The following is a 56,859-nucleotide window of genomic DNA, read 5'->3' as shown; positions in this document are numbered from 1 at the left end:
TTGATCGTTTAATGTATCTTGGGCAGAAGAAGTATTTGAATGGATGTCGATTGAAGCAATAAAATGATTATGTTCTTGCGTATTTGGTTCTACCTCTACGTAATTATCGAATTTACAAAAACCTTTCGTATCCATTAGATCAAATAATTGCAGCATTTCTACTACCTCTTGTCTCGTTCCTTTAATTTGTACACACGCCATATTTATTTCCTCCTTCATTTTGACAAATTGTTTTTTAAAAATAGGATTATGATTACGAAATGAAAAATATGAATGTTATTTTTAGACAGCGCTATTTTTGTTATTTCCCCCCTTTTTCAGCAAAAGTCGTTATATATTCCCGGATTTATAAAATCGGACGTCCGTTTATTGAATACAATAGATTCGTATCAATTGATGAAAATCCTTCTTTTAAACAAATATTTTTTTAGTGGAAATTGGCGAAAAAAATTTTTTGACTTTTTGTAAACGTTAACAATGTTGTTAAATCAATATAAGTAAAGAAGTACGTACGATTAAAAATTATAAATTTTCTAAAAATTCACTTGATTTATTTAGAAAGGAGAGTAAACTAGGAAACAATAAAAAATTCATAGAACATAGGAGGCGCTTCTAGTGAATGAGCAATGGATTTTCTTAAATGGAGAATTTGTTCCAAAAGATGAGGCAAAAGTTTCAGTATATGATCATGGCTATTTATATGGCGATGGAGTGTTTGAAGGAATTAGAGTTTATAGCGGTAATGTTTTCCGTTTGAGAGAGCATCTTGTCCGGTTGTATGAATCAGCAAAATCAATCCTTTTAGAAATTCCATATTCATTAGATGAAGTAACAAATATTGTTGTTGAGACGATTCGACAAAATAAATTATCTAATGGATACATTCGCCTTGTTGTATCAAGAGGAGCAGGAAATCTTGGATTGGATCCCGATTCATGTAAGAAGCCGAATGTAGTAGTAATTGCAGAACAATTATCTTTATTCCCACAAGAATATTATGAGAAAGGGATTCCAGTTGTAACAGTTGCAACGCGTCGAAATCGTCCCGATGTTTTATCCCCTCAAGTAAAATCTTTAAATTACTTAAACAATATTTTAGTTCGTATTGAAGCGAAATTAGCTGGAGTACAAGAAGCACTTATGTTAAATGATCAAGGATATGTAGCTGAAGGCTCAGGAGATAACGTGTTTATTGTTAAAGGAAATAAATTAATTACACCACCAAGTTCTGCTGGAGCGTTAGAAGGTATTACACGAAACGCCATTTTAGAAATCGGCGAAAAACTTGGATATGACGTAAGAGAAGAGTTATTTACAAGACATGATGTATATGTAGCTGATGAAGTGTTTTTAACAGGAACAGCTGCTGAAGTTATTGCTGTTACGACAGTAGATGGTAGAACGATTGGCTTAGGGCAAACAGGTCCACATACGAACCGTTTATTAGAAGAGTTTCGTAAGTTAGTTGTAGAAGATGGAGAGAAAATTTACGAAGAAAATAAAGTTGGATAACAACTTTTTTAACATAAGAAAGCGTTGATAGGGAGGAGTAGTTGATTGTGAAGCCTCACAGAGAGTCGGTGGTTGCTGAAAACCGATGGTTCACGTCGACGAACATCGCCCTTGAGTGCTAAGCTAAAGCATTTGTCTAGGCTTAGACGGTAGCTCCGTTATTAGCTAGATCCATTTATGGATCACTGAGGCAAGAGTATTCTTGCAAAGAAGGGTGGTACCGCGAAATCTTTCGTCCCTTCAGCACATAGCTGGAGTGTGGACGTAGGATTTTTTTATTGTATAAAAGTTTGAAAAAGGGGGCTTATAAGAACAATGTCTTCAAAAACGGAAGAGAAACTGGCAACTGGTGCACAGCTATTGTTAGAAGCGCTAGAAAAGGAAGGCGTAAAAGTGATTTTCGGTTATCCGGGTGGTGCCGTTTTACCTCTCTATGATGCACTGTATGATTGTGAAATTCCGCATATTTTAACAAGGCATGAGCAAGGGGCAATTCACGCTGCTGAAGGGTATGCCAGAATTACAGGGAACCCAGGGGTTGTAATTGCAACGAGTGGACCAGGTGCTACAAATGTAATTACGGGTCTAGCGGATGCGATGATTGATTCATTGCCACTTGTTGTATTTACAGGCCAAGTAGCAACAACGTTAATTGGGAGCGATGCTTTTCAAGAGGCGGATATTATGGGACTTACGATGCCAGTGACAAAACATAACTATCAAGTGCGAAAGGCCTCAGATTTACCTCGAATTATTAAAGAAGCATTTCATATTGCTAAAACAGGAAGACCAGGACCAGTCGTTATTGACCTTCCGAAAGATATGGTAGTCGAGAAAGGTGAGCGATGTAGCAATGTACAAATGGATTTACCAGGATATAACCCTAATTATGAACCGAATCTACTTCAAATAAACAAATTACTACAAGCAATTGAAACCGCAAAAAAACCGTTAATTTTAGCTGGAGCAGGTATACTGCATGCGAAAGCTTCGAAAGAATTGACAAGTTTTGCCCGTAAATATGAAATCCCTGTTGTGCATACGTTACTTGGACTTGGTGGTTTTCCGCCAGATGATGGGCTATTTCTAGGGATGGGGGGAATGCACGGTTCTTACACAGCCAATATGGCGTTATATGAATGCGACTTACTCATTAATATAGGTGCGAGATTTGACGATCGTCTTACTGGGAATTTAGCTTTTTTTGCTAAAGGGGCGACTGTTGCACATATCGATATTGATCCAGCAGAAATCGGGAAAAATGTGCCAACAGAGATTCCTATTGTTGCAAGTGCTAAGCGGGCGTTAGAAGTATTGCTTCAATCAGAAGGAAAGAAAGAAAATCATCATGAATGGCTCTCTTTATTAAAGAGTAGAAAAGAAAAGTATCCATTCTCTTATAAACGAAATTCTGAAAGTATTAAACCTCAATACGCGATTGATATGCTATATGAAATCACGAAAGGAGAAGCGATTGTAACAACAGACGTTGGGCAACATCAAATGTGGGCAGCACAATACTATCCGTTGAAAAATCCAGATAAATGGGTAACTTCTGGCGGATTAGGAACGATGGGGTTCGGATTTCCAGCAGCAATCGGTGCGCAAATTGCAAATCCTGAAGAATTAGTTATTGCAATTGTTGGTGATGCTGGGTTTCAAATGACTCTGCAAGAATTAAGTGTATTAAAAGAACACGCTTTACCCGTTAAAGTATTTATTTTAAATAATGAAGCTTTAGGAATGGTAAGACAATGGCAAGATGAATTTTACAATCAAAGATATTCACATTCTTTATTGCCATGCCAACCAGATTTCGTCGCTCTTGCGAATGCGTATGGTATAAAAGGTGTTCGTATTGACGATCCACTTCTTGCAAAGAAGCAAATCCAGCATGCGATCGAATTACAAGAGCCAGTCGTAATCGATTGTCGTGTACTTCAATCAGAGAAGGTTATGCCGATGGTTGCACCAGGAAAAGGTGTTCACCAAATGGAGGGAGTGGAAAAAGGGTGAAGAGAATTGTTACAGCGACAGTTCGAAATCAAAGTGGTGTGTTAAACAGAATTACAGGGGTTATGACACGAAGACATTTTAATATTGAAAGTATTTCAGTAGGTCATACAGAATCATCAGATATATCGCGAATGACGATTGTTGTACACGTTGAAAGTGAACAGCAAGTTGAGCAGTTAATTAAACAACTTCATAAGCAAATCGATGTTCTGAAAGTATCAGATATTACAGAAGAAGCAATGATTGCTAGAGAGCTTGCTCTTATTAAAGTAGCAACTTCTGTAGCGAGGGCAGAATTATATAGTTTAATTGAACCATTTCGAGCCGCTGTAATAGATGTTGGGAAGGATTCCATAGTTGTGCAAGTAACAGGTACGCAAGATAAAGTAGAAGCGTTAATTGAATTACTTCGTCCATACGGTTTAAAAGAAATTGCTAGAACAGGTGTAACAGCATTTACACGTAGTATGAAAAAACAAGATAAGCAAGTTATGTTAATTCAATAATCATTTAAATATAGGGGGAAATGAAAATGGCAAAAGTTTATTATGAGAAAGATGTAACAGTAAATGTATTAAAGGAAAAGAAAGTAGCAATCATCGGATATGGCTCGCAAGGTCATGCGCATGCGCAAAATTTACGTGATAACGGATTTGATGTAGTAGTAGGTTTAAGAAAAGGTAAGTCTTGGGATAAAGCGAATGAAGATGGGTTTTCTGTATATACAGTAGCAGAAGCAGCGGAAAAAGCTGATGTAGTAATGATTCTATTACCTGATGAATTACAACCAGAAGTATATGAAGCTGAAATTGCACCAAATTTACAGGCTGGAAACTCTCTCGTGTTCGCACATGGATTTAATGTTCACTTTGATCAAGTAAAACCACCAGCTAATGTAGATGTATTTCTAGTAGCGCCAAAAGGACCGGGGCATCTCGTACGCCGTACGTTCACCGAGGGAGGGGCTGTTCCTGCATTATTTGCAGTATATCAAGATGCAACAGGAGTTGCGACTGAAAAAGCACTTTCTTATGCTGACGGAATTGGAGCAACGAGAGCTGGTGTATTAGAAACGACGTTTAAAGAAGAAACAGAAACAGATTTATTTGGAGAGCAAGCTGTACTCTGCGGCGGAGTGACTGCACTTGTAAAAGCAGGATTTGAAACGTTAGTTGATGCGGGATACCAGCCTGAACTTGCATATTTTGAATGTTTACATGAACTGAAGCTAATCGTTGACCTTATGTATGAAGGTGGACTTGAAAATATGAGATATTCAGTTTCAGATACAGCGCAGTGGGGAGACTTCGTATCAGGACCACGCGTTGTTACTGAAGATACGAAGAAAGCGATGGGGGCAGTATTAGCAGAAATTCAAGATGGTACATTTGCAAGAGGCTGGATTGCAGAGCATAAAGCAGGAAGACCAAATTTCCACGCGACAAATGAGAAAGAGAATGAACATGAAATCGAAGTAGTAGGACGTAAATTACGTGAAATGATGCCTTTCGTACAGCCGCGAGTAAAGGTAGGGATTAAATAATATGAAGCAGATTTTGTTCATGGATACAACGCTTCGTGATGGCGAACAATCACCAGGAGTAAATTTAAATGAACAAGAGAAGTTACAAATTGCTAGGCAATTAGAGAGGCTTGGTATTCATGTAATGGAAGCTGGATTCGCGGCAGCTTCCGAAGGTGACTTCCAATCGGTAAAACGCATCGCGAATACAATTCAAAATGCTACGGTTATGAGTTTAGCTAGAGCGAAAGAAAGTGACATTCGAAGAGCATATGAAGCTGTGAAAGGTGCTGTATCTCCTCGTCTACACGTATTTCTAGCTACGAGTGATATTCATATGAAATATAAACTTTGTATGTCAAAAGAAGATGTGTTAAATAGTATTCATCGTTCGGTTACGCTTGGAAAATCATTATTTCCGACAGTACAATTTTCTGCAGAAGATGCGACAAGAACATCGAGAGCATTTTTAGCTGAAGCAGTAGAAACTGCGATTCGCGCAGGAGCGAATGTAATTAATATTCCGGATACAGTTGGATATACGAATCCGGAAGAATATTATTCTCTTTTTAGATACTTACAAGAATCCGTTCCATCATATGAAAAAGCGATTTTTTCTTGTCATTGTCACGACGATCTTGGTATGGCAGTAGCAAATTCGTTAGCTGCGGTTGAAGGCGGAGCAGTGCAAGTAGAAGGAACGATTAATGGCATTGGAGAAAGAGCAGGGAATGCAGCGTTAGAAGAAGTTGCGGTTGCTCTTCATATTAGAAAAGATTTTTATAAAGCAGAACCTTCGATGACTTTAAAAGAGATTAAGGCAACGAGTACATTAGTAAGCAGGTTAACGGGTATGGTTGTACCGAAAAATAAAGCAATCGTTGGAGCGAATGCATTTGCTCATGAATCAGGCATCCACCAAGATGGGGTTCTAAAAGAAGTAACAACTTATGAAATTATCGAACCAGCGCTTATAGGAGAATCTCAAAATCTCTTTGTACTTGGGAAACATTCTGGCCGTCATGCGTTTACGGAAAAAATGAAAGAGCTTGGTTATGAATTTACAAATGAAGAGCGAGATGCGGCATTCGAAGCATTTAAAAAATTGGCGGATCGTAAAAAGGAAATTACTGAGGAAGATTTACGCGCAATTATGCTTGGTGAAGCAGCATTTGCAGCCCAGCAATATAACATTACGCAATTACAAGTGCATTTCGTATCAAATAGTACACAATGCGCAACAGTTGTGCTGAAGGATGAGGAAGGAAATGTATATGAAGATGCAGCCACTGGTTCTGGTAGTATTGAAGCGATATACAATGCGATTCAAAGAATTTTAGGATTAGAATGTGAATTGGCAGATTATCGCATACAATCTATTACACAAGGTCAAGATGCACTTGCTCACGTCCATGTTGAATTAAAAGAAGGTAGTCACCAAATATCAGGTTTTGGAGTTGCGCAAGACGTATTGGAAGCGTCGGCGAGAGCTTATGTCCATGCAGCAGGGAAATTAAAATCTCTTATAGCGCTTGTGAAATAAATATTTGATAGGTGAGAGAAGCTTTCCTCATCTATCAAATCAAAGTTCTGGAAATTCAGTTAAAAGGAGTGTTAAAAATGGAAAAACGTATCGTTTGTTTAGCTGGTGATGGTGTTGGTCCAGAAGTTATGGAAAGTGCGAAGGAAGTATTGCATATGGTAGAAAGGCTATATGGACATCATTTTCATTTGCAAGATGAGTACTTTGGTGGTGTTGCTATCGATTTAACTGGGCAACCATTACCACAGCGAACACTTGCCGCCTGTTTAGCGAGTGATGCGGTTTTACTTGGAGCAGTAGGTGGACCAAGGTGGGATAGTGCGAAAGAAAGGCCTGAGAAAGGATTATTAGCATTAAGAAAAGGACTCGGTGTATTTGCGAATGTTCGCCCTGTAACGGTAGAAAGTGCAACTGCACATTTATCACCATTAAAAAATGCTGATGAAATTGATTTCGTTGTCGTTCGTGAATTAACAGGCGGAATTTATTTTTCTTATCCGAAAGAGCGAACGGAAGAAGTGGCGACAGATACACTTACGTATCATCGACATGAAATTGAACGTATCGTTTCGTATGCCTTTCAATTAGCAAATAAGCGGAAGAAAAAAGTAACATCTATTGATAAAGCGAATGTTTTAGAGTCTAGTAAACTATGGAGAAATGTGACAGAAGAAGTAGCACTTCGCTACCCAAATGTGGAAGTAGAACACATTTTAGTAGATGCAGCGGCTATGGAATTAATTCGGAATCCAGGAAGATTTGACGTTATTGTAACGGAAAATTTATTTGGTGATATTTTAAGTGATGAGGCTTCAGTATTAGCTGGATCATTAGGAATGCTTCCATCAGCAAGTCACGCTGAAAAGGGGCCTTCATTATACGAGCCTATTCACGGATCAGCACCGGATATTGCGGGGAAAAATAAGGCGAATCCAATTGCGATGATGCGTTCTGTTGCAATGATGCTTGGGCAATCGTTCGGATTAACGAGAGAAGGATATGCAATTGAAGAAGCAGTTTCTGCAGTTCTTAAATCTGGAAAATGTACAGCAGATATCGGGGGGACTGAAACGACAACTTCGTTTACAAAGGCAGTTATTCAAGAAATGGAAGAGCAAGCGTTAGTAGGGAGAGGAAGATAATGGGGAAAAGGTTACTAGATAAGCTTTGGGAAAGACATGTAGTTGCGACAAATGAAAATGGATTGGATTTATTATATATCGATCTACATCTTGTTCATGAAGTAACGTCACCGCAAGCCTTTGAAGGCTTGCGGCTTACAAATCGAACAGTCCGCAGACCAGATTTAACATTTGCAACGATGGATCATAATATTCCAACGAAAGATGTTTGGAATATTACCGATCGCATTGCGAAGCAGCAACTAGATACACTTCGGGAAAACTGTAAACAATTTCAGGTGCCATTAGCGGATATCGGAGATGAAGAGCAAGGGATCGTTCATGTTATAGGACCAGAACTTGGACTCACACAGCCAGGGAAAACGATTGTTTGTGGTGATAGTCATACAGCAACACACGGTGCTTTTGGCGCACTAGCGTTTGGTATTGGTACGAGTGAAGTGGAACATGTATTGGCAACGCAAACGTTATGGCAACGAAAGCCGAAAGCGATGGGCATTGAGTTAAAAGGAAAGTTACCGCAAGGTGTTTATGCGAAAGATATTATTTTACATCTCCTTTCAAAGTACGGAGTAGCAGTTGGAACAGGTTACGTAATGGAGTTTTACGGAGAGGCCATTCATGCTATGGATATGGAAGAGAGGATGACGCTTTGCAATATGGCAATTGAAGGGGGAGCGAAGGCTGGCATTATTGCACCAGATGAAAAAACGGTTGCTTACGTAAAAGGACGTAAATATGCACCGAAAGACTATGAATCTATTAAGGAAAAATGGTCGGAACTTTATACAGATTTAGATGCAGTTTATGATTTACATATTATAGTAGATGTTACGGATTTAGCGCCGTACGTTACGTGGGGAACAAATCCTAGTATGGGTGTTCGGATTGATGAGAAATTGCCAGAAAAGCATGATGCAAATGACGAAAGAGCGTTTTCTTATATGGGATTGAGTCCCGGACAAAGTACGTATGACATTCCAGTTCAACATGTTTTCATTGGATCTTGTACAAATTCTAGGCTTTCTGATTTAGAAATTGCTGCATCTGTCGTGAAAGGTAAAAAAGTAAAAGAAGGTGTGCGAGCACTTGTTGTACCTGGATCCCAAAGGGTAAGAGAAGCAGCGATGCATAAAGGATTACATCGCATATTTGAAGAAGCTGGATTTGAATGGAGAGAGCCCGGATGCTCAATGTGTCTAGGTATGAATCCAGATCAAGTGCCTGAAGGAGAACATTGTGCCTCTACGTCAAATCGCAATTTTGAAGGAAGACAAGGAAAGGGAGCACGAACGCATTTAGTTAGCCCGGCAATGGCGGCAGCGGCTGCGTTACATGGTCATTTTGTTGATATTAGAAAGGAGAGTTATGATGGAGCCATTTCGTATTCATAAAGGTACTGCCGCAGTACTGATGAATGATAACATTGATACAGATCAAATTATTCCGAAGCAATATTTAAAGAGAATTGAAAGAACTGGGTTTGGGAAGTTTTTATTTGATGAGTGGCGATATGATAATAATCGCCAAGAAAACCCTAATTTCCCGCTTAATGCGCAAGAAAGAAAAGGAGCCAGCATATTAATTACAGGTGATAATTTTGGATGTGGCTCGTCTAGAGAACATGCTCCATGGGCGCTTGCTGATTATGGTTTCCGCGTTATTATCGCTGGAGGATTTGCCGATATCTTTTATATGAATTGTATGAAGAATGGCATGTTACCGATTGTAATGGACAAAGATATGCGTGAACAACTTGCAAAAACAGATGCGAGGGAACAAATCACAGTTGATTTAGAAAATGAAATAATTATAACGAATATGCACAGATTCCATTTTACAATCGAGAAAATGTGGAAAGAGAAGTTATTGAATGGTTTAGATGAAATTAGTATTACAATGCAATATGAACAAGAAATAAAAGAGTATGAAAGAAAAGTGGCTTTACATTAAAAAAAAGTGACGGAATATTAAAAATGTATTTACATTCAAAATTAACTGTTATATACTATGTGAAAATCAGAGGAGAAAGGGAGTAAGTATTATGAATACAATAAAATCTATTACAATGCTTACACAACTACATCATCATACATGAAACCCTTGAACCTAGCGTGAAAACGTGTAGGTACAAGGGTTATTCCCGTTGTACCTACACTCTACTGAAGAGCCTTGTAGGTATTTTGTCTACAAGGCTCTTTTTATTTTCGGCTTAGGTGAATGGAATAGGCATACATTAGAAGGGGAAAGGTGTGAAAATTTAGATGACAAAATGGAAACGGGCGAACCCGAATGGAACGAGAGATTATTTATTCGAAGAATGTACGTTAATTGAAGAAGTGGAGCAAAAATTAAGGCTTACTTTTTTAGAGAGAGGTTATGAGGAAATAAGAACACCTACAATTGAATTTTATGATGTTTTTGCATTTCAAAATAGACCGATAGATGAAGAGAAAATGTATAAATTTTTTGATGAAAAGGGAAGGATTATCGTTTTACGTCCAGATATGACAATTCCTTTAGCAAGAGTGATTGGAACACAGAGATGGGATACGCCACTTAAAGTGACGTATAGCGGGAATGTATTTCGAGCCAATGAATCCCATTCTGGAAAATATAATGAAATCGTACAAAGTGGTATTGAAGTTATCGGGATTGATAATGTAAGAGCTGAAATTGAATGTGTAATAAGTGTCATTCAAGCACTTCAAAAGTTGAAGGTGCAATCTTTTACAATTGAGATTGGGCAAGTACAGTTATATAAATGTATTGTAAAAAAGCTCTCCATCCATGATGAAGAAGAAAGGGTACTTAGAACGTATATAGAAAGTAAAAATTATGCTGCCCTCTCAAATTTTATCGGAGAAAAGAAATTAGATCGATGCGATGAGACAGTAAGATTACTTGAGAAATTACCAAGGCTATTTGGAAATTTAGAAGTTATTGAGGAGGCAGAAAAGCTTGCTTCAAGTAATGAAATGAAAATGGCAATTGCAAGAGTAAAAGAAATGTATGAAACAATTGAAACGTTAGGATATGGTTCTTACATATCAATTGATTTGGGCATGATTCAACACTTAGATTACTATACGGGTGTTATTTTCAAAGGATATATATATGAAATTGGAGAAGAAATCGTTAGTGGCGGAAGATACGATGAGCTAATTGGGAATTTTGGAGAAATGCTGCCAGCTGTTGGACTCGCGGTACAAGTAAATCAAATTGTGAAGGCGCTGCAAGAGCAGCAAGAACCATATGAACGAAATCAAATTGATATTGTGATTCATTATGAGTTAAATAGATTAGCGGAAGCAGAAAGGTTACGAAATTTACTTCGAAAGGATGGGAAAAATGCTTGGTTATCTCTATTCTCTAATTTAAGCGATACCTTTCAATTTGCAAGAAAAAATAAAATAGGAACGGTCGTTGAGGCAAAGAATGAATATTTAGTGGAATATGTATGGAATGAGAAATGGGTAGTCCAGAAAGAAGGAGAGGCTTCATGCGTAACATTCAAATTGCGTTAACGAAAGGAAGGTTAGAAAAACATGTCATTCCACTTTTTGAGCAGATTGGAATTGATTGTTCCGATCTCAAAAATAAAGGTCGGAAGCTTGTATTTCAAAGTAAAAATACAAATGTTTCATTTATTTTAGTAAAAGCGGTTGATGTTGCTACTTATGTAGAACATGGGGTAGCTGATATTGGGATCGTTGGAAAAGATATTTTAATGGAAAACGAGAAAGATATTTATGAAATGCTGGATTTAGGAGTGGGGATTTGTAAGTTTTGTGTTGCTTCTATTCCTACGTATAATCCGAAGAGTTACCGGAAGAAAAGAATTGCTACGAAATACCCGCATATTACTTCTACTTATTTTCATGATAAGGGAGAGGATGTAGAAATTATTAAAATAGAAGGTTCTGTAGAAATCGCTCCTCTTCTTGGATTGGCAGATGCGATTGTAGATATTGTTGAAACAGGAAAAACATTACAAGAGAATGGACTTATTGTATTTGAGGAAATGCACTCTATATCGGCTCGGATGATTGTAAATAAGGCAGCCTTAAAAACTAAAAAAGACGAAATATTCAGTATCGTAAATATGATGGAGCAAGAAATCTTATCAGGGAAATAGGAGGACTTAAAATGAAAATCATTTATGAAGACTTTAAGGAGGCATTATCTAAAGTAAAAGTGCTAAGAGAAAACGCTAATATAATAGAAGAAACTGTTCAAAGAAGTGTAAGAGAAATCATTAGAAATGTAAGGGAAGGGAAAGGTGAAGCTTTATCTTTCTATACAAAAAAGTTTGATGGTGTAGAGATGAAAGATTTTCGTGTAAGTGAAGAAGAAATACAGCAAGCGAGTATGTTTGTAACGAATTCATTTTTAGAAGCTTTAAAAGAGGCGAAGAAAAACATTGTTTCGTATCACGAAAAGCAAAAGAAGCACTCAATATTCGATTGTGAAAGTAAAGGCGTAATTAGAGGGCAACTCATTCGGCCGTTAGAAAATGTAGGTGTATATGTACCGGGTGGGACAGCCTCATATCCTTCTTCAGTATTAATGAATGTATTGCCGGCGAAACTCGCAGGTGTGAAAAAGATTGTAATGGTAACACCGCCGAGGAAAGGAGGAATTGATCCGCATATATTAGCTGCTGCAAATCTTGCGGGAGTAGATGAAATTTATACGATAGGTGGCGCGCAAGCAATTGCTGCTTTAGCATACGGGACGGAATCGATTCCGAAAGTGGATAAAATAGTTGGACCGGGAAATTTGTATGTCGCTCTAGCGAAGCGAGAAGTATACGGAATAGTAAATATCGATATGATTGCTGGTCCATCAGAAATTGTAGTTGTCGCGGATGAAACAGGTAATGCAAAATATATCGCAGCGGATTTATTATCGCAAGCAGAGCATGATGAGAGAGCAACGGCGATTTGTATTACAACGAATATGGAACTAGCTAAAGAAGTAGAAAAAGAGATAGAAAGACAGTTAGAAATGTTACCAAGAAGTGAAATTGCACGTGAATCAATAAATAGAAATGGAGCCATCTTTATCGTTCCTTCTTTAGAGGAGGCACTAAAGTTATCAAATGAAATTGCTCCAGAACATTTAGAGTTACATATAAAAGAACCGATGAATGCTCTAGATTATGTGAAACATGCAGGTTCTATTTTCCTTGGGTCATATGCACCTGAACCGCTCGGGGATTATTTAGCGGGACCGAATCATGTATTACCAACGAGCGGAACGGCAAGATTTTTTTCTCCGTTATCAGTCGATGATTTCGTGAAAAAATCAAGTTTTATTTCTTATACGGAGGAAGCATTAAAAAATGTACAGCATCACATTGTAGAGCTTGCAAATAAAGAAGGGTTACATGCACATGCGAGAGCAATCCAAATAAGGTTTGAGGAGGAAAAATAATGCGTCAGTCCAGTCAAGTACGTGAGACGACAGAAACAAAAATTAAATTAAATTTGCAGCTTGATGAAAGTACAAATGTATCTATTCAAACAGGGGTTGGTTTTTTCGATCATATGCTTACTTTATTTGCTAGACATGGAAGATTTGGATTGCAAGTTGAAGCAGAAGGGGATGCATTTGTCGATGCACATCACACCGTTGAAGATGTTGGAATTGTACTCGGAAATTGCTTGAAAGAAGCATTGCAAAACAAAGAGGGAATTAATCGTTACGGTTCTGCGTATGTACCGATGGATGAATCTTTAGGATTTGTCGCAATTGATATAAGTGGACGCTCATATTGTGTATTTCAAGGGGAATTAACAAATCCGAAGCTTGGGGATTTTGATACAGAATTGACGGAAGAATTTTTTAGAGCAGTTGCACATGCTGCCAATATTACATTACATGCGCGCGTTCTATACGGAAGTAATACGCATCATAAAATTGAAGCATTATTTAAAGCTTTTGGTAGAGCGCTTAGAGAAGCGGTCGAAAAAAATGCCAACATTACTGGTGTAAATTCAACGAAAGGGATGTTGTAATTGATTGCCATTATAGATTATGGAATGGGGAATATTCGCAGTGTAGAGCAAGCATTAAAATATATTGGGGCAGAGTACATTGTAACGAGTGATAAAGAAGAGATATTGAGAAGCGATGGCGTGATTTTACCGGGAGTAGGTGTATTTCCGAAAGCGATGGACGTATTAGAAGAAAGAGATTTAGTGTGTGTACTAAAAGAGGTTTGTGATATAGGAAAACCTCTCCTCGGTATATGTTTGGGCATGCAGCTTTTATTTGAACGAAGTGAGGAACTAAAAGATTGTAGCGGGTTAGGTTTACTACCAGGGGAAATTCGTAAGTTAAAAGTTTCGTATAAAATTCCTCATATGGGATGGAATGAACTAAGGAAGGAAAGAGAATTTCCGCTTTGGAATGGATTAGTGGATGGTTCTTTCGTTTATTATGTTCACTCATATTACGCGGATTGTCCAGATGAAATTGTATGCGGAGTAAGTGATTATGGAATGCAAGTACCAGGGTTTGTAGCGAAAGGAAATGTATTTGGTGCACAGTTTCATCCAGAAAAAAGTGGTGAAATTGGCATGCAAATATTAAAAAATTTTCAAGGGGTGGTAGAAGCATGGAAATCTTCCCAGCTATCGATTTAAAAGAAGGACGATGCGTTAGACTTTATCAAGGAGAGTTTAGTAAAGAAACGGTGATGAATGAAGATCCGGTAGCGCAGGCAATCATATTTGAAAAGCTTGGAGCGGAAATACTACACATTGTTGATTTAGACGGTGCAATTGCTGGCGAGTCGTTAAATTTGCCCGTCATTGAAAAAATCTGTAAGGCGGTACGTATTCCTGTGCAAGTGGGAGGAGGAATTCGTTCACTTGTAGCGGTGGAGAAGTTATTGTCAGTAGGTGTAGAAAAAGTGATTTTAGGAACAGCAGCTCTTTATGATAAGTCATTTTTAGAGGAAGCAGTTCGTCTATATAAAGAGAAAATCATTGTTGGAATTGATGCGAAAAATGGTTTCGTAGCAACGAGAGGTTGGCTTGATCTGTCTGAAATTTCTTATATTAGTTTAGCGAAACAAATGGAAAGTTTAGATGTTCAAACGATTGTGTTTACAGACATTTCGAAAGACGGGACGCTTGCAGGGCCAAATTTTGAACAATTGGCGTTACTTCAAAAAAGTGTGGGCATTCGTCTCATTGCCTCTGGAGGAGTGGCATCTATTCAAGATGTGAAAAAGTTAAATGATATGAATATATATGGTGTCATAATTGGAAAGGCGCTTTACGAGAAAACGATTGATTTAGAAGAAGTGTTACAGGTAACGAAGTTATGTTAGCGAAACGAATTATTCCATGTCTAGATGTGAAAGAAGGGCGAGTCGTAAAGGGGGTAAATTTTATAGGATTACAAGATGTCGGTGATCCGGTTGAAATAGCTGAAGCATATAACGTGGCAGGGGCAGATGAAATCGTATTTTTAGATATTACAGCGACTCATGAAGGAAGAAAAACGATTATAGATGTTGTAGAAAAAACAGCAGCTAAAGTATTTATTCCTCTTACGGTTGGCGGGGGGATTTCAAGTGTGAAAGATATGTACAATTTACTAAGAACTGGAGCAGACAAAGTTTCAATAAACTCAGCGGCAGTGCGAAACCCGAAGCTAATAGAAGAGGGCGCAGAACACTTTGGATCACAATGTATTGTCGTGGCAATTGACGCTAGAAAAGTAGCAGAAGATAAATGGAACGTATACGTCAACGGCGGAAGAGTTGACACAGGAATGGATGCCATAGAATGGGCGAATCGTGTTGTTAAGCTCGGGGCGGGTGAAATTTTGTTAACGAGTATGGATGCAGATGGAACGAAAAGTGGATATGATCTTCGTTTAACAGAAGAAATTTCAAAAAGTGTTTCCATTCCAGTCATCGCATCAGGAGGCTGTGGTCATACGGATCACATTATAGAAGTTTTTCAAAAGACAACAGTTGATGCAGCATTAGCGGCATCCATCTTTCATTATGGTGAGGCGACAGTGCAGAGTGTAAAGCGAAAATTAAGAGATGCAAATGTTGGGGTGCGGTTATGAAACCTAATTTTTCAAAAGGATTAATACCGGCAATTGTCATCGAAGAAGGTACGAAAGAAGTTTTAATGCTAGCTTATATGAATGAAGAAGCATATGAAAAAACGTTAGAGACGAAAAGAACATGGTTTTACTCTCGTTCGAGGCAGTCGTTATGGAATAAGGGAGAAACATCAGGGAATGTTCAATATGTGCAATCTCTATACTTAGATTGTGATCAAGATTCAATTGTTGTGAATGTGAAACAAGTAGGACCTGCTTGTCATACGGGGGAGAAGACATGTTTTCACTATCAAATTATATAGGGGGATACATATGGAAAATGCCTTTAAGTTGCTGTATAAAACAATTGAAGAACGAAAGGAAAGCCCACTTCCTGAATCGTATACAAATTATTTATTTTCAAAAGGAGAAGATAAAATTTTAAAGAAAATTGGTGAAGAGTGTGCTGAAGTAATTATCGCATGTAAAAATAATGATAAAGAAGAAGTAGTGAAAGAAATGGTTGATGTATTTTATCACTGTTTCGTTTTATTAGCTGAAAAAAATATCGCATTGGAAGATGTCATGCGAGAGGTGAAAGAACGAAATGGAAAGCTTTCGAGAGTTGGGGATAGAAGGGAAATAGATACATTATAAGGGGGAATGTATATGAAAGTAGATTATCATCTTCACTTAGAAGAAGGACCGTATTCAATAGGATGGCTTGCTAAAATAAATGAAGCGTTGGAATGTTATGAACCGCTTCAAGAAAGGCATTCTATGGATTGGCTTATGAAAACACAAGAGCGTTTGCAAAAACGTGTGAAGGAAGGGCCATTTACAACAGAATGGATAGATCTATATTTAGAAGAAGCTGTGCGAAAAGGAATAAAAGAAGTGGGAATTGTTGATCATCTATATCGTTTTCATGAAGCGAAAGGATATTATGAAAAATATGTAGATATTAGTGATTCTAAGCTCGGTCGTATACAGAAAGAATGGTTAGATCAAGTAAGGGTAGTTTCACTGTATGATTTTACAAAGGCAATTGAAGAGGCGAAAGAACGATGGAGTAAAAGAGGTGTCACACTTAAACTTGGAATTGAAGCGGATTATTTTATTGGTTGTGAAGGAGAGTTAAAAGAATTATTAGCGCTAGGAGACTTTGATTATGTAATCGGCTCCGTTCATTTTCTAAATGGCTGGGGATTTGATAATCCAGATACGAAAGAATATTTTGAGGTGCATGACCTACGCGCATTATACGATACGTTTTTTAAAACAGTTGAGAGTGCGATTCGTACCGAGTTATTTGATATTATCGCTCATCTAGATAATATAAAGGTATTTAATTATCGATTGGATGAGAATGAACAGCTTTCTTATTATGAGGAAATTGCCTGTGCGTTAGTAGAAACGAATACGGCAACAGAAATAAATGCAGGATTGTACTATCGTTATCCTGTTCGTGAAATGTGCCCAAGTCCACTATATTTACAAGTATTAGCTAAGTATGGTGTTCCAATTACGATTTCTTCGGATGCCCATTATCCAAATGATTTAGGGAACTATGTACAAGAGAATGTACAAACATTACGAGCGCACGGTGTTACTCAGGTTGCAACATTTACGAAGCGAGCAAGAGTAATGAGGTCGCTTGAAGAAGAAGTAACAAATTCAAAATGAAACGCAATTTTTTGATGAAAACCACCCTTTTTGTTCAAAATAAGAAAGAATGAAAAGGAGGGTAAGAAATGGCGAAACAACAAAATAAACAAAATGTACAAGTTGCACAGCAACAAGCTTATACTTCTGAAACGAATGCTGCATCTCAATCGGTTATTGAGGAGCAAATTAGCGATACGGTTGCAGAAGGAACTATTGATGTGAAGCTCGGAAAAGAATCGCAGGAAAAAGCGTAAGAAGAGGGGAGAGTTGCATCTCCTCTTTTTTCATGGAAAAGTGTCGATTTTCAAAACTATAATCAAATTCCTTGGTTTTTATATGTGGATTTCTTACAATGAAATATAAGAGATATCTTATTTTCTATAGAAGAGGTGTTAGTAGTGGCAAAAATATTAGTAGCGGGAAAAATTCCGGAAATTGGATTAGAACTATTAAAAGATCATGATGTAGAAATGTACGATAAAGAGGAATTAATTTCTATAGATGAATTAACAGAGCGTGTAAAAGATAAAGATGCATTGTTAAGTTTACTTTCGACAAAGGTGCCAAAAGAAGTTATTGATGCAGCGTCTCATTTAAAGATTGTTGCAAACTATGGTGCTGGTTACGACAATATTGATTACACGTATGCGGGTGAAAAAGGAATTGCAGTTACGAATACACCGAAAGTATCAACGGAAGCGACTGCAGAATTAACATTTGCACTTCTTTTAGCAGCGGCGCGTAGAATTCCTGAAGGGGATACGTTATGTCGTACGACTGGATTTAACGGATGGGCACCGTTATTTTTCTTAGGACGAGAAGTCCACGGTAAGACAATCGGAATTATTGGTCTTGGAGAAATCGGGAAGGCTGTTGCAAAACGTGCGAAAGCATTTGGAATGGATGTTTTATATACAGGGCCAAATCGTAAGTTTGAAGCTGAAAGTGAACTGGGAGCAACGTATGTGACGTTGGAAAAATTATTACAAACAGCAGATTTTATTACAATTAACTGTGCTTATAATCCGAAATTACATCATATGATTGATGAAGAGCAGTTTAAAATGATGAAGAAAACAGCGTATATTGTAAATGCTTCACGTGGACCAATTATGAATGAAGCAGCACTTGCTCATGCATTAAAAACGAATGAAATTGAAGGGGCAGCTCTTGATGTGTTTGAATTTGAACCGAAAATTACAGAAGAGCTAAAAGAGTTAAAGAATGTAGTACTTGCTCCACACGTAGGGAATGCAACGTTTGAAACTCGTGATGCGATGGCTGAAATGGCTGTCAGAAATATTTTAGCTGTATTAAACGGCGAAGAGCCAGTAACACCTGTAAATCAAAAGGTATTAGTCACAAAATAAAAAGAAACCTTCCGGACTCGGAAGGTTTTCTTATTTTTCTTTATTCGCTTTTTTAGACGGTCTTTGTCTAATGAATTGAGATAACATGTACAAAATATATAGTGGAATGGCAATGAATAAGAAAACAGAAAAATTGCCAAATCCTGTTTGATACATTGTAATAATGATTCCAACTAAAAATAGTGTAATAATGATGCTATATCGTGGAATTGGTACATCTTTTAAACTTGGGATACGAATGCGGCTCACCATTAAAAATGCGAACGTTACAAATACGGTAATAAGAACGATTTTTGGAATGGTATGTGAAAATAATGTTAAGAAAGCAACAAGCCCTCCCGCTGCTGTAATCGGTACTCCAGTGAAATATTTCATTGAAGTAGAAGATGGTGTTACATTAAATCGTGCTAAACGATATGCTCCGAAAAGAGGGAATAATCCCGCTATGTATAATCCGATGATTCCGTAGTTTGAGAAAGATGTGTAATACATTAAAACAGCAGGTGCTGCACCAAATGTTACGACATCTGCAAGCGAGTCGAGCTCTTTTCCCATTTGTGAATCAACACGTAATAAACGAGCAACACGACCATCAAGACTATCTAACATCATCCCGATAAGTACTAAAATAGCAGCTGATTTATAATATCCTAAAGATGCATAGCCGATTGATAAAAATCCGCTATATAAATTTCCGAGCGTAAATAAGTTTGGAATAGCTGCTCTATACAAAATCTGATCCCTTGCTTTCTGTAATAAATTCTTAATTAGTGTATGAAAGTTTACTTATTTTATCATACCATAAATTTATTCCTCATACGAAAGAAATTACCAATTTGTGAAAGATTTCATAGAAGGGTGATTTAAAAATTAAGTGAAAATAAAAAGAGGAAGCAACTTGTATAAAGTTGCTTCCTTTACTATTCAAATTTCGTTGTCATGGTTCCAGTTTTATATTGATTATTAGGATCGAAACGTAATAAATCTCCATAAATTAATTTATCGGAGAGTTTTAATTCTGTTTTTGCTTTTTCAATATACGGCTGACATAGCGTCATATCAGCTTCTTCACCCGTACTTCTTTTGTAGCACATATTTTTTGTATAAACATACTCTTCAGAAACAAAGCTACCATCACGCATTACCATAAGCGGGTCTTTTTCTTTAATAAATAAGTCAGTTCCAAATTCAACGGATTTATTTGTTTTAATACCAAGTAAATGAAGGAGCGTTGGTTTAATATCAATTTGACCAGATACTTTAGAAACAACTTTTCCTTCTTGACCAGGCACATGAATAATAAGAGGAACTCGTTGTAATTGCATAGAATCGAATGGTGTAATAGTATCTTTTCCTAGGAACTGTGCCATAGCTGCGTTATGGTTTTCGGAAATACCATAATGATCACCATAAATGACAATAACGGAATTATCATACAGTCCTTCTTCTTTTAATTGTTTAATAAATAATTTAAGAGCTTCATCTGTGTAACGAACAGTTGGGAAGTAGCGGTTTACAACACCACTTTCTGAGTTGAATTCATCAACATATTGGTCTTCCGGATTTAGAAGAAACGGAAAATGATTTGTTAATGTAATAAATTTTGTATAGAACGGTTGCGGTAAAGATTTTAACTTTGGAATAGATTGTTCAAAGAACTGTTTATCTTTTAATCCCCAACCGACAGACATTTGTTCCGTTCCTGCGTAATCATTTAAATTAAAGTAACGATCATATCCAAGCGCAGGATACATTACATCCCGATTCCAAAACGTTTTATCATTTGAATGGAAGACGGCAGAAGAATATCCGTATTTCTTTAATTGTTCTGGTGTCGCTGTGTATTCGTTTGTTGCATGAGTAAAGAATACAGAACCACGATCTAGCGGATAAAGTGAGTTTTCAACGATAAATTCAGCATCAGAAGTTTTGCCTTGTCCAGTTTGATGATAGAAGTTATCGAAATAGAAACTATCCTTAATAAATTCATTTAAAAATGGGGTAATTTCTTTTCCATTTATTTTTTTATTAATAACAAAGCTTTGTGTAGATTCCATTGAAATTAAAATTACATTTTTACCTTTTGCAGCTCCAAATAAGTTTTTATCAACTTGTTTGTCTTTTGAGTCTGTATAGTTTTTGATTTCAGAAAATCCATCCCCACTTGCAAATACACGCTCAGCTGAAGACTTGGATTGAAGTGTAATATCAAATAGATGATATGTGTATAAACCTAAATTCTTTACGACAGTTTGACGGTCAAATGAGCGCGAGAACATTTGTGGTTTATAAATAACTGATACAACAATTTGTAGTGCTAATAAAGCTGTTACACCGCTAAAGAAAGTTCGCTTCTCTGAGCGGGAAAGTGGTGTTTTGTCGCCAAATGATGGGAATTTACGCGAAATAAACATTAAAATAATTGCATCTGCAAATAAAAGTAATGTTTTGTACGTAAAGAGTTCTTTTATACTTGTCCCTAAATCAGCCATATTGTTTGTTTGGAATAAAACCGGGAAAGTAACGAAATCGTTATAGAACCCATAAAACATTGCGTTTCCAAATAAAATAAATGACAGTATAAAACTGATTCCAATTATAATTCGGTTTCGGTGCTTAGATGCAAGTAAAGCTAAGCCGAAAAATAAAAGTAACGCAGCTAGTGGATTAATAAAAAGCATGAATTCTTCAAAGAAATTATCAATTTTAATATCAAATGCTAGCTTGTACACAATATATGTTTTAATCCATAGTAAAACGACTGCAACGAGTGCAAATCGCAGTTTTGGAAACAGATGTTGTAGCATAATATACTCCTCTCCTAAAAAGCATGACAGTTCTTGTGAGTCAGTTTGCTTAACGACTCATTTTATATATACGAACAGTCCTTTGTTATTATGATTATTATACTATGAGTATCATTATACGAAAATAAAAGAGAGTTGTGGGCTTTTTTATAATAATCGAGTAGAAAAAGAGTGGTGGGAGACAATAAAACAGAATTTCTATGTATGATAATTATCGTACGCAGAAAGAATCGCGTGATAATACGGAGGTTATAATGCGAAAATTATTATATTTTATAGCATGCAGTAGTGTTATACTTTTTACCTCACCGAGTGTGTCAATAGCTCAATATGATGCACCTCTTATGGAAGATGCACTTTATTCTGTTTTATTTCCAAAAATAAATAAAGCAATTGAAAAACAATATGGAAGTTTGAAACCGTATCAATGTCCTAAAATTATTAGTTTAAAAAAAGTGTATAGCGGTACATATTTATTTCAAGCAAGTATTGAAGTGACAAAGTATGAACGTGTTGCTGGGAAAATTGCTCCCCCATTTGAGAAGGTAACGATTACATTTAATAACGAAGAAGGCGAATGGGAAGTGAGAAAGATTTCAGTAAAGCGCTTACCAAATGATACAAAATTAAACTGTAAAAAAACAATATAAAAAATTGTTTGACAAATAAAATGGTCCTTTGGTATTGTTAATAGCAACAATTAGATGTTTGAAAATTAAATAGACTTACCTCATCTACTCTCAAAGGTAGAGGCCGCGATAGGAAAGAGTAAGCTATGGGAGATTTCATGGAATCTGTGATCATAGGCTGAAAGGGACTATTGCCGAAATATAAGAATAACCATCTTATTCATATATTGGGACTACATTGAATAAATGTAGTACTGTCATAAGATTTATTTTATGGAGAGCTATTTGGAGATGTTGATGCGGTTTCTTATTTTGAGGAGATAACAACTCGTTTATTTTTTCAATATATATTTTTCCTAATAAGAAACGCGTGTGAACATTGTTCCGCGCGTTTTTTGTCTATCTAAAAGCGTGCTGCAATGAATAGAAGATTGGGGTTATGAGTTTTAGAGGAAATAAGGGAGGAATTTAAATGTATTTACACGGCACAAGCCGAATTAATGGGCAAGGACACTTAGAAATTGGAGGGTGCGATACGACGCAGCTAGCAAAGCAATACGGAACACCACTTTATGTATACGATGAAGAGTCTATTCGAGGAAAATGCCGAGCATTTCATCGTGCTTTTAAAGAAAGTGGTTTCTCTTATCAAGTAGCATATGCAAGCAAGGCGTTCTTGTGCATGGAGATGTGCCGAGTAGCTCGTGAAGAGAATATGTCATTAGACGTTGTTTCTGGAGGAGAATTATATACTGCGCTCCAAGCAGGATTTCCAGCATCACGTATTCATTTTCATGGAAATAATAAAACAGAAGAAGAGATAGTGATGGCTCTTCAGGCGAATATCGGTTGTTTTGTCGTAGATAATTTCTTTGAATTAGAAGTTTTACACGATTTAGCGATGCAACATGGAAAGTTTGTGAACATATTAATTCGTGTAACGCCTGGAGTAGAGGCGCACACACATGAATATATTACAACAGGCCAAGATGATTCGAAATTTGGATTTGGCGTTTCAAACGGTCAAGCGATGCAGGCAATTGGATTTGCTTTACAAAAATCCAATTATAATGTGCTAGGGATTCATTCACATATCGGATCGCAAATATTTGAAACAGCTGGCTTTGTTCGAGCGATTGAAGTTCTTCGCCAATTTTTAGAAGAAGTGAGAGAGCAAACAAACTATGTAGTAAAAGTGTTAAATGTAGGCGGGGGATTTGGAATACGCTACACAGAGTCGGATACACCGTTAACTCTTGAGACATATGTACGAGCTGTAACAAGTGCAGTGAGAGAACAATTTACTGTATGTGAATATCCATTGCCAGAAATATGGATTGAACCAGGCCGTAGCATTGTAGGTGATGCTGGGACAACAATTTATACAGTTGGATCTGTGAAAGATATTCCTGGTATTCGGAAATATGTATCAGTCGATGGTGGAATGACAGATAATTTAAGACCTGCTTTATATAGTGCGCGTTATGAAGCAATGTTAGCGAATCGAGGGAATGATGAGAATGAGGAACTCGTTTCGATTGCGGGGAAATGTTGTGAGAGCGGAGATATGTTGATTTGGGATATTCATTTACCGAAAGTCGCTTCTGCTGATTTACTAGCAGTTTCCTGTACAGGAGCCTACGGGTACTCGATGGCGAATAATTACAATCGGATTCGAAGACCAGCCGTTGTCTTTGCAAAAGGCGGAACATCGCAAGTAGTTGTGGAACGCGAAACATATGAAAATATTATTGGGAACGATCGCATACGTATTAAAGAGCTTGTTTAAATAGAAAAAGGAGTTGTTCGGATGGGCAATTCCTTTTTTGTAAAATAAAATAATTAAAATATATCGGAAAACTAGGATTGAAAAAAATCAGAATTGTGATAAAATACAAATACAAAGCTTATCAAGAGAAGCGGAGGGAACTGGCCCGAAGAAGCTCGGCAACCTGCTTATAGAAAGCAAGGTGCTAAATCCAGCAAAATGGAATCCATTTTGAAAGATAAGGTAAAATATATTACCGAACAGTCTTTTCGAAATGGGAAAGATTTTTTTTATGAATAAAAAGGGGGGCTGTTCGCGTGGGTGTACGGGAACATTTTGATGAAGTATCCGAGAAGATTGAAGCGATGCTTGCTGATATGAAATATGGCTCAATTACAATTGTTGTGCAAGATGGAAAAGTAATTCAGTTAGAGAAAAGTGAAAAAGTACGCTTAAAGTGAAAAGCGCTGACTAGAAAAACTAGAGGCGGTTTTAACCTATTTTCATTAGGTTAAAACCGTCTTTTTGCTTTTACAGGGGGAAAAAACATGTTGACGTATGAAACGTGGGAAGAAAATGTTGTTTCGTTTTCGGAAGAAGATGAAACAAAAGGCGCGTTATCAGTATTAAATTGGGCTTATGAAGAGTATAAAGATGAAATCGTCTACGCATGTAGCTTTGGGGTGGAAGGTATGGTATTACTGCACCTTATAAACCAAGTAAATCCATCTGCTAAAGTTGTATTTTTGGATACAAATGTTCATTTTCAAGAAACATATGAATTAATTCAAAGAGTGAGGGAACGATTTCCTTCATTGAATATTATAGAAAAGCAGCCAGAACTTACACTTGATGAACAGGCGAAGTTGCATGGTGAAAAACTGTGGGAGAGCAATCCGAATCTTTGTTGTAAGATTAGAAAAATTTTACCTTTAGAAAAATCATTAGTCGTGGAAAAAGCATGGATATCGGGCTTAAGAAGGGAACAATCAGAAACACGTAAGCATACAAAGTTTATAAATCAAGATCATCGTTTTCAATCTATTAAAGTTTGTCCACTCATTCATTGGACGTGGAAAGAAGTTTGGCGATATGTATACAAACATAGCTTGCCGTATAACCCGTTGCATGATGTTGGCTATCCAAGTATTGGGTGTGAGAAATGTACTTTACCTGTAGGGGATGGTGGCGATTCAAGAGATGGTAGATGGGCTGGGAAAGTGAAAACCGAATGTGGTCTTCATTATCAATAAGATGAATCTTGAAATAAAGCTAAGAGGGGATATAGAAAATGAGCACAGTAAACGAATTAGTAAACCGTATAGATGAGACATATGATATATCACAAATTGAAAAAGAAATTAAATTAGACAACATTGCTTTAAGTGATTTAGAACTATTGGCGACAGGTGGATATAGCCCGCTTACTGGTTTTTTGGGGAAGGAAGATTATGATTCAGTCGTAGAAACGCTTCGTTTAGCAAATGGTAGTGTGTGGAGTATACCAATTACATTACCGGTAACAGAAGAAGTCGCAGAAAGCCTGAAGACCGGAGAGGAAGTAAAGCTTGTCAACAATGGAAATATATATGGTGCTATTCAAATAGAAGATATTTTCGTACCAGATAAAGAAAAAGAAGCGTTACTTGTATATAAAACAACGGATGAGGCTCATCCAGGAGTGAAAAAATTATATGAACGACCAAACGTTTACGTTGGAGGAACTATTATTCTAACAAAACGCTTTGAAAATAATCAATTTCCTTCTTATCATTTAGACCCAATTGAAACGAGAGAAGAATTTAAAAAACGTGGGTGGAAAACAGTAGTCGGATTTCAAACGAGAAACCCGGTACATCGTGCCCATGAGTATATTCAAAAATCTGCTCTTGAAATTGTAGATGGTCTCTTTTTAAATCCACTCGTTGGAGAAACGAAATCGGACGATATTCCTGCTGATGTAAGAATGGAAAGCTATGAAGTACTCCTTCAAAACTATTATCCGAAAAATCGTGTCTTTTTAAGTGTATTTCCTGCTGCAATGCGTTACGCAGGACCAAGGGAAGCGATATTTCATGCGTTAGTAAGAAAGAATTTTGGATGTACCCACTTTATTGTAGGACGTGATCATGCGGGAGTAGGAGATTATTACGGAACATACGAAGCGCAAGAAATCTTCACGAATTTTACGATAGAAGAGTTAGGCATTACACCACTATTCTTTGAACATAGTTTTTACTGCACGAAATGTGAAGCGATGGCTTCAACGAAAACATGCCCGCACGGAAAAGAAAATCATGTTATTTTATCAGGTACGAAAGTAAGAGAATTATTAAGAAACGGTGAGATTCCGCCAAGTACATTTAGTCGTAAAGAAGTAGTAGAAGTGCTAATTAAAGGTTTAAAAAAAGAAGTAGTAACAGAATAGGGAGAGAACGAGATGGATACGAATATTACTTGGCATACAGCTTCGGTTTCAAAAGATGAGAGAAGAGTGAAGAATGGACATCACAGTTTTGTAATTTGGTTTACTGGTTTATCAGCTTCGGGTAAATCTACAGTAGCGAATGCGGTCGCTCGTAAATTGTTTGAAAAGAATATTGGAAATTATGTGCTGGATGGGGATAACATTCGCCACGGTTTAAATAAAGACTTAGGATTTTCTGAAAGTGATCGCATGGAAAATATAAGACGTATTGGCGAAGTGGCAAAGTTATTTGTAGATCAAGGAACAGTTGTCCTTACAGCATTTATTTCACCATTTCGAGTAGACCGCAAACAAGTAAGAGATTTATTAGCGGCAGATGAATTTATTGAAATTTTTGTGAAGTGTCCGATTGAAGAGTGTGAGAAACGTGATCCGAAAGGGCTTTATAAAAAGGCAAGAAAAGGTGATATTAAGGATTTCACAGGTATTGATTCGCCTTATGAAGAGCCAGAGCAAGCAGAATTAATTGTAGAAACGCACAAATATTCTATTGAAGAATGTGCAGAACAAATCGTGCAGTACTTACAAGAGCGTAGTTTTATCCCGCTATTTGCCGGGAAGTAAAATTCCTACCTCAAAGTTCGGTTGGGGCAAGGAAGTTAGGTGGGGGTCGGGCTGCCCGTAAATACCCGATTGGTTAAGGCTAATAATCAGCGTGGGATGAACAAAACTCTACTGATTAAAGTTTCACTTTATATAGGGGGATTTAAAAATGAGTTATGAAAAAGTATGGGCTAACAATGAAAAACTAAATCAAACGGAGAAAAATAAATTAGAAAAAGATGGATTAGAAATTTTTAATGATATTCCTTACTATGCGGAAAATGGATTTGAATCTATTCCGAAAGAAGAGTGGGATGCCTTTAAATGGGCAGGATTGTATTTACAACGTCCAAAAGAAGCTGGTTATTTTATGATGCGGGTAAATATTCCGTCAGGGATTATTACAAATGCGCAGGCAGAAGTACTTGCTTCTATCGCTGAGGATTATGGACGTGATGTAATAGATATTACTACGAGACAGGCGATTCAGTTTCACTGGTTAGAAATTCAGCGAATTCCAGATATTTTTAAAAGATTAGCAAGAGTTGGATTATCTTCAGCGGGGGCTTGTGGTGATATAACGCGGAATATTACAGGTAATCCGCTTGCTGGAATTGATGCAAATGAACTATTTGATACGACACATATTGTGAAAGAGGTATATGACTATTTCCAACATAATGAAGAGTTTTCTAATTTGCCACGTAAATTTAAAATGTCTATTAGTTCTAATATTTATAACTCAGCAAACGCAGAGATTAACTGTGTTGCATTTACACCTGCTACGAAAGAAATAGATGGTGAGAAAAAAGTTGGTTTTCATATAAAAGTAGGCGGAGGATTATCAGCCCGTCCATATTTAGCTGATGAATTAGATGTGTTCGTTTTACCAGAAGAAGTGAAGGCAGTGGCAATTGCGATTGCTACTATATTCCGTGATTTTGGATATCGTGAGAAACGTCATTTAGCCCGTTTGAAATTTCTTGTTGCGGACTGGGGAGCAGAGAAATTTAAAGAGAAACTAATAGAGTATACAGGGCCTTTACAAAGTAAAGGGGAAAGTGCACTCAAAGGATGGAATGCAGGCTATTTTTATGGTGTTCAAGACCAAAAACAAGAGGGATTAAAATATGTAGGTTTTAATGTACCGGTAGGTCGTTTACATGCAGAAGAAATGTTTGAGATTGCAAGAATCGCAAAGCAATATGGAAATGGACAAATTCGTACATGTAATTCACAAAATTTCATTATTCCGAACGTTCCTCCGGAAAATGTAAAAGGATTACTTAGTGAACCGTTGTTTGAAGCGATATCTGCAAGCCCAAAATCATTTATTGGTCATGCGGTTTCATGTACCGGTATTGAATATTGTAATCTTGCACTAGTAGAAACGAAAGAAAGATTACGAAAAATTGCAGAATACTTAGATACACAAATTGCACTCGATGTTCCAGTTCGAATTCATATGGTAGGCTGCCCGAATTCATGTGGTCAACGTCAAATTGCTGACATTGGGTTACAAGGGGTGAAAATGAAAACGAAGGAAAAGGGAATTGTTGAAGCATTTGAGATATATGTAGGTGGAACGTTGTTAGATGGCGGTGCCTACAATCAAAAGTTAAAAGGAAAAATAGATGGCGAGGATTTACCTGATGTACTCGCATCATTTATAAGTTATTTCAAAGAGAATAAATTACCAGCCGAAACATTTTATGATTTTGTAGGGCGTGTTGGTGTAGACACATTACAAATAGCGTTAAATAACGTGTTAGAAGAAGTCATAGCGTCTTAGGGGGGACAATATGGATTTATATCGATTTGAAGCTGTATTAGTGAGTGATATTGTTCCGATTGTTGTTGTTGCTCAAAGTGAAGAACAGGCATTTAAGCTTGCGGAGATTGAGCTTGAAAAACATTTTTTACCGTTGCCAGAGGTAAAAGAGATTTCTTTGTTTGAAAAAAAGAAGATTCGAAAAGGTGCAGCATTTGTTATTCATGAGTAGAGATTAGTAATACGAAAAAATAAAAACTTCCATTCTTATATACGAATGGAAGTTTCATTTTAATAGTAGAAATGAGGAGAGATGATGGGGAAGGTTTATATTGTTGGAGCGGGTCCTGGCGATCCAGATTTAATTACTGTTAAAGGGTTGAAATGTATTGAGAAGGCAGATGTTATTTTATACGATCGCCTTGTGAATAAAGAGCTGCTTTCACACGCAAAGCCTGACGCGGATTTAATTTATTGCGGGAAACTCCCGAATTATCACACGATGAAGCAAGAAACAATTAATACATTTCTTATTAAGTATGCGAAAAAAGGGAAAGTTGTAACGAGGCTTAAGGGCGGCGATCCATTTGTATTTGGTAGAGGGGGAGAAGAAGCGGAAGCATTAGCAAAGCAAGGTGTACCATTTGAAATCGTCCCAGGTATTTCGTCTGGAATAGCTGCACCTGCTTATGCTGGTATTCCAGTGACGCACCGTGATGCAAGTGCAAGTTTTGCTATTGTGACTGGGCATAGGAAAGAAGGTGCTGAAGAAGAAGTGAAATGGGAAAGTTTAGCGAAAGGTGTAGAGACTTTAGCGATATATATGGGGGTTAGTAATTTGCCCTACATATGTGAGCAACTTATGAAGCATGGAAAAGATAAAAGTACGCCAGCTGCTATTATTGAGCAGGGGACGACGTCTATGCAACGTACAGTTGTTGGGACATTAGGAACAATTGTAGATGTTGCGAAAAAAGAGCAAATTCAAAATCCGAGCATGATTGTAATTGGAGAAGTTGTCCGTTTTAGAGAAAAAATCCATTGGTTTGAGAAGCAAACGGAAAATGCTTATCAAGTAAGTGGAGTGTTGTAAAATGAAAGCCGTCTTATATATATGTCATGGAAGTCGTTTGAAGACAGCGAAAGAAGAGGCGATTCAATTTATTACATCGTGTATGAGTCGTATAGAAGCGAATATTCAAGAAGTTTGTTTTTTAGAGTTAGCGAATCCTTCTATTGAAGATGGTTTTCGTACATGTGTGAAGCGTGGGGCCACGGAGATTATTGCCATCCCTGTTTTTTTATTAGCGGCAGGTCATGTGAAGAAAGATATTCCATTTGAATTGGTAAAGCTCAAGAATCAATATCCGAATGTTAAAGTGACTTATGGTAATCCGTTTGGTGTATCAGAAACACTTATCAAATCAGTATATAACGGAAGTGGTATTGAAAAGGAAGGGAAGGCTGAAGTGACCCTTCTGCTCGTTGCAAGAGGAAGTAGTGATCCTGAAGTATTACAAGATATAAAATGGATCGCCTCTTTATTTCAAGCTGAGGAGAAAATTAAAAAAGTTGAGGTTTGTTATTTAGCGGCTGCGGAGCCGAAATTTGAGAGGAAATTGAAGGAAGTTGTAGAACGGGAAGTGGAGAACATCGTTGTGCTACCTTATTTGTTATTTACAGGTTTACTTATGAAACATATTGAGAAAGAAGTGCGCCAATATGCATTGGAAGAGATAAAAATCAGTCCATATTTAGGGAAGAATGAAGCGTTACAAGATATGTTAATTCAGAAAACGACGGAGTTATTGAAAGGAGATCAGTATGTATCCACTTACAGTGCGAGTTAATGAGAAACGCGTTGTTGTTATTGGTGGGGGAAAAGTTGCAGGATTTAAAATTATTCCTTTACTCAAACAAGGTGCGGATATAGTTGTGATCAGTCCAGAATTAGATGCGAATTTAGTAAAACTTGTGGAAGAAAAGAAAATTCGTTGGTATCAAAGAGAATATGAAAAAAGTGATATTAAAAATGCTTTTTTAGTTGTTGCAGCGAGTAGTGATTCAATATTAAATGAACAAGTTGCTGAAGATGCCGCAGAGAACCAATTAGTAAATGTTATTACAAATCCGGAAAGTGGTAATGTTCACTTTCCAGCAGCGATTCATCGTGGTTTGCTTAATATAGCAGTTTCTACTGGGGGAGCGAGCCCAAAGCTCGCAAAAAAAATTCGAGATGAGATTGCAAATAAATATGATGAGACATATGAATCGTATTTAGATTTTTTATATGAAGTAAGGGTGAAGTTAAAAGATTTACAGTTAGAAAAGAGAGAACGAAATATATTACTCCAAGAAGTGTTGAAATCAGTATATGTGCAAAACGAGAGAGAAAGAGAAAGTTTTTTGCGAGAATTAGAGGGAAAGGTTTTAAAATAATAAAAGATAAAGTGCGCTTTACAAATATAAAAATATAATTTATAATCACAAGTAACTTCAATAGATGAAATCGATGAGCAAGAAGAGTACGTATATTTGATGCGTTCAGAGAGCTGGGGTTAGGTGGGAGCCCGGTACGATAAATTATACAGAATGGGCTTGCGAGAGGTATGTTGAACATTGTAGTAGGCAACCCGGGTTCCGCCGTTAAAAGGATAGAGTATCGGAATTATTCCTGTACTTGAACAAGTGGGATTTATCAATCCAATTGAGGTGGTACCACGGTATTTACATTACATATATCGTCCTCTACATGCATATTTGCGTGTAGGGGACTTTTTTATTTTCTAAAGGAGGTGTGCGAGTATGAAATGAAAGTGTATAATTAACAAAAGTTTAAATATTCAGAAAAGGAGAATTTATGATGAAAGAAACACAGCAATGGACGTCGAAAATAGGCTTTGTACTCGCAGCAGCCGGAGCCGCAGTAGGTCTTGGTGCGATATGGAAATTTCCATATGTTGCAGGTAATGGCGGGGGAGGCGCATTCTTCCTTGTATTTTTACTGCTAACTTTATTTATAGGTATGCCTCTTCTAATAGCGGAGTTTGTTATTGGACGTAGCACGCAAAAAGAGGCGGTTACAGCTTATAAAGTACTAGTGCCAAATAGCAAATTATATCCTTGGATTGGTCGTATGGGAGTTGTTACTTGTTTTAGTGTACTATCTTTTTATAGTGTTGTAGGTGGATGGATTTTACTTTATTTATATTATAGTGTGACAGGAAGTTTCTGGAATGGAGTAGCTGATTATGGACAATTGTTCGGTGAAACGATTTCAAATCCGTTAAGTGCGATTGGAGCGCAATTTATCTTTATGCTTTGTACGATTTTTGTTGTAAGTAAAGGTGTAGAGAAAGGTATAGAAAAGGCAAGTAAGTACATGATGCCGCTATTATTTATTTTATTTATTGCGATTATTGTTCGTGCGTTAACACTCGATGGTGCTTTTGCTGGAGTAGAGTTCTTCTTAAAACCAGATTTTTCAAAGCTTACAGCAGATACAATTTTATATGCGATGGGACAATCTTTCTTCTCGCTAACTGTAGGTGCCTCGGTAATGGTAACGTATAGTTCGTATTTAAAGAAAGAGGAACATTTAGCGAAATCGGCAACATCTATTGTAAGTTTAACTGTTTTTGTTACAGTACTTGCAGGATTAGCAATTTTCCCAGCGATTTTCGCATTAGGAGTTAAACCGACTGAAGGACCGGGATTACTGTTTATCGTCCTTCCAGCAGTATTTGCAAAAATACCATTTGGTCAATTTTTCTTTATTATGTTTTTAATTTTATTCTTCTTTGCGACTTTAACATCAGCAATTTCAATGCTTGAAATTGTAGTAGCATCTGTTGCGAAAGGTAATGAGAAGAAGCGTCCGTCAGCATCATTATTAATTGGTATTCTTATTTTTGCAGTCGGTATTCCATCAGCGTTATCATTTGGGATTATGAGTGACGTGAAAATATTTGGGAAAACATTCTTTGATTTAGTCGACTTTTCGGTAAGTAACGTATTGCTGCCGTTAGGAGTACTAGCTATTTCATTATTTGTACCAAATAAAATGAGTAAAGAGTTGTTGATGAAAGAATTAGAAGTGACGGAAACGAAGGGGAAAACGTTATTTAACATTTGGTTCTTCTTACTTCGTTATGTCATTCCGATAACTGTAATAATTGTATTTTTAAATGTGATAGGTGTATTTAAAATGTTTGCATAAAAAAAGGCGGGGATCTCCCGTCTTTTTTTATGTTGTTGAATGTAATAGACGATTATACGCTTTATAGGCTGTGGTGACTGCGAGGAATGAACCGATTAAAAATAAAACTGATCCGCCAAATGTAAATATCCGGCCGATAAATGTCGCTCTAGCTTCTTCTATTTTTTGTTGTAATTGCGTATTCATATTGATCACCTCGTAAACTATAGGCATTTAGTTATAGTCTATGTAGAATGCCTATATTGTGTGAAGTGTAAATAAAAAATCTCGGTAGGTACCGAGGTTTTTTATAATCCGATATAAGGAGATGGGTCGACTGCGTTTGTCTTGCCGACATTCCATTCTCCAAGATGAAGTTCGAAGTGTAAATGTTGTCCGTATGATTGGCCAGTGTTCCCCATAAATCCAAGCTGATCGCCTTGTTTTACAGTTTGTCCATTCGATACAGAACGGCTATTCATATGAGCATATACTGTCGTATATGTTTTTCCGTTTATACGGTGAGATAAATACACTACGTTTCCGTAACTAGATGATAATTCTGAGCGAATAACAACGCCATCTGCAGCAGCGATAATTGGAACCGTTCCCGAAGCGGCGATGTCAATTCCTTTATGGTTATCTAAAGAACGTACACCAAATCCGGAAGTTTTTGATCCAGCTGCTGGTTTGATAAAGCCACCGATGTTTGTATCATGTGGTGTTGGAGCTGCTTGAGTTGCTTGAGCAGATTTAGTAGCTTGTTGTTTGCGAGCCTCTTCTGCCTGGCGAGCTTCTTCCGCTTTACGAGCTTCTTCGGCCCGTTTTTCTTCTTCAATTGCTTTTTGCACAGCTTGACGTTGATTTTCTAAAATGCCTTTGGATTCTTCTAATCCTTCAATCTCTGAATCTACTTTTGCTACTTTCGTATGTAGATCGTTAATAAGAGTCTGTTGCTGCTGTTGGTTATTTTGTAATTCTTGTTGTTTTTGTTCTAGTTTTTGCTCAGATTCTTTCAGTTGTTGTTCTTTTTTCTCAACAGCTTCTTTTTCTGTAGTTACAGCATTTTGATCAGATGTTTGTTTTTTTACAATATCTGTATCGTTGTTTAATATTAAACTTACGGAGTACATATTATCAACAAGATCAGCAATGTTTGTAGAGTTTGTTAATACTTCTGTAATGATATTTGTACGCGGTTTTTCTTGCATAGATTGTAATCGTTGTTTAATAACTTCCTGACGTGTATCTATGTTTGTTTGTAATTGTTCTATATGTTTCTTTTTGTCAGTAATTACTTGTTGTGTTTTGCTAATTTCTTTTTTTGTATCGTTTAATTCAGCCTCGTTTTTATTAATAGAAGTAGTTAATTCATCGATTTTCTTCTGTAATTCTTGAATTTCTTTTTCTATTTGTTCTTTCTCGACTGATTTATTTTGTAAGTCACTTTGTTTGCCTTCTAATTCAGATTGAATGTTAGATAATTTATCTTGATTTGTTTCAGCGTATACGGGTGAAAGTAACGGGGAAGCAAAAATCGTTCCTGCTGCTAAAACACTAAACGCTGCAAATTTCTTTTTCATAGTTGTCTGACTCCTTTCCCTATGAATGTTATATATCATAAGAAGAAGAGTGTCTATCGTTGTAATCATAATGTAAAGAAAACTTTATAAAATTGCTAAGTTTTGTCGGAATTTATCATTTTTCAACTTTAATTGTCATAGTACTTACATTTTATTTATGGCTGTAATAAAGGTATATTTTGGGATTTATCTGTAAAATACAGGAGGAAAGTAATAGTTTTTATGGGGTGAAATAGTACTTAGAAAGCTAATAAAACACTAGTGAGGAATCGTTCTCATGTGAGGTTTTCTAACATGGGTTTATTTTTTGTCAAGAAAATTATTTGCATTCGGGCAAAGTTATTTTGTTGTCAGATTTTAAATTTTGATTTATGATTTTTAACAGGGACAAAATGTAGTGAATTGTCGAATAATATGTAATACTCTTAATTTCTTAGTTTTATAGAGATAGAATGAGAGATAGAGTGACACATCGAAGAGGGGGTTACAACAAATATGAAAAGAATAGGACTTGCATGGCAAATATTAATAGGGCTTGCGCTTGGTATTGCGGTTGGGGCGATTTTCTTTGATAATCCAGCTGTTGTGAAGTACTTACAACCAATTGGTGATATTTTCATCCGATTAATTAAAATGATCGTTGTACCGATTGTTGTAGCAAGTATTGTTGTTGGGGTTGCTGGTGTTGGCGATGTTAAAAAACTAGGTCGACTAGGCGGAAAAACAATTCTTTACTTTGAAATTATTACAACAATTGCAATTATTGTTGGTCTATTAATAGCGAATATTTTCCAACCAGGAAAAGGCGTAAATATGGAGCAGTTAACAAAGACAGATATTTCGAAATATACACATACGACAGAGCAAGTACAAAGTCATTCATTTGCAGATACGTTTGTAAATATTGTTCCAACAAACATTATGAAGTCATTGGCTGACGGAGATATGCTTGCTATTATCTTCTTCTCTGTACTATTTGGTTTAGGTGTAGCAGCAATTGGTGAAAGAGGAAGACCAGTTCTTCAATTTTTCCAAGGTGTAGCTGACGCAATGTTTTATGTAACAAACCAAGTTATGAAATTTGCACCATTTGGTGTGTTTGCACTAATTGGTGTTACAGTTTCTACATTTGGTCTTGCTTCATTAATTCCATTAGGGAAATTGCTAATTGTCGTATATGGGGCAATGATCTTCTTCGTTGTAGTTGTCTTAGGACTTACAGCGAAAATATTTGGAATTAACATTTTCCAATTCTTTAAGATTTTAAAAGACGAGCTGATCTTAGCGTATTCTACAGCAAGCTCAGAAACAGTTTTACCAAAAATCATGGAGAAAATGGAGAAATTCGGTTGTCCGAAAGCAATTACATCTTTCGTTATTCCGACAGGTTATTCATTTAACTTAGATGGATCAACTTTATATCAAGCAATTGCGGCTATTTTCTTGGCGCAAATGTACGGTATTGATTTATCTATTACACAACAAATTACATTATTACTTGTATTAATGGTTACATCAAAAGGTATCGCAGGTGTACCGGGCGTATCATTCGTTGTATTATTAGCGACACTTGGTACAGTAGGTATTCCACCTGAAGGTTTAGCGTTCATTGCTGGTATTGACCGTATTTTAGATATGGCTCGTACAGCAGTTAACGTTGTAGGAAACTCTTTAGCAGCTGTAGTTATGTCTAAGTGGGAAGGTCAATATGACGCTGAAAAAGGACAAGCTTATTTAAAAGAGATTTCTGAAAAGGGTCAAGCTGCTTAATTATAATATGAACAAGCTCTCACATAATATGTGGGAGCTTTTCTGTATATAGAAGAGGAGTATACATAATGAAACGTAAATATGGTGACGGTTCTTCGTGGAAAAGACTAATAGAAAAGAGTTATAGGCTTAAGCAAGTGGAAGAGGGAATGCTCGGAATACTGGATATAAAAAAGGTGAGAGAGCCTAGTTGTAAAGAATATGATGGTAAAGAAATTTGTATTGCAAGTGATGGGTATACGTGGGTTCAATATTTCATTAATGGAAAGAACTTTGCGATTACAGCTATGTTAGATGATAGGCACAATTTAGTGCAATATTATATTGATGTGACGAAAGAATATGAAATAGACGATCGTGGTTTACCGTATTTTGATGATTTATATTTAGATGTAGTATTATTACCTAGCGGTAAGGTGTATGTATTAGATGAAGAGGAGCTAGAGGATGCTTATAAAAGTGGCGATGTCACGAAGGAAGAGTATGAGTTAGCTTGGTACACTACGAAATGGATATTAGCAGCAATAAAAAATAGTGAATTTTATTGGATTTCAATATTGGAAGAAGAAATCGAAAAGTTAAAATGATTATTGTATTCAAGTTTTTGTATAATTACCAAAAAAATCTATACAAAAAATAATTGACTTTTGTTTTGTAAGCGAGTAAAGTTAGGGAAGAAATTATTATTAAAAAATAAATATGAAACCTTCTTATAAAGAGAGGCGGAGGGACTGGCCCTACGATGCCTCGGCAGCGGACTCGATTTCAGAGTGCTGTGCCAAATCCAGCAAGCATGTGCTTGAAAGATGAGAAGAGCGTTTCTTATAGATGTATAAGACCTCTTCTCACCGGAAGAGGTCTTTTGTTATTCATTAGAAAAAGGTTGAAACTAGGGAGAGATGGTACTTTGAAAGAAACGAGAGGAAATGGTTTAGCTTTATTACCACTTGGGATATTTTTGGCGCTATTTATTGGTTCTGGAATTATTACAGGTGATTTCTATAAATTGCCGATACTTGTAGCGATTTCAATTGCTGTAGGAGTCGCTTTAGTGATGAATCGTAAAGAAAGTTTTAATGTGAAAGTAGAGCGGTTCGCTAAAGGTGCAGGAAATCCGGATATTATGATTATGGTATTAATTTTTGTGCTTGCAGGTGCATTTTCTGAAACTGCTAAAGGAATGGGTGGAGTAGACTCAACTGTTAATTTAGCGTTAACTATTTTACCGCCAGGATTTATCGTAGCTGGAATCTTTGTTATTGGTGCATTTATTTCATTAGCAATGGGAACTTCAATGGGAACAATTGCAGCATTAGCGCCGATTGCTGTGGGTATTAGTGGTCAAACTGATATCTCAATTGCGCTTGCAATGGCTACTGTTGTTGGGGGAGCGATGTTTGGTGATAATTTATCATTTATTTCAGATACAACAATCGCAGCTGTTCGTTCACAAGGAACAGAAATGAAAGATAAGTTTAAAACGAATTTTTTAATTGTGTTACCAGCGGCTATTATTACAATTGTACTATTAGTAATAGTTACTTCAGGAAGTGACACGCAAATTAAAGCACATAGCTTTGATTGGATAAAGATTTTACCGTACGCAGGAGTACTTATTACAGCGCTACTTGGCTGGAATGTACTTATTGTATTAACTGGTGGAACTGTATTATCTGGTGTTATCGGTCTTATAGATGGAAGTTACACGTTAGAAAGTTTCTTTAAAAGTGTAACGACTGGAATGGGCGGTATGATGGAGTTAGTATTACTTGCTATATTAATTGGCGGTATGGTTGAATTAATCCAATATAATGGTGGTATTCAATATTTAATGAATGTATTAACACGTAATATTCGTTCGAAAAAAGGTGCAGAATTTGGTATTGCTGGTTTAGTAAGTATGACTAATATGTGTACAGCGAATAATACGATTTCGATTATCTTTACAGGCCCGCTTGCAAAAAATATTGCAGATCAATATGAAATAGACCCTCGTAAATCAGCGAGTGTATTAGATCTTTTCTCATGTTGTGTACAAGGATTAATTCCGTACGGTGCCCAAATGTTAACGGCAGCAGGATTTGCAGCGTTATCTCCGGTTGAATTGTTGCCATATGCATTTTATCCAATCTTAGTTGGAGTATGTGGGATTCTTTCTATTTTAATTGGATTTCCAAGATTTTCGAAAGTAGCTGAGAAAAAAGAGTATCATAAAACAGCTTAATTTAATATGAATGTTAGTAATTAAAAAAACGTGCAGAGAATAAACTCTGCACGTTTTTTTGCGTAAAGGGCTGAATATGACTCGGTCTTAAGTCTGAGTTAAAAACGGTTCTTAAGCTCGTTATGGAAAGATGAAAAAATAGTTAAGATAAGAGTATCAAATCGAAGGGAGGCAAGCACAAGATGAAACAATTTCTAGCGTTTATCGCAGCCGGTATTTTGGCTTTAATTGCTCTTGGTAGTCTTGCTGGTATTGTAGGATTCGCAATCGGAGCAGGAGTTGTATATTGGAGCTATAAATCATTTGTGCGAGCTAAGTCATTTTTTGGAAAGTTAGCTTGGGGTATTGTTGGTTTAATCGGTTTATCCATTGCGCTTTCTCATTCACCAGCATTAATCGGTATCGCTGCTTTAGTGGTTTTATACTACGGATACCGTGAGTGGAAAAAAGAAAAAGATGTAGTTGTTGAATCTGCTCCAGAAAGTTCTAAACCATATAGCAACTTTGAAGATGAGTGGAACAAATTAATGAAAAACTAAAACAATAAATCAAATTATAAATAAAGTAGAAGAGAGGAAGATTTATAATGAAACAATCTTTATTCGGACGTGTACGCGATGCAATTTTAGCTGATTTTCATAACGTGTTAGATGAGAAGGAAAGAAAAAATCCAATTGCGATGTTAAACCAATATTTACGTGATAGTGAGCGTGAAATAACAAAAATTGAGAAGTTAATTGAACGTCATAAAACATTAAAATCTAACTTTGCTCGTGAGCTTGAGCAAGCACGTTATTTCGTTAACAAAAGATCAAAGCAAGCTATCATTGCTCAAGAAGCAGGCGAATTACAATTGCACGAACGTGCGTTAGAAGAGGTAGCTTATTATGAAGGGCAAGTAACTCGATTAGAAGAAATGTATGCAGGTGTTGTAGAGCAAATTGATGAGTTAGAGCGTCGTCTTTCTGAAATGAAAAATAAATTAAAAGAAATGCACGCAAAGCGTATGGAACTAATGGCACGTGAAAATATGGCACATGCAAATCGTCGTATGAATACTGCGATGCATAAAATGGATGAAAATAATCCGTTCTTACGATTTGAAGAAATTGAAGATCACATTCGTGACTTAGAAACTCGTATGAATGAAGAACATGAGCGTGACACATTTGATATGAAAATTGCAAAACTTGAGCGTGAAATGAAAGAAAAGAATGATGTATCGTTAACGAAAGAGTTAACAAAATAATAGTAGTATATTATAAAACAGGCTTATGATATAGTGATAGGAGAAAAGGTGTTGGAAAGCAATGCCTTTTCTTCTATGTATATGTGACAAGAAGGGGGGAGCTGAAATGAAGAAACATTTTTCAAAGACACAATTAATGGGGATGCTCCTCATCATATTTGGATTCGGTCTTTTTCTTGATATGATACTTGGACATTTTGAACCAGGTGGTCTCATTTTTGCATTTATTATGCTTATGTTTGGAAGGCATTATCGTAAAAAGAATCGTTATGTACGGGGAAATGTATTTTTATTTGTTGGTGGTATCGTATTTTTATTCTTCTTATTTTCATCAGCAGCATTTGTTCTTGTCGTATTTGCTTGTTTAGCTTTAATTGGTTATCAATTGATTCAACAAGGGCATCAGCAAAAAGCAATGAAGGTTGAAATTAAAGAAAAAGGGATTATAGACGAAGAGAAGCAAATATATCGTACAGAACCATATTTGAAAAATATGTTTGTAGGCAATGTACGAATGATGGATCATATTTATGAACTTGAGGATATTAATGTTCAATACGGTGCTTGTGATGTGGAAATAGATTTAACTACTGCTATGATTCCAGAAGGGGAAACGGTAATTGTTATTCGGGGTGTCGTTGGTAATATTCGTTTATATGTGCCATATGATATTGAACTTTCTTTAAATCATTCTGTTATTGTCGGACGTGTGCTCTTGCCAGGTCATGAAGAGACAGGGTTTAACCGCAATGTTACATTTAGAACAGAGCAGTATAAAGAGGCTCCTCGTCGTATTAAAATTATTTCTTCGCTTGTCGTAGGCGACACGGAAGTGAGGAAAGTATAATGAAGAAACAAAAAAATATTTCGTGGATGTATATTCGTTATTCTATGTTGTCCTCAGTTAGTATCGCACTCATTTGTACAATTGTATATGTATGGAAAAGCGAGCAACAAGTGTATGATTTATTATGGAAGGAATCCATCGCTTCTGTTCCAATTGGCTTGTTTATTATGACTACAAGTTTACTTATCGGGGGAATTGTAGGATATGCAATCGGTTACTATATAGAGCAGCGTATACAAGGATTAAATACGTTTCTATTTGAAGTAGAGCGAGGGAATTTTCCGAGCGATGTTTCGTTTACTGCAGATGATGAATTTCATGAAGTGGAACGAAAAGTAATCGTTTTGGCTCGTCGATTAGAGGAGCAAGCTGGACTCTTTCAAAAAGTAACGAATGAACGAGCTCATTGGAATGAAGAGATGAGACAAGAAGCGATTTCTCAAGAAAGGCATCGTTTAGCAAGGGAGTTGCATGATTCAGTAAGTCAGCAGCTTTTCGCAATGTCGATGATGATGTCAGCGATTAATGAACAAATAACTGAATTTCCAGATGTGACAAAAAAACAATTACAACTTGTTGAAAATATGGTTGTAAATGCTCAATCAGAAATGAGAGCATTGCTCCTTCATTTACGTCCTGTACAATTGGAAGGTAAGAAACTGACAGAAGGTATAGAGGAATTATTAACGGAATTATCGCGAAAACAACATATGAAAATTGAATGGCTTATTGAGCCAATAGAATTAAAAAAAGGTGTAGAAGATCATTTATTCCGTATTGTGCAAGAAGCGCTATCAAATACGTTGCGACACGCAAAGGCAAAGAAAACAGAAGTGCGCCTTCGAAAAATTGATCAATATGCGATTTTAAAAATTATTGATGACGGCGTTGGGTTTGAAGTAGGCGTTAATAAGGCAGGTTCATATGGCCTAAGATCGATGCAAGAGCGTGTTCATGAAATTGGTGGGACACTCAAGGTGCTTAGTTTCCCGGCCAAAGGTACACAAATAGAAGTAAAAGTACCGATTATGATTGAGAGAGGGGGAGAAGTATGATAAAAGTATTGCTTGTCGATGATCATGAAATGGTTCGTATGGGTGTATCGGCATATTTATCTACACAGCCAGATATTGAAGTAGTAGGGGAAGCTGAGAATGGACGAAAAGGATCAGAATTAGCATTGCAATTAAGACCGGATATTATTTTAATGGACCTTGTTATGGATGAGATGGATGGTGTCGAAGCAACACGTGCTATTATTCAAGAATGGCCAGAAGCAAAAATTGTAGTTGTAACAAGCTTTTTAGATGACGAAAAATTGTACCCTGTTATTGAGGCTGGTGCGACCAGTTACTTATTAAAAACATCAAGAGCAAGTGATATTGCTGATGCTGTACGAGCTACTTATGATGGAGAAACAGTATTAGAGCCGAAAGTTACCGGGAAAATGATGTCCCGTATGCGTCAAAAGAAAGAGCAACCTTTGCATGATGACTTAACGGAAAGAGAGTTTGAGATTTTGTTATTAATTGCAGAGGGAAAAAGTAATCAAGAGATTGCGGACGAGTTATTTATTGCACTGAAAACGGTAAAGACACATGTGAGTAACATATTAAATAAATTGAATGTAAGTGATCGTACTCAGGCAGTTATTTATGCATTTAGGCATCAATTAACGAAGTGATAAAGTGAAGCTTTAATTGGCGGGGAATTCCTCGCTGATTATTGGCTCGCTACAATATAGATTTGGCGTTAAAACCATCGAATGTTTTTATTGACGATAAATAATGTAAGCGTTATCATTAAGGTGATAACAGTACATATAAAGGGGAGAATGTATATGTTAGTTCAAACTATATTCGGAATGGATAAGTCTAAAAAATTAGGGGAGTATGTGAACGCATTACAAGCACTTTGTGAACAATATAATGTTGAAACAGATAAAATTGCGATTATTGAGGCAACAGAGGAATACTATTTATTTTTAGTAAAGCAAGAAGAGCGCTATGATGTTGTCAAGGTAGAAACAGTTGATACAAATATTGAATATTATACGAAAGCTTATAAAATAAGCAGTTTTAATCATACTGCTTATCAAATGTAAAAAAACTCCCTTTTGGGAGTTTTTTTAGGAGGCTTTTACTTCGTTAGATTCGATTAGTAATGGAACTTTTTTCGTACCGCTTAACTTAGCGATTGTAAGGCCAAGAAGAGCTCCTGCTAATGCTGGTATTAGCCAACCGATTCCTTCATTATATAAAGGGATAAATTCAAAATATGGTGTGATGAATGAAACTGAAATACCACCTTGTTTTAATCCATCAAATACGCTCACTACAGCTGCTCCGATTAAAGCACCTACATAAACAGAGCGATATCCACCGAAGTATTTATGAAGTAATGATAGTAGTACGAGTACAATCGCAATTGGATACACAACAAGTAGAATTGGAACAGAGATTGCGATAATTTTTGTTAAACCTAAGTTGGCAACTAATAATCCTAATGCGCAAATGATACTCGCGAATGTTTTGTATGAAAATGTAGTCAATAATGTTGAAAAATATTGGCTGCACGCAGATACGAGTCCAACGCATGTCGTTAAACAAGCGAGTGTAACGATAAGAGATAATAGGAGCAAACCGTACGGACCGAATAATTGTTGTACGATAACAGTAAGTAGCTGTCCGCCATTTTTTGCATATCCGAGAGAGACACTAGTTGCCCCAAGCCAGCCGAGTGCACCATATACAAGTACGAGTCCTGTAGCGGCAATAAGCCCTGCTTTTGCTGTGGCGATGGCAATGGACTTACGATCATTCACACCTTTAGAGCGAATTGCATTTACAACGATAATTCCAAATGCAAGTGCTGAAATGGTGTCCATTGTTAAGTACCCTTCCATAAAGCCTTTGAAGATTGGAGAAGTTTGATACTCTTGCATAGCTGGTCCTGATTGCCCAAGTGGTGTAAAGACACTTTTAACAAACAATAAGAAAATTGAGAGTAATAAAATAGGTGTTAATATATTTCCAATACGATCGACAAGTTTAGATGGATTTAAACTCAGCCAAAATACGATAGTAAAGAATATGATTGTATATACAAATAGCACTAGGCTGCTAGAGCGGATTGTTTCTGGTAAGAAAGAACTAACACCCATTTCATAAGCAACATTTGCAACACGTGGGATGCCCATGGATGGACCGATGGCAATGTATACAACTACTGTAAAGAAAATTCCGAATAATGGGTGAACATGACTTGCAAGTTGCTGCATCCCATTTCCTGATAGAGAAATTGCGATAACAGTTAGTAGTGGTAAGCCAACGCCTGTTAGTAAAAATCCAATCATTGCTGGCCAAAAGTTTTCACCTGCGTTTTGTCCAAGCATGGGAGGGAAAATTAAATTACCTGCCCCAAAAAATAAAGAAAATAGCATAAGACCCGTGAAAAAAATATGTTTTTTTGATACAGTGTTCATTGTTTTTCCTCCTTTTTTAAATTCATTTGTAAGAACACAAAAAACTCGTCCCTAAAGAAAGGGACGAGTTATATTTACCCGCGATACCACCCTAATTTACACATGTAGAAATAAATCTATATGTATACGGCTTTGCAACGTACAACATGATACGTGTTCCTTGTAACGGGGGACGGCCGGTAAGAACTTACTGTAACATTCGGTTCTACTTCTCGGAGATGATTTTCGGTTACGCACTGAACGTTGGCTTTCAGCAAATCGCCAACTCTCTGGGGAACAGTTCTATAACGTACTCGTTCTCGTCAATGAATTTTTATTCAAGTATTCTGACAGTATTGTTGCATGTTTTTTTTAGAAAGTCAATATGTTTTTTGAAAGATATATTTATATACGGAAATATCGAAAGTAATATTCGTTGTTGCAAAAGGAATAATGAATTGTAAAATGGGAGTAAAAATTTGTGGAGAATTGTAAAATTTATAGAGAAAGTTGATATTTATAGGAGTAAAGAAGGGATTATTTGAATTTACAGAGAATATTACAACAATCCACTTGCTGGAAAGAACAAACCAAAAGAGGTGACTGAAATGCTTGCGATGGGAGTATTATTTGGCATTATTGCTATAATTGGTTTTATGTGGTTATATTATTCGCGTTCGTTTAAACAAGCAGAAGTTTTACTCTTTCAAAAAGGTAGTTTGTTGACAAATCAGTCTAGATATTTAGTATGTCCGAAGTGTGGAAGTGCACAGGCCAGAAGTGGAGGATATCAAGAGTGTTGCAAAATTAGATTATGAAAGAAAGGAAGCCTCACATTATTTTGTGAGGCTTCCTTCCTTACAACTTCATGGCGCTCCAAATTGTCCATCGATCTCTTTCAATAATAGGAGAGACGTTTTGTAATGCGGTCTGTATATGTTGTAGAAGTTGAGAAAGTTCATCATCTGTTAACTCATATAGAATGGATCGACCTGTTCGAGGAGATAAATCTTGTAGCAATGCTTCTACAGAATCATGTATTTTTCGTACTTCCCATTGTGTTTGTGTGGGAAGCACGTGAAGAGAATGTTTTTGTAATTCTTTCTGTATCGTGTTGGTTTTTGGACGTCTTTTTGACTCTATTTCAATGAGTTTTGGAAATATAGAGAAAAAATATCCACGAATGTGTTCGGGACTTCCTGGAACTGTACAATCTTCAATCGTTCGATCTTGTAAAATAAGTACACCGTTTTTATTTAATATACGAGAAGCTTCACATAAAAATGTAGGAATGTCTTGTAAATGATGAATAACTGCACGAGAAATAACTATGTCGAATGTTTCATTAGGGTATGGGATATTATGTGCATCATCCTGGATGAAAGAAATATTTGGAAAGTTGCTGCAATTTTCTTTTGCAGCTTGTAATATTTCTTTTGAAAAATCAAGTCCCACAACATTTTTGGCTCCCATAAGAGCAAGTTCTTTCGTATAAATCCCGCCACCGCAGCCAATATCAATTATTTGCTTGTTTTGTATGTCTGTAATGTTTTTTACCATTTCAGCCCAAGAAATATGAGCGTTTCTTGTTGCGTATGTGTATTTATTATTTGGATCATGAAAATTAATGGACATGATAAAGACCTCCTTTCAATGATTAGTATAACTTATTTAATAGGATGTCACGTTTTTGTTTTATGTATGAAGATTATAAGAATTTCTTATCGTAAAAGGAGGATTAATTTGAAAGGGAAATATGTATTGTTGTTATTTGTTATGTTACTAGCAGCTTGTGGTCAAGCTGAGCAAAAAAAAGAAACAAAAAAAGTAGAAGAGACGGTGAATGAAGTGAAAGAAACAATAGAGGTAACCGTTATACAAAAAAAACATAAAGAGAAAAAGTTGCAGGAATCAGAAGCGAAGTTAGTAATAGACATTTTGGATAAAGCTGAGAAACAAGAAATAACCGGAAGCTTCGGTGAACCTGAATATGAAATACAAATTAGTAGAGATGGGAAAAAAGAAACTTATTATGCATGGTTAAGGGGAGAAGATAGACGAGGATGGGTGCAATATAAGAAAGCTATGTATATGTTGAATGAAAAAGATACGGAAAAGCTTTTGGCTATATTTCCAAATGTTTCAGAACAAAAAGAAGATGAGATGCAGGTAGGTCCTTTAACGGAAGTAACAAAAAAAGATTTGCAGATTACTACGTTTCATATTAAAGCGGGCGATCAAAACGTGAATTATATGGTACGGTATACGATTTCACAATCACTATACAACAAGTTAGTGAAGGAACGAGAGTATTATTTGCAACTCACTTTCCCAGAAAAAGTTCAAAAATTAATTGGAGCAAAAGAGAGTGAAATGATTTTAGGTGAAAAAGTAAAGGAAGGGTATAAGCAATATGAATTGCATGCTACTGTTCCGATAAAAGGTGCTTCAGAATCACAATTAAAATCATTAGAAACATATTACGAAAAGTATGATTTGAAAATATTAAACAGTGAAAAAGAAAAAATAGGCGTGTTTCAAAATATAATTCAAATCGTTAAAGAGTATGGTGAAAAAATGAATTTTCAAAGATAAAGTGAGACTTTAATCGGCAGAGGATGCTCATTTTTCGTTGATTAATAGTCTTTGCCAATTCGGCGTTGATTCCCGCTTAACTTCTTTGTTCCAACTGAATTTTGAGATAAGATCCTTATTGGCTGTAACTGAATTGAAATTCTATATAGCCTTTCCTAGGAAATGATAATAGAGAGGGGAGAAGAACACCCTCTCTATTATTTTGCTTTTGCAGATGGCTCATTCATTGATTTTCGTGTAATAAGAAATGAAATCATAAGAGCGGAAAGAATGATAAGAGTGATAAGTAAGTGATTTGGCAACCAATCTAATAATAATACATAGCTCACTGTATAAAAAATAAGAGTTGAAGCTAAAAATGATAAAACACTTATTATGAGAGATTGTAAATTCATTCGTATATACCTCCTTTATTTATATTTTTGGCTAAAAATGGATTAAATAAACATTATTTCTAACAATAGAAAAAAATATGTCATAATAGAGAAAAGAACAAGCTTTGATGAATGAATATGATTCATTAATGAGAGATAAAGGAGAGGAATATGAAAAATAATAAAAAAGGATTATGGGGAATTATTGTTGCGATAGGTCTATTTTTACTGTCTAAGTTAAAGTGGGTATTTGCAATTTTTAAATTAGCAAAGTTTTCAACGGTATTTAGTATGTTTCTATCGCTTGGCGCATACGCAGTTCTATATGGTTGGAAATTTGGAGTGGCGCTCATTTATTTGTTGTTTGTTCATGAAATGGGCCATTTATGGGCTGCGAAAAGAAAGGGGATCCCAACATCGCCAGCAATCTTTATTCCGTTTATGGGGGCCCTTATTGGAATGAAAGAGATGCCGAAAAATGCGAAAGATGAAGCTTACATCGCCTATATGGGGCCGCTTTTCGGACTTCTTTCATTTTTACCAGCGATCCCACTTTATATAATGACGCAAGAGCCGTTTTGGGCGCTTGTTATTTTGCTTGGAAGTATGATTAATTTCTTTAATTTAATTCCTGTTTCGCCGCTAGATGGTGGGCGAATTATTTCAGTTGTCAGTACTAAAATTTGGGGAGCAGGCCTTATTTTATTACTTGGCTATTCAATTTACTTTAAAAGTATTTTGGGAGGATTTATTGTTATTATCGGTTGTATGGAATTATACAGAGTGATAAAGAGAGATGAGCCGATTAAGGAATTAGGGCATAAAATTGATGGAATGAAAGAATATGTTGCTAGGCTTGAAAAGGAATTAAAAGAAACTGGAGCTGTACATCGGACTATATACATGATGCATCATGAGATGAATGCATTAAGACAAAGTGAACGGGAAAAAGAGTTACAAATAGGTGAACTTCAAAAAATGGAAGTGTTAGAGTATCTTTTACCGAAGTTTGAACCGTTAGATTATGTTCCATATGAAGATGAAATAGATGAGTATACTATTCACATAAGAGAAGCATTTGAAGCGTCAGAAAGAAAATTAAATGAATGGAAAACAGAAAAGGAACAACAAGAAAACTATTATAAAGTGGATACGAAAACGAAATGGACAGTATTTGCTTGTTATATCGGATTAATAGCTATACTTGGTTATACAGCTTATGAAGGTTATATTGTTTTACAGGAGCATTTGCCAAGACGAAATGTGTAGAAAAATATTGTCGAAATGATAGGAAGAATTAATACAGGAATTATATTTCTACGAGAGAATGTTACAAGTATAGTCATACATTGTAATATCTTTAGTAGAGAAGGAGTTCTGTATATGAAGAAATTGTTAAGTGTATTCGGGATTATTATCGTAATGATCATTGCGAGTTATAGTCTTATGAAAGTGCTGTTACATTATGCGAATAAGCCTGCTGAGGTAAATACAATAGCTCGAGTAGAAGATGTGCAAGAAGAGACAAAAGTGCTAGATTTTATTCGAATGACACATGAAAGCTATAATAATTTCTTAAATTACGGTAAAGCAGAGAATTATACAGACGGGGATTGGAAGCAATTTAAGCAATGGTTTCAACAACAAGAACCATCTTTAAAAAATATACATACGGAAATAAAGAATGAAAAAATAAAACGCGATGTAAATAGAAGCTATGAAATTGTAAAAAAAGGTGTGGAACTTCAAAATATTGAGTATGTAGTGTATGCCCACCGTGTATATCATGACTTGGATATTATCGTAAATAAATATAGAGGTGAAACGAATATCTGGGGGTATACGGAGTTTGGCGATGGGAAAGATAGAAAGGTAATTGAACAAGCTATACAAACAAAATAATAAGCTAGCTAGAATTCTAGTTAGCTTATTTTCTTTTGTAAATGCAATGTTCATATATTATTCACAAAAACAACGTGTTAATAGTGATTAAAATCACAATCTGCATTATAAGATTCAGTTAAACTAAAAACAGTTAAGGAAATAGAGGAGTGGGATACAATGTTAAGTGCAAAAACAATTGAAATCGTAAAGTCAACAGTACCATTATTACAAGAAAAAGGCGTTGAAATTACAACGAGATTTTATCAAATTTTATTTTCGGAACATCCGGAGTTATTGAATATTTTTAACCATACGAATCAGAAAAAGGGAAGACAACAACAAGCGTTAGCGAATGCTGTTTATGCAGCTGCAACGTACATTGATAATTTAGAAGCAATTATTCCAGTTGTAAAACAAATTGGTCATAAGCATAGAAGTTTAGGTATTAAAGCTGAGCATTATCCGATTGTAGGTACATGTTTACTACGTGCCATTAAAGAAGTCGCAGGTGCACCTGATGAAGTTTTAAATGCATGGGGAGAAGCATATGGTGTCATTGCTGATGCATTTATTAGCATTGAAGCAGAGATGTATGAAGAAGCTGCACATAAAGAAGGTGGATGGAAAGACTTCCGCAACTTTGTGATTGTTAAAAAAGTGAAGGAAAGCGATGTTATTACGTCATTTTATTTGAAACCTGAAGATGGAGGGAAAGTTTCTTCATTCATCCCAGGTCAATATGTAACGGTTCAAATCAATATTGAAGGTGAGACATATACACATAATCGTCAATACAGTTTATCTGATGCACCTGGGAAAGAATATTATCGTATTAGTGTAAAGAAAGAAAAAGGTGTAGATACACCAGACGGTAAAGTGTCTAATTACTTACATGAACATGTAAAAGAAGGAGATGTTTTACCAGTAAGTGCACCAGCGGGAGATTTCGTGTTAAATATGGATTCAACATTACCAGTTGTACTAATTAGTGGTGGAGTAGGGATTACACCGATGATGAGTATGTTAAATACGTTAATTGAACAAGATTCAAAACGTAATGTATATTTTGTTCATGCAGCAATAAATAGTAATACACATGCAATGAAAGAACACGTTAAGGCAGTAGAAAATGAATATGAACAAGTTAAAGCATATACTTGTTATTCTGCACCGACTGAAAAAGATTTAGAAATGAAGAACTTTGATAAAGAAGGTTTCGTTGAAAGCGAATGGTTAAAAACTATTATTCCGACAACTGAAGCAGAATTTTATTTCTGTGGTCCAGTAGCATTTATGAAGCATATAAATGCTGCACTAACTGATTTAGGTGTGAAACAAGAGCATATTCATTATGAATTTTTTGGCCCAGCAACAAGCTTACAATAAGACGGATGAGAATAAATAAAAAAACGAGGTATTTATTTTACCTCGTTTTTTATTTGTTCTCGTAATAAACGGTTAACTGTTTCACGGCGTATGCCTATCAGTTGACCAATTTCAGTTTGTGTTAATATTTCATATATAGGAATGTCACCTAAATATAATGTGAACCATTCTTGTAAACGATGAAGACGTTCTTTTGGTGAGACGGTTGTCAATTGATCAATTCGTTGTTGCATCATTCTTAATTTCGATTGCAATTGCATAGCGATGTTGGCATATGATTCAGGATTTGCTTGAAGTCTCTCATACCATTCACTACTAGTAATTGGTTCCACTTCTGTTTTTATTAAAGCGATAGCTGTACCGTGATATTCTTTCGGTGAAATTAAAGAATGATGAGGTATCGTTTCGCCTGGAACGATAATGTTGAATAAAAATGGTGTTCCGTCTTCTTCTAACCGAACTACTTTTAATAAGCCTGTTTTTATAAAGTATAAAGGACCGTCCTCACCTTGACGGAATAGTACATCTCCTTTGTGTAGAATCAATGTTAGCCCCCCATTAATATGTTTCTATTTCTTCTATTTTAGCGTATATGTATATAGACAATATGCTATTTCAACAGCAATTTCATTGACGAAATGTATGCTATTACAGTAGTATACTATTTAGTGTGTAATAGTACTAGCAATGAATACGCTGTAGGGGGTTTAGTATATTGTTAGATGCGATGAGAATGACGGATATGAGAATTCCGGCGAATGCTATCATTCATGTAGAAGAGATGAAAGGTGGAGTCGTTTTATCCGTTGAAGTAGACGGCCAAATTATTTATACGATGGCTTATGATGAAGAAACAGATAGTTATGCTGAATTATATGATCGAAATGATAAGAGGGCGTGCCAAGTACATGAAGACTTTATGGGATGGTCACTTCTTCACTAAAAAAGATGTCAATATGACATCTTTTTTTATTAAATCGATAGAATATACAAAGAAATGAAATATAAGGATAAAATTTGTAATAATTGATTTTGCATTGTTAGCACTCTGTAACTGCAAGTGAACTATTTTTTCGCTATCATAAAGATAACAGTCGCAGTTATAGGAGTGGTCAACTTGAAGAAAGTACATATTTCAAATTATATGTTATTATGTGTTTGTTTAATTTTATTTGTTCTCCTCGGAGGATTTTTATATTCATGTGTATAAGAAAAACGCATTCTAAAAAGAATACGTTATAAAAGGGAAATAATGATTAATCTAGTTCCAAGAATAATTAACGTAATACGTAATAAATTAATTACGGCGTTACCACTTAGTTTTGTATTAATGTAAGCCCCGATTTTTCCGCCGATCCATGCACCAGGAATAAGGATTAATGCATAAATCCAGCTGACATTTCCAAGTGAGATGTGAGTTGCAGAACTTACAATTGCTGATAGAAATACGATGAACATTGAAGTTGCTACTGCAATATGTGCTGGGAATGCAAAAAGAAGCATCATTGCTGGAACAAGTAAGGCACCGCCACCAATTCCAAATAACCCAGATATAAACCCAACTATAAAGGCAATAAAGATAGCAAGAAACGGTGGGAATTGGTAGTGTACAGTATTTCCATCATTATCTGTAAAAGAACGCTTAATTACAGACGTATTTGAGAGGGAAAGAGGTTTTAACTTGTCTCGAAGCATAAGTAGAATTGAGACGAATATAAGGAAAATCCCAAAGTATAAAGAAAATGTGTCTTGGTTTAAAAATTTATTTGCCCATGATCCGATAATACCACCAGGGCCGCTTCCGATAAATAAAATAAGTCCACTTTTATAATCTACTCGTTTATGCTTCATGTAAGTAAGGGTGGAAGATAGCCCTGTAAAAACGACTGTTACCATAGAAGTCCCTACTGCAAGTTGTGGTGATAAACTGTGTAATCCAATTAATAACGGAACAATAATAATTCCGCCTCCAAGCCCAACTAGGCTGCCGACTGTCCCGGCGATTAGTCCGATGAAAAGTAACATGATGTATTCCAAAATTGCCAACTCCTCTAAATAACTTATCCACCAATTATTATACACGCTTTTTAATGAGAAATAGGCTTGTTCACAAAAAAGTCGTCTTCCTAGAAAAATAAGGAAGACGACTTTTGATTAGAAAACAAAATGTAATAGATAGTAAAACAGAGCAGCTAAAGAAGCTGAAATAGGAAGTGTAATAACCCATGTAATTAACATACGTTTTGCAGTTCCCCATTTTACCCCTTTCACACGGTGAGAAGCACCAACCCCTAAAATAGAAGAAGAGATAACGTGCGTCGTACTAACCGGTAAGTGAATGAATGTTGCACCGAAAATAACAAGTGATGATGATAAATCGGCAGCTACACCATTTACAGGACGAATTTTCATAATTTGTCCACCGACAGTTTTAATAATTTTCCATCCACCGACAGAAGTACCAAGCCCCATTGCGATAGCACAAGATAATTGTACCCAGAACGGAATATCGCTAGAAGTATGATAGTTATTAGCCATAAGAGCCATCGTGATGATTCCCATTGCTTTTTGTGCATCATTCGTACCGTGTGTATAGGCTTGTAATGCTGCAGTGAAAATCTGGAATATACGGAAGTTTTTGTTCGTTTTCGTTAAGTTAAAGTTTTTAAAGACCACTTTAAAAATACTGTATACGATATAACCAATAACGAAAGCGATAATTGGTGAAATGATTAAAGCTTCAAGAATTTTAATGAATCCTTTAAGGTTTAATGAGCTAATACCAGCAGCAGCAATGGCTGCACCTGCGATTGAGCCAATAATTGCATGCGAAGAACTACTTGGGATACCGTAGTACCAAGTAATTAAGTTCCATGCTATCGCCGCAAGTAAAGCAGCTAAAATTACAAGAGAACCATTTTGTAAAGCAAATGGGTCAACGATATCTTTTGTAATCGTTTTTGCTACACCTGTAAATGTCATTGCACCTAAAAAGTTCATAATAGCTGCCATAATAATTGCATGTCTAGGCTTTAGAGCTTTCGTTGAAACAGCCGTTGCAATAGCGTTTGCTGTATCGTGAAATCCATTGATAAAGTCAAAAGCTAAAGCGCAAATGACTACTAAAACGGTCAGTATCAAGAGTGTATCCATGATCAAACTCCTTACGCGTTCTTCATAATAATTGTTTCTAATACGTTTGCAACGCTTTGACAGCTATCAGCTACTTCTTCAAGCTCTTCGTAAATCTCTTTAAATTGAATAATCTTAATCGGATCTTTCTCACGAGAGAATAAGTGCTTAATCGCATGACGACGAATATCATCGCATTGTGATTCGTAATCCTTAATCTTGATTGCGTTCGTACGAATGTCGACTAACTTCTTTTTAGACAGCAGTTCAACAGAATTTGCAATTTCAATTGCACATTGATTAATTGCTTCTACGAATTTAATCATGTATTCATCAGCTTCTGTAATAGAATACATTTCGAACAGACCAGCACTGTGATCTAATCCGTCTAATACATCATCCATACTCATTGCAAGTTGTAGGATGTCCTCACGTTCAATCGGAGTAATAAACGCTTTGTTTAGCTCCATAATGATTTCGTGAATAAATGAGTCACCTTTTGACTCATACTCTTTCATGCGCATAGAAAACTCTTTTAAATCGCTAGCATTTTTAATTTTATACTCCACGAAAAATTGCGCGCCTTCTTTTAAATTTTCGGAAACATTCATTAACATTTCAGAAAATTTATCTTTTTTTGATTTAAAGACCATTATTGTTACCCCCACAAAAGTAATATATGTAAAATATATTGGCTAATCAATTCTAACAAAAAACTGTCGTTTTTTAAAACATTTTATCGAAAAGTTTACAAAAACTTAACATAACTCTCGTTGTTCTATTAATAATATTAATATCCAATAGTGAATATCTTACTTGTAGAATGTCCTTTTCTTGCAAAAAGTATGAATGTAAAAGAAAAGCTTTACACTATAGGAATGACTACGTTATTATAATAAATTTAAAAGGCGGTATATTCTGCCTTTTAAAAAGAAGAGTGTAAATAAATGAAGGAAGTGAACGAATGAAATTGAAGAACACTCATTTTAAAAAAATGCTTGAGTGGTTCAATAAGAGGAAGAAACTTCGTAATTCATTAATTGTATTGGGAAGTGTACTCGTTACTATATTTATTGCTGTAAATATAATAATTTCCATTCAAGACATATCTGAATTAAAACAAGCTGTTCCACAACCGACTTTAATTTATGATGCAAATAATGAGGTCGCAACTAAATTAGCTTCTTCGAAAACAGAAGGCGTTAAAAGAAAAGATATTCCTGATATTATGGTTCAGGCAATTGTTGCAGTAGAAGATAAGGAATTTTTTAACCATCATGGTATTTATTATAGTGGAATTATAAGTGCAGTTTTTAAAAATATTACAGCAGGAGAAGTTGTAGCAGGGGGAAGTACAATTACACAGCAGCTTGCGAAGAATGTATTTCTGACACAAGATCGTACATTTTCTCGTAAAATAAAGGAATACTTTTTAACGAAAAAAATAGAACGTACTTATACAAAAGATGAAATTATTGAAATGTATATGAATCAAATTTATTTTGGGGAAGGTGCTTGGGGGATAAAGAGGGCAGCTAAATCTTATTTTGATAAAGAGGTAAAAGATTTATCAATTTCAGAAGCTGCAACGATCGCGGGCTTAATTAAAGCGCCGTCTGCGTATTCGCCTTATAAAAACTTTAATAAATCAATTGAACGACGTAATGTCGTATTAAGTTTAATGAAGGAACAAGGATATATTTCTGAAGAGCAATACAATAAAGAAAAAGAGTCAGGACTTGTATTAAAACGTGGGGTTGATGATAAATATAAAGGTAAATACTCCCAATATGTAGACTATATAGTTAGGGAAGCGATGGATAAGTATGAATTAACACAAAATGAAATTTTAGCAGGTGGTTATCGTATTTATACAGAGTTGGATCCGAAAAAACAACAAGCTGTAGAAGATGTTGTGAATAATGATAGTTATTTTAAAGATAGTGGCTCAGATCAACTTATGCAAACGGGTGTAGTCCTTATAAATCCCAAAACAGGCGGTGTTCCAGCTTTAGTTGGGGGGAGAGGACCATATCAGTTTTTACAATTTAATCATGCTACGCAATTAAAAAGACAGCCAGGTTCAACATTAAAGCCTCTAGCTGTATATGTACCCGCTTTAGAACAAGGGTATGAGGTATACGATATATTAAAGGATGAACCATTTCATATTAAAGAATATGAACCGAAAAATAGTGATCAGGCTTTTCATGGTAATGTGACAATGTATGAAGCGGTAGCAAAGTCGTATAATGTTTCTGCTGTGTGGTTATTAGAGCAAATAGGATTAGATAAAGGATTGAAATCTTTAGAGCGATTTGGTATTCCATTAGTACCAGAAGACCGTACGTATCCAATTGCTTTAGGTGGGATGCATGTAGGGACATCTCCATTTGTAATGGCCCAAGCATATAGTACATTCGCTAATGATGGGGTTCAAGTAGAGGCTCATGCAATTAGAGAAGTTCAAAATGCTGAAGGGGAAATAATAGGAAAATGGTATAAAAAAGAGACACGAGTGACGAGTGAAAAAATTGCTCAAAAGATGACGTATTTATTAAAAGGTGTAGTCGAAAAGGGAACAGGTGAAAAAGCGAAAGTTAATAATGTTGATACAGCAGGAAAGACAGGGACGACTCAACTTGTAAATGGCCCGAGCGTAGGGGCAAAGGACTCGTGGTTTGTAGGATACACACCAGATTTAGTAGGTGCGATTTGGGTAGGATATGACAAAACAGATAGCGAGCATTATGTTCCGGGTGGTAGCCAAATTACAACGACGATGTTCCGGGATATCATGAAAAAAGCAAATGCAAACCCAGCCCAAAAAGCGTTCCAATTGTCGTTAATATCTGAGGCGGACTATAAAAAACAATTGCAAACAATTGAAGAAGAAAAGCGAAGAAAAGAAGAAGAAAAGAAAAGGCAAGAAGAAGAAAAGAAAAGGCAAGAAGAAGAGCAACAAAGGAAAAAAGAACAGCAAGAGTGGTTTGATAAAGTGAAAGAGTGGATTCCATCATTATGGTAAAAAAAGAGGCGAATTTCATTATTCGCCTCTTTCTCGTGTGAAAAATAAAGTGAGCTCATAATGAGTGAGATAAATGCTACTATTCATTAAGAGTAATGTTCGTACTGCCAAAGGATTGAGAATCGTATGTGACGATTATTGTTCCTTTACTAATCGGTTCGTAAGGTAATTCTTCTTCATAACTACCATTATTTTCATTATGGATAGACAGCGTGATTTCATCAATTCCTTTATTTGTATACTGATCTTTAATCGTTTCAGCAATTTGAAG

General features: G+C 36.1%; 61 protein-coding genes, 3 riboswitches and 3 other annotated features (2 of these 67 running past the window's edge). Of the genes, 48 read left to right on the top strand and 13 right to left on the bottom strand.

The genetic code is table 11. From position 1 onward, the window contains the following. Nucleotides 1-201 carry the 5' portion of a DUF3911 family protein gene (locus CQ064_RS02440; protein WP_000752514.1) on the bottom strand. Its footprint begins 39 nt before the window's first position, so only the first 201 of its 240 coding nucleotides appear in the window; it begins with the start codon at nt 199-201; its stop codon lies beyond the left edge, outside the window. A 414-nt stretch (nt 202-615) separates the two neighbouring features. On the opposite strand from CQ064_RS02440, the gene ilvE reads away from it, so the two are divergent. The 20 genes from ilvE (at nt 616) to CQ064_RS02335 (ending at nt 18,849) form a co-directional block, all read left to right on the top strand. Further along, a complete protein-coding gene (gene ilvE / locus CQ064_RS02430; RefSeq protein WP_001005486.1) occupies nt 616-1,512 on the top strand; it encodes a branched-chain-amino-acid transaminase in 897 nt (298 codons plus the stop codon). A 15-nt stretch (nt 1,513-1,527) separates the two neighbouring features. Further along, nucleotides 1,528-1,755: a binding site (T-box leader), on the top strand. Nucleotides 1,756-1,827: 72 nt separating this feature from the next. Next, a complete protein-coding gene (gene ilvB / locus CQ064_RS02425) occupies nt 1,828-3,528 on the top strand; it encodes an acetolactate synthase large subunit (RefSeq protein ID WP_000095870.1) in 1,701 nt (566 codons plus the stop codon). Then, nucleotides 3,525-4,034 carry an acetolactate synthase small subunit gene (gene ilvN / locus CQ064_RS02420; RefSeq protein WP_000822952.1) on the top strand — a complete coding sequence of 170 codons (510 nt, stop codon included), beginning with the start codon at nt 3,525-3,527 and terminating at the stop codon, nt 4,032-4,034. The genes ilvB and ilvN overlap by 4 nt, the downstream gene beginning before the upstream one ends. Before the next feature lie 26 nt (nt 4,035-4,060). Next, entirely contained in the window at nt 4,061-5,071 is a 1,011-nt protein-coding gene (gene ilvC, locus CQ064_RS02415; RefSeq protein WP_001151744.1) for a ketol-acid reductoisomerase, read from the top strand. Nucleotide 5,072: 1 nt separating this feature from the next. After that, nucleotides 5,073-6,593 (top strand): 2-isopropylmalate synthase, encoded by a 1,521-nt coding sequence (gene leuA / locus CQ064_RS02410; protein ID WP_000809597.1) that lies wholly within the window; start codon nt 5,073-5,075, stop codon nt 6,591-6,593. Nucleotides 6,594-6,670: 77 nt separating this feature from the next. Continuing rightward, nucleotides 6,671-7,735 (top strand): 3-isopropylmalate dehydrogenase, encoded by a 1,065-nt coding sequence (leuB, locus tag CQ064_RS02405; protein ID WP_000415378.1) that lies wholly within the window; start codon nt 6,671-6,673, stop codon nt 7,733-7,735. Further along, nucleotides 7,735-9,129: a 3-isopropylmalate dehydratase large subunit gene (leuC, locus tag CQ064_RS02400; protein ID WP_000518098.1), complete on the top strand. Its 1,395-nt coding sequence runs from the start codon at nt 7,735-7,737 to the stop codon at nt 9,127-9,129. The genes leuB and leuC overlap by 1 nt, the downstream gene beginning before the upstream one ends. Next, nucleotides 9,107-9,688: a 3-isopropylmalate dehydratase small subunit gene (leuD, locus tag CQ064_RS02395; protein ID WP_000433187.1), complete on the top strand. Its 582-nt coding sequence runs from the start codon at nt 9,107-9,109 to the stop codon at nt 9,686-9,688. Before leuC ends, leuD begins: the two co-directional genes overlap by 23 nt. Before the next feature lie 311 nt (nt 9,689-9,999). Then, on the top strand, nt 10,000-11,262 hold the full coding sequence (locus CQ064_RS02390; protein ID WP_000170292.1) for an ATP phosphoribosyltransferase regulatory subunit: 1,263 nt from the start codon (nt 10,000-10,002) through the stop codon (nt 11,260-11,262). Beyond that, nucleotides 11,238-11,873 (top strand): ATP phosphoribosyltransferase, encoded by a 636-nt coding sequence (hisG, locus tag CQ064_RS02385; RefSeq protein WP_001244467.1) that lies wholly within the window; start codon nt 11,238-11,240, stop codon nt 11,871-11,873. Before CQ064_RS02390 ends, hisG begins: the two co-directional genes overlap by 25 nt. An 11-nt stretch (nt 11,874-11,884) precedes the next feature. Then, entirely contained in the window at nt 11,885-13,174 is a 1,290-nt protein-coding gene (gene hisD / locus CQ064_RS02380; protein ID WP_000692519.1) for a histidinol dehydrogenase, read from the top strand. After that, nucleotides 13,174-13,758 carry an imidazoleglycerol-phosphate dehydratase HisB gene (hisB, locus tag CQ064_RS02375; RefSeq protein WP_001249954.1) on the top strand — a complete coding sequence of 195 codons (585 nt, stop codon included), beginning with the start codon at nt 13,174-13,176 and terminating at the stop codon, nt 13,756-13,758. Before hisD ends, hisB begins: the two co-directional genes overlap by 1 nt. Next, on the top strand, nt 13,759-14,388 hold the full coding sequence (gene hisH / locus CQ064_RS02370; protein ID WP_000560357.1) for an imidazole glycerol phosphate synthase subunit HisH: 630 nt from the start codon (nt 13,759-13,761) through the stop codon (nt 14,386-14,388). It abuts the gene before it with no gap. Continuing rightward, a complete protein-coding gene (gene hisA, locus CQ064_RS02365) occupies nt 14,361-15,080 on the top strand; it encodes a 1-(5-phosphoribosyl)-5-[(5-phosphoribosylamino)methylideneamino]imidazole-4-carboxamide isomerase (protein WP_000402295.1) in 720 nt (239 codons plus the stop codon). The genes hisH and hisA overlap by 28 nt, the downstream gene beginning before the upstream one ends. Further along, entirely contained in the window at nt 15,074-15,832 is a 759-nt protein-coding gene (gene hisF / locus CQ064_RS02360; protein ID WP_000880114.1) for an imidazole glycerol phosphate synthase subunit HisF, read from the top strand. The genes hisA and hisF overlap by 7 nt, the downstream gene beginning before the upstream one ends. Continuing rightward, nucleotides 15,829-16,134 carry a phosphoribosyl-AMP cyclohydrolase gene (gene hisI / locus CQ064_RS02355; RefSeq protein WP_000803964.1) on the top strand — a complete coding sequence of 102 codons (306 nt, stop codon included), beginning with the start codon at nt 15,829-15,831 and terminating at the stop codon, nt 16,132-16,134. Before hisF ends, hisI begins: the two co-directional genes overlap by 4 nt. A 10-nt stretch (nt 16,135-16,144) precedes the next feature. Continuing rightward, entirely contained in the window at nt 16,145-16,468 is a 324-nt protein-coding gene (hisE, locus tag CQ064_RS02350; RefSeq protein WP_000426355.1) for a phosphoribosyl-ATP diphosphatase, read from the top strand. A gap of 12 nt (nt 16,469-16,480) precedes the next feature. After that, the gene (locus CQ064_RS02345) at nt 16,481-17,497 is read left to right on the top strand and encodes a histidinol phosphate phosphatase domain-containing protein (protein WP_000861843.1); all 1,017 of its coding nucleotides are present in this window, start codon (nt 16,481-16,483) and stop codon (nt 17,495-17,497) included. A 68-nt stretch (nt 17,498-17,565) separates the two neighbouring features. Then, complete coding sequence (locus CQ064_RS02340; protein WP_001118893.1) at nt 17,566-17,733, top strand: DUF4025 domain-containing protein; 168 nt, start codon at nt 17,566-17,568, stop codon at nt 17,731-17,733. A 144-nt stretch (nt 17,734-17,877) separates the two neighbouring features. Continuing rightward, on the top strand, nt 17,878-18,849 hold the full coding sequence (locus tag CQ064_RS02335) for an NAD(P)-dependent oxidoreductase (RefSeq protein ID WP_001062841.1): 972 nt from the start codon (nt 17,878-17,880) through the stop codon (nt 18,847-18,849). 30 nt (nt 18,850-18,879) lie between these two features. Here the strand turns inward: CQ064_RS02335 and pssA are convergent, their stop codons facing one another. Next, nucleotides 18,880-19,581 (bottom strand): CDP-diacylglycerol--serine O-phosphatidyltransferase, encoded by a 702-nt coding sequence (pssA, locus tag CQ064_RS02330; RefSeq protein ID WP_000285417.1) that lies wholly within the window; start codon nt 19,579-19,581, stop codon nt 18,880-18,882. Nucleotides 19,582-19,769: 188 nt separating this feature from the next. Next, complete coding sequence (locus tag CQ064_RS02325; protein WP_000939084.1) at nt 19,770-21,656, bottom strand: LTA synthase family protein; 1,887 nt, start codon at nt 21,654-21,656, stop codon at nt 19,770-19,772. Nucleotides 21,657-21,910: 254 nt separating this feature from the next. On the opposite strand from CQ064_RS02325, the gene CQ064_RS02320 reads away from it, so the two are divergent. The 12 genes from CQ064_RS02320 to CQ064_RS02260 all read left to right on the top strand — a co-directional run bounded on the left by CQ064_RS02320 (nt 21,911) and on the right by CQ064_RS02260 (nt 33,074). Then, nucleotides 21,911-22,306, top strand: coding sequence for a DUF3888 domain-containing protein (locus CQ064_RS02320; protein ID WP_001228819.1), 396 nt, complete (start codon nt 21,911-21,913; stop codon nt 22,304-22,306). 89 nt (nt 22,307-22,395) lie between these two features. After that, nucleotides 22,396-22,577: riboswitch (Lysine riboswitch) on the top strand. A 180-nt stretch (nt 22,578-22,757) separates the two neighbouring features. Beyond that, a complete protein-coding gene (gene lysA, locus CQ064_RS02315) occupies nt 22,758-24,074 on the top strand; it encodes a diaminopimelate decarboxylase (protein ID WP_000280643.1) in 1,317 nt (438 codons plus the stop codon). Between the two features lie 115 nt (nt 24,075-24,189). Next, nucleotides 24,190-24,298, top strand: a riboswitch (SAM riboswitch). Between the two features lie 72 nt (nt 24,299-24,370). Beyond that, nucleotides 24,371-24,514, top strand: a complete 144-nt coding sequence (locus CQ064_RS02310; RefSeq protein WP_000538896.1) for a YezD family protein — start codon at nt 24,371-24,373, stop codon at nt 24,512-24,514. Between the two features lie 87 nt (nt 24,515-24,601). Further along, entirely contained in the window at nt 24,602-25,306 is a 705-nt protein-coding gene (locus tag CQ064_RS02305; RefSeq protein WP_000959018.1) for a phosphoadenylyl-sulfate reductase, read from the top strand. Between the two features lie 38 nt (nt 25,307-25,344). Continuing rightward, complete coding sequence (gene sat, locus CQ064_RS02300) at nt 25,345-26,481, top strand: sulfate adenylyltransferase (RefSeq protein ID WP_000108780.1); 1,137 nt, start codon at nt 25,345-25,347, stop codon at nt 26,479-26,481. Nucleotides 26,482-26,493: 12 nt separating this feature from the next. Next, a complete protein-coding gene (gene cysC, locus CQ064_RS02295; protein WP_000380507.1) occupies nt 26,494-27,105 on the top strand; it encodes an adenylyl-sulfate kinase in 612 nt (203 codons plus the stop codon). Nucleotides 27,106-27,253: 148 nt separating this feature from the next. Further along, entirely contained in the window at nt 27,254-28,876 is a 1,623-nt protein-coding gene (locus CQ064_RS02290) for a nitrite/sulfite reductase (RefSeq protein WP_000119616.1), read from the top strand. Nucleotides 28,877-28,886: 10 nt separating this feature from the next. Beyond that, complete coding sequence (locus CQ064_RS02285; protein ID WP_000366918.1) at nt 28,887-29,087, top strand: DUF3906 family protein; 201 nt, start codon at nt 28,887-28,889, stop codon at nt 29,085-29,087. An 84-nt stretch (nt 29,088-29,171) separates the two neighbouring features. Beyond that, nucleotides 29,172-29,948: a uroporphyrinogen-III C-methyltransferase gene (gene cobA, locus CQ064_RS02280; protein ID WP_000521256.1), complete on the top strand. Its 777-nt coding sequence runs from the start codon at nt 29,172-29,174 to the stop codon at nt 29,946-29,948. 1 nt (nt 29,949) lies between these two features. Beyond that, nucleotides 29,950-30,705 carry a sirohydrochlorin chelatase gene (locus CQ064_RS02275; RefSeq protein WP_000648881.1) on the top strand — a complete coding sequence of 252 codons (756 nt, stop codon included), beginning with the start codon at nt 29,950-29,952 and terminating at the stop codon, nt 30,703-30,705. Beyond that, the gene (locus CQ064_RS02270; RefSeq protein ID WP_000283352.1) at nt 30,680-31,294 is read left to right on the top strand and encodes an NAD(P)-binding protein; all 615 of its coding nucleotides are present in this window, start codon (nt 30,680-30,682) and stop codon (nt 31,292-31,294) included. Before CQ064_RS02275 ends, CQ064_RS02270 begins: the two co-directional genes overlap by 26 nt. A gap of 64 nt (nt 31,295-31,358) precedes the next feature. Next, nucleotides 31,359-31,607, top strand: a binding site (T-box leader). Nucleotides 31,608-31,718: 111 nt separating this feature from the next. Further along, a complete protein-coding gene (locus tag CQ064_RS02260; RefSeq protein ID WP_000665433.1) occupies nt 31,719-33,074 on the top strand; it encodes a sodium-dependent transporter in 1,356 nt (451 codons plus the stop codon). A gap of 27 nt (nt 33,075-33,101) precedes the next feature. Here the strand turns inward: CQ064_RS02260 and CQ064_RS33285 are convergent, their stop codons facing one another. Continuing rightward, nucleotides 33,102-33,260: a hypothetical protein gene (locus CQ064_RS33285; RefSeq protein WP_001095997.1), complete on the bottom strand. Its 159-nt coding sequence runs from the start codon at nt 33,258-33,260 to the stop codon at nt 33,102-33,104. A 101-nt stretch (nt 33,261-33,361) separates the two neighbouring features. After that, the gene (locus tag CQ064_RS02255; protein ID WP_000726083.1) at nt 33,362-34,636 is read right to left on the bottom strand and encodes a murein hydrolase activator EnvC family protein; all 1,275 of its coding nucleotides are present in this window, start codon (nt 34,634-34,636) and stop codon (nt 33,362-33,364) included. Nucleotides 34,637-35,131: 495 nt separating this feature from the next. On the opposite strand from CQ064_RS02255, the gene gltP reads away from it, so the two are divergent. From gltP to CQ064_RS02210, 9 genes are all read left to right on the top strand, one after another. Then, nucleotides 35,132-36,406, top strand: coding sequence for a glutamate/aspartate:proton symporter GltP (gltP, locus tag CQ064_RS02250; RefSeq protein WP_000821130.1), 1,275 nt, complete (start codon nt 35,132-35,134; stop codon nt 36,404-36,406). A gap of 68 nt (nt 36,407-36,474) precedes the next feature. Continuing rightward, a complete protein-coding gene (locus CQ064_RS02245; RefSeq protein ID WP_000824654.1) occupies nt 36,475-36,993 on the top strand; it encodes a ribonuclease FAU-1 family protein in 519 nt (172 codons plus the stop codon). A 120-nt stretch (nt 36,994-37,113) separates the two neighbouring features. Beyond that, nucleotides 37,114-37,219, top strand: a riboswitch (SAM riboswitch). Nucleotides 37,220-37,313: 94 nt separating this feature from the next. Further along, a complete protein-coding gene (locus tag CQ064_RS02240) occupies nt 37,314-38,630 on the top strand; it encodes a Na+/H+ antiporter NhaC family protein (RefSeq protein ID WP_000665495.1) in 1,317 nt (438 codons plus the stop codon). Between the two features lie 182 nt (nt 38,631-38,812). Then, complete coding sequence (locus CQ064_RS02235) at nt 38,813-39,169, top strand: lmo0954 family membrane protein (RefSeq protein ID WP_000808640.1); 357 nt, start codon at nt 38,813-38,815, stop codon at nt 39,167-39,169. Between the two features lie 47 nt (nt 39,170-39,216). After that, nucleotides 39,217-39,879 carry a PspA/IM30 family protein gene (locus CQ064_RS02230; RefSeq protein WP_000814127.1) on the top strand — a complete coding sequence of 221 codons (663 nt, stop codon included), beginning with the start codon at nt 39,217-39,219 and terminating at the stop codon, nt 39,877-39,879. Nucleotides 39,880-39,985: 106 nt separating this feature from the next. Then, on the top strand, nt 39,986-40,726 hold the full coding sequence (liaF, locus tag CQ064_RS02225; protein ID WP_000716094.1) for a cell wall-active antibiotics response protein LiaF: 741 nt from the start codon (nt 39,986-39,988) through the stop codon (nt 40,724-40,726). Then, entirely contained in the window at nt 40,726-41,781 is a 1,056-nt protein-coding gene (locus CQ064_RS02220) for a sensor histidine kinase (RefSeq protein ID WP_000744326.1), read from the top strand. Before liaF ends, CQ064_RS02220 begins: the two co-directional genes overlap by 1 nt. Beyond that, nucleotides 41,778-42,410, top strand: a complete 633-nt coding sequence (locus CQ064_RS02215) for a response regulator (protein WP_000598707.1) — start codon at nt 41,778-41,780, stop codon at nt 42,408-42,410. Before CQ064_RS02220 ends, CQ064_RS02215 begins: the two co-directional genes overlap by 4 nt. A gap of 81 nt (nt 42,411-42,491) precedes the next feature. Beyond that, on the top strand, nt 42,492-42,830 hold the full coding sequence (locus CQ064_RS02210; protein WP_140340060.1) for a DUF3922 domain-containing protein: 339 nt from the start codon (nt 42,492-42,494) through the stop codon (nt 42,828-42,830). 24 nt (nt 42,831-42,854) lie between these two features. Here the strand turns inward: CQ064_RS02210 and brnQ3 are convergent, their stop codons facing one another. Then, nucleotides 42,855-44,210 carry a branched-chain amino acid transport system II carrier protein BrnQ3 gene (brnQ3, locus tag CQ064_RS02205; RefSeq protein WP_001099168.1) on the bottom strand — a complete coding sequence of 452 codons (1,356 nt, stop codon included), beginning with the start codon at nt 44,208-44,210 and terminating at the stop codon, nt 42,855-42,857. A 56-nt stretch (nt 44,211-44,266) separates the two neighbouring features. After that, nucleotides 44,267-44,525: a binding site (T-box leader), on the bottom strand. Nucleotides 44,526-44,797: 272 nt separating this feature from the next. On the opposite strand from brnQ3, the gene CQ064_RS02200 reads away from it, so the two are divergent. Continuing rightward, entirely contained in the window at nt 44,798-45,007 is a 210-nt protein-coding gene (locus CQ064_RS02200; RefSeq protein ID WP_000880630.1) for a hypothetical protein, read from the top strand. Between the two features lie 40 nt (nt 45,008-45,047). On the opposite strand, the gene CQ064_RS02195 is transcribed toward CQ064_RS02200, so the two are convergent. Continuing rightward, nucleotides 45,048-45,824, bottom strand: a complete 777-nt coding sequence (locus tag CQ064_RS02195) for a class I SAM-dependent methyltransferase (protein WP_000026289.1) — start codon at nt 45,822-45,824, stop codon at nt 45,048-45,050. Nucleotides 45,825-45,932: 108 nt separating this feature from the next. Here CQ064_RS02195 and CQ064_RS02190 point away from each other — a divergent pair, with 108 nt between their 5' ends. Next, entirely contained in the window at nt 45,933-46,784 is an 852-nt protein-coding gene (locus CQ064_RS02190; protein WP_000677051.1) for a YhfM domain-containing protein, read from the top strand. Between the two features lie 197 nt (nt 46,785-46,981). Here the strand turns inward: CQ064_RS02190 and CQ064_RS02185 are convergent, their stop codons facing one another. Then, nucleotides 46,982-47,179 (bottom strand): hypothetical protein, encoded by a 198-nt coding sequence (locus tag CQ064_RS02185; RefSeq protein WP_001053359.1) that lies wholly within the window; start codon nt 47,177-47,179, stop codon nt 46,982-46,984. 150 nt (nt 47,180-47,329) lie between these two features. Here CQ064_RS02185 and CQ064_RS02180 point away from each other — a divergent pair, with 150 nt between their 5' ends. From CQ064_RS02180 to hmpA, 3 genes are all read left to right on the top strand, one after another. Beyond that, the gene (locus tag CQ064_RS02180; protein ID WP_000794494.1) at nt 47,330-48,427 is read left to right on the top strand and encodes a site-2 protease family protein; all 1,098 of its coding nucleotides are present in this window, start codon (nt 47,330-47,332) and stop codon (nt 48,425-48,427) included. 114 nt (nt 48,428-48,541) lie between these two features. Continuing rightward, the gene (locus tag CQ064_RS02175; protein ID WP_000735529.1) at nt 48,542-49,060 is read left to right on the top strand and encodes a hypothetical protein; all 519 of its coding nucleotides are present in this window, start codon (nt 48,542-48,544) and stop codon (nt 49,058-49,060) included. Nucleotides 49,061-49,219: 159 nt separating this feature from the next. Next, entirely contained in the window at nt 49,220-50,428 is a 1,209-nt protein-coding gene (hmpA, locus tag CQ064_RS02170) for an NO-inducible flavohemoprotein (protein ID WP_000947339.1), read from the top strand. Between the two features lie 32 nt (nt 50,429-50,460). On the opposite strand, the gene CQ064_RS02165 is transcribed toward hmpA, so the two are convergent. Then, entirely contained in the window at nt 50,461-50,973 is a 513-nt protein-coding gene (locus CQ064_RS02165; RefSeq protein ID WP_000600585.1) for a Crp/Fnr family transcriptional regulator, read from the bottom strand. Nucleotides 50,974-51,143: 170 nt separating this feature from the next. On the opposite strand from CQ064_RS02165, the gene CQ064_RS02160 reads away from it, so the two are divergent. Next, nucleotides 51,144-51,371, top strand: coding sequence for a hypothetical protein (locus tag CQ064_RS02160; protein ID WP_000883009.1), 228 nt, complete (start codon nt 51,144-51,146; stop codon nt 51,369-51,371). A gap of 293 nt (nt 51,372-51,664) precedes the next feature. On the opposite strand, the gene CQ064_RS02150 is transcribed toward CQ064_RS02160, so the two are convergent. The 3 genes from CQ064_RS02150 to CQ064_RS02140 all read right to left on the bottom strand — a co-directional run bounded on the left by CQ064_RS02150 (nt 51,665) and on the right by CQ064_RS02140 (nt 54,213). Continuing rightward, nucleotides 51,665-52,465 carry a sulfite exporter TauE/SafE family protein gene (locus CQ064_RS02150; protein ID WP_000455762.1) on the bottom strand — a complete coding sequence of 267 codons (801 nt, stop codon included), beginning with the start codon at nt 52,463-52,465 and terminating at the stop codon, nt 51,665-51,667. Between the two features lie 117 nt (nt 52,466-52,582). Beyond that, the gene (locus CQ064_RS02145) at nt 52,583-53,581 is read right to left on the bottom strand and encodes an inorganic phosphate transporter (protein ID WP_000380276.1); all 999 of its coding nucleotides are present in this window, start codon (nt 53,579-53,581) and stop codon (nt 52,583-52,585) included. Between the two features lie 11 nt (nt 53,582-53,592). Then, on the bottom strand, nt 53,593-54,213 hold the full coding sequence (locus CQ064_RS02140; protein ID WP_000231445.1) for a DUF47 domain-containing protein: 621 nt from the start codon (nt 54,211-54,213) through the stop codon (nt 53,593-53,595). Between the two features lie 311 nt (nt 54,214-54,524). Here CQ064_RS02140 and CQ064_RS02135 point away from each other — a divergent pair, with 311 nt between their 5' ends. After that, the gene (locus tag CQ064_RS02135) at nt 54,525-56,588 is read left to right on the top strand and encodes a transglycosylase domain-containing protein (RefSeq protein ID WP_000769250.1); all 2,064 of its coding nucleotides are present in this window, start codon (nt 54,525-54,527) and stop codon (nt 56,586-56,588) included. A gap of 79 nt (nt 56,589-56,667) precedes the next feature. Here the strand turns inward: CQ064_RS02135 and CQ064_RS02130 are convergent, their stop codons facing one another. Beyond that, nucleotides 56,668-56,859, bottom strand: partial view of a hypothetical protein gene (locus CQ064_RS02130; RefSeq protein WP_001265576.1) — the 3' end only. The gene runs 237 nt beyond the window's last position; the window shows 192 of its 429 coding nt (coding positions 238-429); its start codon lies beyond the right edge, outside the window — the gene reads right to left on this strand; the stop codon is at nt 56,668-56,670.

This window comes from Bacillus sp. MYb78, from assembly GCF_002975115.1.
GTDB classification, from domain to species: Bacteria; Bacillota; Bacilli; order Bacillales; family Bacillaceae_G; genus Bacillus_A; species Bacillus_A cereus.
This window is presented reverse-complemented; position numbering and strand designations above follow the sequence as displayed.

What these genes read in the sequence shown, in the direction of transcription:
- ilvB (WP_000095870.1), top strand. Translation starts at nt 1,828, where the DNA reads ATGTCTTCAAAAACGGAAGAGAAACTGGCAACTGGTGCACAGCTATTG.
- ilvC (WP_001151744.1), top strand. Translation starts at nt 4,061, where the DNA reads ATGGCAAAAGTTTATTATGAGAAAGATGTAACAGTAAATGTATTAAAG.
- leuA (WP_000809597.1), top strand. Translation starts at nt 5,073, where the DNA reads ATGAAGCAGATTTTGTTCATGGATACAACGCTTCGTGATGGCGAACAA.
- leuB (WP_000415378.1), top strand. Translation starts at nt 6,671, where the DNA reads ATGGAAAAACGTATCGTTTGTTTAGCTGGTGATGGTGTTGGTCCAGAA.
- leuC (WP_000518098.1), top strand. Translation starts at nt 7,735, where the DNA reads ATGGGGAAAAGGTTACTAGATAAGCTTTGGGAAAGACATGTAGTTGCG.
- leuD (WP_000433187.1), top strand. Translation starts at nt 9,107, where the DNA reads ATGGAGCCATTTCGTATTCATAAAGGTACTGCCGCAGTACTGATGAAT.
- CQ064_RS02390 (WP_000170292.1), top strand. Translation starts at nt 10,000, where the DNA reads ATGACAAAATGGAAACGGGCGAACCCGAATGGAACGAGAGATTATTTA.
- hisG (WP_001244467.1), top strand. Translation starts at nt 11,238, where the DNA reads ATGCGTAACATTCAAATTGCGTTAACGAAAGGAAGGTTAGAAAAACAT.
- hisD (WP_000692519.1), top strand. Translation starts at nt 11,885, where the DNA reads ATGAAAATCATTTATGAAGACTTTAAGGAGGCATTATCTAAAGTAAAA.
- hisB (WP_001249954.1), top strand. Translation starts at nt 13,174, where the DNA reads ATGCGTCAGTCCAGTCAAGTACGTGAGACGACAGAAACAAAAATTAAA.
- hisA (WP_000402295.1), top strand. Translation starts at nt 14,361, where the DNA reads ATGGAAATCTTCCCAGCTATCGATTTAAAAGAAGGACGATGCGTTAGA.
- hisF (WP_000880114.1), top strand. Translation starts at nt 15,074, where the DNA reads ATGTTAGCGAAACGAATTATTCCATGTCTAGATGTGAAAGAAGGGCGA.
- hisI (WP_000803964.1), top strand. Translation starts at nt 15,829, where the DNA reads ATGAAACCTAATTTTTCAAAAGGATTAATACCGGCAATTGTCATCGAA.
- hisE (WP_000426355.1), top strand. Translation starts at nt 16,145, where the DNA reads ATGGAAAATGCCTTTAAGTTGCTGTATAAAACAATTGAAGAACGAAAG.
- CQ064_RS02345 (WP_000861843.1), top strand. Translation starts at nt 16,481, where the DNA reads ATGAAAGTAGATTATCATCTTCACTTAGAAGAAGGACCGTATTCAATA.
- CQ064_RS02340 (WP_001118893.1), top strand. Translation starts at nt 17,566, where the DNA reads ATGGCGAAACAACAAAATAAACAAAATGTACAAGTTGCACAGCAACAA.
- CQ064_RS02325 (WP_000939084.1), bottom strand. Translation starts at nt 21,656, where the DNA reads ATGCTACAACATCTGTTTCCAAAACTGCGATTTGCACTCGTTGCAGTC.
- CQ064_RS02320 (WP_001228819.1), top strand. Translation starts at nt 21,911, where the DNA reads ATGCGAAAATTATTATATTTTATAGCATGCAGTAGTGTTATACTTTTT.
- lysA (WP_000280643.1), top strand. Translation starts at nt 22,758, where the DNA reads ATGTATTTACACGGCACAAGCCGAATTAATGGGCAAGGACACTTAGAA.
- CQ064_RS02305 (WP_000959018.1), top strand. Translation starts at nt 24,602, where the DNA reads ATGTTGACGTATGAAACGTGGGAAGAAAATGTTGTTTCGTTTTCGGAA.
- sat (WP_000108780.1), top strand. Translation starts at nt 25,345, where the DNA reads ATGAGCACAGTAAACGAATTAGTAAACCGTATAGATGAGACATATGAT.
- cysC (WP_000380507.1), top strand. Translation starts at nt 26,494, where the DNA reads ATGGATACGAATATTACTTGGCATACAGCTTCGGTTTCAAAAGATGAG.
- CQ064_RS02290 (WP_000119616.1), top strand. Translation starts at nt 27,254, where the DNA reads ATGAGTTATGAAAAAGTATGGGCTAACAATGAAAAACTAAATCAAACG.
- CQ064_RS02285 (WP_000366918.1), top strand. Translation starts at nt 28,887, where the DNA reads ATGGATTTATATCGATTTGAAGCTGTATTAGTGAGTGATATTGTTCCG.
- cobA (WP_000521256.1), top strand. Translation starts at nt 29,172, where the DNA reads ATGGGGAAGGTTTATATTGTTGGAGCGGGTCCTGGCGATCCAGATTTA.
- CQ064_RS02275 (WP_000648881.1), top strand. Translation starts at nt 29,950, where the DNA reads ATGAAAGCCGTCTTATATATATGTCATGGAAGTCGTTTGAAGACAGCG.
- CQ064_RS02270 (WP_000283352.1), top strand. Translation starts at nt 30,680, where the DNA reads ATGTATCCACTTACAGTGCGAGTTAATGAGAAACGCGTTGTTGTTATT.
- CQ064_RS02260 (WP_000665433.1), top strand. Translation starts at nt 31,719, where the DNA reads ATGAAAGAAACACAGCAATGGACGTCGAAAATAGGCTTTGTACTCGCA.
- CQ064_RS33285 (WP_001095997.1), bottom strand. Translation starts at nt 33,260, where the DNA reads ATGAATACGCAATTACAACAAAAAATAGAAGAAGCTAGAGCGACATTT.
- CQ064_RS02255 (WP_000726083.1), bottom strand. Translation starts at nt 34,636, where the DNA reads ATGAAAAAGAAATTTGCAGCGTTTAGTGTTTTAGCAGCAGGAACGATT.
- gltP (WP_000821130.1), top strand. Translation starts at nt 35,132, where the DNA reads ATGAAAAGAATAGGACTTGCATGGCAAATATTAATAGGGCTTGCGCTT.
- CQ064_RS02245 (WP_000824654.1), top strand. Translation starts at nt 36,475, where the DNA reads ATGAAACGTAAATATGGTGACGGTTCTTCGTGGAAAAGACTAATAGAA.
- CQ064_RS02235 (WP_000808640.1), top strand. Translation starts at nt 38,813, where the DNA reads ATGAAACAATTTCTAGCGTTTATCGCAGCCGGTATTTTGGCTTTAATT.
- CQ064_RS02230 (WP_000814127.1), top strand. Translation starts at nt 39,217, where the DNA reads ATGAAACAATCTTTATTCGGACGTGTACGCGATGCAATTTTAGCTGAT.
- liaF (WP_000716094.1), top strand. Translation starts at nt 39,986, where the DNA reads ATGAAGAAACATTTTTCAAAGACACAATTAATGGGGATGCTCCTCATC.
- CQ064_RS02220 (WP_000744326.1), top strand. Translation starts at nt 40,726, where the DNA reads ATGAAGAAACAAAAAAATATTTCGTGGATGTATATTCGTTATTCTATG.
- CQ064_RS02215 (WP_000598707.1), top strand. Translation starts at nt 41,778, where the DNA reads ATGATAAAAGTATTGCTTGTCGATGATCATGAAATGGTTCGTATGGGT.
- CQ064_RS02210 (WP_140340060.1), top strand. Translation starts at nt 42,492, where the DNA reads ATGTTTTTATTGACGATAAATAATGTAAGCGTTATCATTAAGGTGATA.
- brnQ3 (WP_001099168.1), bottom strand. Translation starts at nt 44,210, where the DNA reads ATGAACACTGTATCAAAAAAACATATTTTTTTCACGGGTCTTATGCTA.
- CQ064_RS02200 (WP_000880630.1), top strand. Translation starts at nt 44,798, where the DNA reads ATGCTTGCGATGGGAGTATTATTTGGCATTATTGCTATAATTGGTTTT.
- CQ064_RS02195 (WP_000026289.1), bottom strand. Translation starts at nt 45,824, where the DNA reads ATGTCCATTAATTTTCATGATCCAAATAATAAATACACATACGCAACA.
- CQ064_RS02185 (WP_001053359.1), bottom strand. Translation starts at nt 47,179, where the DNA reads ATGAATTTACAATCTCTCATAATAAGTGTTTTATCATTTTTAGCTTCA.
- CQ064_RS02180 (WP_000794494.1), top strand. Translation starts at nt 47,330, where the DNA reads ATGAAAAATAATAAAAAAGGATTATGGGGAATTATTGTTGCGATAGGT.
- CQ064_RS02175 (WP_000735529.1), top strand. Translation starts at nt 48,542, where the DNA reads ATGAAGAAATTGTTAAGTGTATTCGGGATTATTATCGTAATGATCATT.
- hmpA (WP_000947339.1), top strand. Translation starts at nt 49,220, where the DNA reads ATGTTAAGTGCAAAAACAATTGAAATCGTAAAGTCAACAGTACCATTA.
- CQ064_RS02145 (WP_000380276.1), bottom strand. Translation starts at nt 53,581, where the DNA reads ATGGATACACTCTTGATACTGACCGTTTTAGTAGTCATTTGCGCTTTA.
- CQ064_RS02140 (WP_000231445.1), bottom strand. Translation starts at nt 54,213, where the DNA reads ATGGTCTTTAAATCAAAAAAAGATAAATTTTCTGAAATGTTAATGAAT.
- CQ064_RS02135 (WP_000769250.1), top strand. Translation starts at nt 54,525, where the DNA reads ATGAAATTGAAGAACACTCATTTTAAAAAAATGCTTGAGTGGTTCAAT.